This is a genomic window from Burkholderia sp. AU28863 (assembly GCF_002223195.1).
Taxonomy (GTDB): Bacteria; Pseudomonadota; Gammaproteobacteria; order Burkholderiales; family Burkholderiaceae; genus Burkholderia; species Burkholderia sola.
The window spans coordinates 56,688-114,358 of record NZ_NKFE01000005.1 but is presented as its reverse complement, the minus strand read 5'-3'; the positions used below and the strand labels follow the sequence as shown (position 1 = coordinate 114,358).

Here is a 57,671-nt window from a genome sequence, read left to right as displayed (position 1 = left end):
CTTCGGCCGTCTGCCGGTCGAGGCTGATTTCGATCAGCGCGGTGACGCCCGTACCGATCGCGACCGGATCGAGTACCGCGACCTGCCGACGGATCACGCCGGCCTCCGTCAGCCGGCGCACGCGCCGCATGCAGGTGGGCGGCGACGACAGCGCGCGCTCGGCGAGTTGCAGGTTGGACACCGACGCGTCGTCCTGCAGGATCGCGAGGATGCGCAGGTCGAGATCGTCGAGGGTGATGCCGGCCATCGGCCACTCCTTCCGGTCAGACAGTGAAATTTAATTTCAATATGATAGACGATCATCCGTCTATTTCATGTTTTCTCATTTTTTGAAATTTAATTCCATTTCACTGGCTCTACCATCGCTCTCACTGATCCAGACAGGACATTTACGGAGCGCGATATGTGTGGAATCGTCGGGGCGGTTGCCCAGCGGGACATCCTGCCGAACCTGGTCGACGGCCTGAAACGGCTCGAATACCGCGGCTACGACTCGTGCGGCGTCGTGGTCTACCGCGACCGCGCGCTGGCGCGCGCCCGCAGCGTCGATCGTGTCGCGAACCTGCAGCGCGAGATCGCCGCGCAGGCGTTGTCCGGTTACACGGGCATCGCGCATACGCGCTGGGCCACGCATGGCGCACCCGTCACGCTCAACGCGCATCCGCACTTCTCGCCGAGCGACGCGAATGCGCGCATCGCACTGTCGCACAACGGGATCATCGAGAACTGCGATCAACTGCGCGCGGAACTGCAGGCGCACGGCTATGTGTTCGCGAGCCAGACCGACAGCGAGGCGATCGCGCATTTGATCGACCATCTCTACGACGGCGACCTGTTCGAGGCCGTCCGGCATGCGGTGGCGCGACTGCGCGGCAGCTATGCGATCGCGGTGATGTGCCGCGACGAGCCGCACCGGATCGTCGGCGCGCGCGACGGGATGCCGCTCGTGGTCGGGGTCGGCGAAGGCGAGAATTTTCTGGCGTCCGATGCGATCGCGCTGTCGGGTATCACCGATCGCATTGCCTACCTGGAGAACGGCGACGTCGCCGATATCCAGCTGCATCGCTACTGGATCGTCGATGCGAACGGCCAGCGCGTCGAGCGCACGGTGCAACGCGTCGCCGCGCATAGCGGCGCGGCCGATCTCGGATCGTATCGGTACTACATGCAGAAGGAAATCTTCGAGCAGCCGCAGGCGGTGGCCGATACGCTGCTCGACGTTTCGTCGATCATGCCGGAGCTGTTCGGCGACGGTGCGTGGCGCGTGTTCAACGACGTCGATTCGGTGCTGCTGCTCGCGTGCGGCGGCAGCTATCACGCGGCACTGACCGCGAAGTACTGGATCGAAAGCATTGCGAAGCTGCCGGCGAGTGTGGAAATCGCCAGCGAGTTCCGTTATCGCGACAGTGTGCCGAATCCGCGCACGCTGGTGGTTGCGGTGTCGCAGAGCGGCGAAACCGCTGATGTGCTCGGCGCGGTGCATGTCGCGAAGCGCAGCGGGATGACGCACACGCTCGCGATCTGCAACGTCGCGACGAGTGCGTTGATGCGCGAATGCGCGCTGCAATTCGTGACGCGTGCGGGAGTCGAGATCGGCGTGGCTTCGACGAAGGCGTTTACGACGCAGCTCGTTGCGCTGTTCCTGCTGACGTTGTCGCTGGCGCAGGTGCGCGGGCGGTTGAGCGACGACGAGGAGAAGGAACATCTGCGGGCGCTGCGGCATCTGCCCGATGCGATGTCGAAAGTGCTCGCGCTGGAACCGCAGATCATGGCGTGGTCGGAGTTGCTCGCGCGACGCGACAACATGCTGTTTCTCGGGCGCGGGATGCATTATCCGATCGCGCTCGAAGGCGCGCTGAAGATGAAGGAGATTTCCTATATTCATGCGGAGGCCTATCCGGCGGGGGAACTGAAGCATGGGCCGCTGGCCCTCGTCAGCAATGAAATGCCTGTGATCGCGGTTGCGCCGAACGACATGCTGCTCGAGAAGCTCAGGTCGAACATGCATGAGGTTAGTGCGCGGAATGGGCGGCTGTTCGTGTTTGCGGACGTGGACTGTGGGTTGGTGCCGAGCGAGGGAATCGAGGTGATTCGGCTGAACGAGTACTACGGGCCGTTGTCGCCGATCCTGCATACGGTGCCGATGCAATTGCTCGCGTATCACGCTGCGTTGGCAAGAGGGACGGATATCGATAAGCCTAGGAATTTGGCTAAGTCGGTGACGGTGGAGTGAGGGGCGGTTTCGCGCTCTTATTTGCTGACGTCAATTAGTTTCGTATACGCTGGTCGCAAAAAGTTTTGTTTACGGGGGAACCAGGGCTGACGAGCCTTGTAAAGCTGGGCGTAAACGAAATTAATTGACGAGGCCCTCCAGAAGTGGGACGAGCCCCCTGAAGTTTGCTGCAGCATCTCATTTCTTTGCGAAGTGCCACTAGTTCACGGTTTGAATACCCGAAACCGCCAGTGGACGGCAACCGGCATCCGAGGCATTCGGCGGTCAGTAGCATGAAGACCGATTCGAAGGGCTGCTGGTCAACCGTCGCACAGCCCATCGCCGCACGCGCGACCGCAGCGATTGCGCTCGAAGGCCAGAATCGGTGGGGACGTAGACGTCCCGCCTGTACATCACGGCAACTTCAAGCATGAACTCTAGCTGTTGATACTAGAAGCCTTCAACGGCAGACCAACCTGCACCGAAATTTGGCGAAAGACTCCGACACCAGTACCGCACTCCGTCACGTCGACAACCCGATAAGCCTAGCTTGCGGGAATCCGGCGGCCGAACCGCCGGCCTTAAGACTCGTTGGCCCGTTAGTCGACCACTTGCCGCAGCCCCCCAGACAGCAGCGGAAATCCCCGGTTGCTCGGCCAACGCAATGAACGCACGATGGATAGCGGCATCATTTCACATTGTTCAGCAATTGAAGAAAGCCTTGGATGTGACCTTTATGGTCGCCATCCTCGCGCGTCGCCGGTCCGCCCCGCAGGACAGAGCGACTGAGCAGCTGGTTCATGGCGATGCACGACGTCTCCGGGACCAATACGCAGTCTGGACACGCACCGGGGTTCTTCGGATTGGCGTCGCAGAGCGAACCTGAGTTGCACGTCAGTGTCTTCTGGTCCAGCAGATGTGCTAAAAATCGCTCATTTGAATTGCGCCAGAGTGCCGACAGGTTACCAAGGTCCATGGTGGTGCCGTTCCGGTAGACAACGAACGCTAGGTCAGTCGGGAACAGGTATTCGCTCAAAGAGCCCAAATCCAACCCTGAATATTCCGCGACTGCCTTCATCATTACGTGCGAAAAAGTATGCAGCAGCGTGTACGTGTATAGATAGACTGACGATGCACTCCTTGACTGCACATTTTCAAGGAAGCGACCGAAGGGTCGAGCTCTTTCGAGCAACTGCGCTCCGAGCGGTTTCTCGTCTTTCGGGTCCCATTCGAAAATGTCTGCTGGGCGCACCTCCTGCAGCCACTTGTACACCGCTAGCTCGTCGAGCTGTACATAAATAGCCTCATTCGCCTGCGTTACGACATACACTGGATTTCGCGGCCCGCCGTGTGCTTGAACCATCGGGAACAGGTTAAGCCGGACTGGCACATTGTCGTCGCGCTTTTTGAAGTAAGGTATCGCCTGCATTCGCGAATAGCCATATGTGAACCGGCACAGGTCGAATTCGCGAATCAGACCCATGGTGCGAAACCCGAGCCTCTTCAGATGCTCCGACGTACGCTTCGTCTGCATCTCCCTAGCCACGCCGTCCTTCGGTGAAAGGTCCTCGTCGGGATATACGAAATTGACGAACGGATGCCTTCCGTAGTCGGTTGCCGGCGCCTCGAGCTTGCTTTGTCTTAACGCCTCGTGTTCCACAGCAAGGCGAAACGGGTCATACCTGCTCGCGAAGCTGCTACGCTCCGAAATCATATTGGCAATGCTAGACGGCAGCCGGAGTTCAGACTGCAGGATGGCATGGTCGCCGGTAAACCAACCGTCTACCATATCCTCTAATTCTTTCTCGCTTCTAACAAGAAAGCTTTCGGCATCGGAGACACTTGCACCGGCAGCTGTCTTCATACTGTTGTAAACAGTTCGCATGGCATTCAAGCCATCGCTCTTTTCCTTGTACTGCTTCCATTTGTCGGCGTGGTTAGCCGTCTCAAGCATCCGGCGCATTTCTTCGAGAGAAGGTCGTTCTCCGGGATACCGATATTTCTTGGCGATGAAGTCGGACAGTTTCCCTGTGCGACTCGGGTCGAGCAGGTTGAACAGCTCCTCTTGCCGCTGCCCAAAGATGACAAATTGCTCCGACTGAGCGTAGTAGGCCTGAGATGCTCGATACGAAATCGGCTCCATGTGAACCTCGGAGATACGCAACCTGGTGTCAGACTGGAAAATCTTGACCGTTTCAGGGTCGTTTTTGACCCAGGCGCTGGGGTCGATATTCTTGCAGCTTGGGTTCGCGCACTGAAAGAACCACTTACCAATATTCGGTGAATCGCTATGCAGAAAAAAATCTTCCGACTGGCACAACGAGCAGCGGTTGATTGGCACTCTCAGCATGCTCTCCTTGTCGTTCCAGTCATAGCGACCTGGCATCACGGGCTCCCACGTGCCCGACCAATGAACAAATATGACATCGAGTTGCCGCCACTGACATACTTTGCCTTCAGACGCCTGGCACTTCCTCGCAGTCAGCTTCGGCAAATTCTTCTTCAGGTCTTTTGCGTCTTTGAAATATCGGAAAAGCCTACAGCGATTGCACGTAAATGTTAGCGGAGCCGGCGCATATCCCATACAGACAGGGTCAACAAAGATGAACTTACTCCGGCTCAGCGCGGGGACCGACGTCCGCTCCTCATTGAGCAGACGCGGTTCGACGCATAGGCGTGCATCAACAGGGAATTTTGCAGTCGCATCCCGGCAGGTATAGGCGCGCTGAAACCAGCCCCGAACGGCCTCGTCCATACGGGTCATAATTTGCGCCTCTACCGCTTCAGGCAGATGTAGCTCGTGCCGGTCCGAATCCGCATCCGGGATTGAGATACACGCGCCTAGACCGCCTTCAAAGGTGAAAAATGCGCCTGGGGCATAGGCTTGAGCCAACTGACCTCGCGAGCGACTCATTGTCGGAGCCTTGGGTTTGCTCTGTTCTTCGTCACGCCCCCCGGTGCGTGTCATCTTTGCTATCGTCATTCTGCGTCGCCCTCTTCCGCGTAGCCGTTACGAATGAGCGCCATGATTTCGCGAACCTCTTCCGATACGAGATATGTTCCCCTGTCATCCTTGCGCGCCAGTCGGATAGTTCCGCCTTGGTCGACGTCCCGCAACGAAGTCATTGGTTTGGTGAGCGTGTCCCGCTTATCATCGAAGAATGCCTTGAGCGTGCTGTCGCGGTTGTTTCGAAGCATCATTTCCTCAAGCAGGTCCTTAATCCGGCTGCGGACCAATGCCCGGTAGAACTGCTCGCCCTCGGGCGCGTAGTGGTCCCTCAAGCCGATAGCTAGTTCGGCAAACGCCGTGATTTGTTGCGCGAACGGCTTGAAGTCCCGTTCCATCGCACCAAGAAAATCGTTGATGGCCTCGTTGGAACGCCAGCGCAGTTTCTCATCGTCGTCCGCCTCAAGAAAGTTACGCGCAGCGATAACGCCACAGAGGCACGCCTGCAGGACGCTAGGTAACGCGCGCTTCACAGCGTTTTCGGCCCACCGGTCTATTGCGGCCGGCTGCACCATTCGCTCGAGAAATCGATGGAAAACATCAAACACTTCTATAACGTATCGGTCTCGGCGTCGCTGCGGCGTGGGAATCAGAACGCAGAAGCCGACGTGCGTGCGGCCGACACGCGAAGACGCCTGAATGTACTCAGCAATGTCAGACGGCATCCCTGCGAAGAACATCGAGTTCAATTCTTCGACGTCCACACCGTGAGAGACCGCAGACGTTGCCACGATGGAGCGTAACGCGTCCTTGATGGGTGGCATCGGCTCACCAGGGCTGACACGACGCTGTGCCTCACTTACGGTTGCTTGAATTTCCCCCTGTTCGACCGACCCCGTAATCAACCGGGTATTGAGGCCGTCCAAGTTATGCCCGCTCACATAGTGAAGCTTCCGCACTTCTTCAGCTTCCGCCGCGATGATTTGGTCACCGCCCTTCTTGTTCGTAACATATGTCAGCGAGATTCGATGCAAGTCCACCAGCGTCGCCAATTCGTCTATCGAGGCATCGCGCATTTTGTCAGCAACCACTTCGCGAATGGGCGATGTCGAAAGGTGCTGAATGAGCTGCTCACGCACCTTTTCCTGGTCCTCCCATTTATCCGATGTGAGGCCCTCGAACAGTTCCGTGATGGTCAGATGAAAGCTGGCCAGTACCGCAACCGTCGTTGAAGTGTGCGGTCTGCCGTTTGTCATCACCGCACTGTAGATTCGCGAAATTGGCGAGCGAACTTCGATATTCTCTGGGCCGTGCAGGGCAGTACGACTTGGCTCGTCATTCCGCGGTTCATCGGGTGCAGCGTAGAACGAGTGGTAAATGTCTGGCCCCGGGTAAGGAAACTGAAGCTCTGGCACGCGGCGCTGATATAAATGTTCCAGCTGACGCTCGGGTTCTGAGACGGTCGCAGAGGCGGCTACCACCTTCGCCCGACGGCGTTTTCCGTCCGGTGTGGATGCTGCGACATTGCGCAACGCCGGATAGATTCCTTCGAACATAGCGTCGAGAGTCGACTCGAAAAGGCCAGCGAACGTACCAAGGCCCTCATCCAGCAGGTGCGCCTCGTCCTGAATCAGAAGTGAGGGATACGGGTCGTGAAACAAACGAAACCCGCCTTCATACGCCGGGAATAGCGTTCGGCAACCATACCGCGCAGGCCCCTCTTTGAGTTCTTGGGGCTTCGGCATATACAGTCGGCCGGTCTCTTCCTTCTGCCATGGCGCGGTGCCAAGCATACCCAAGATACGACGGATGGTCCGCGCAGAATGGCCAATCAGCGCCAGCTTATCGACGGTACCAAGCAAGACCGACGGCGCAAAATCGTAGATGTCGTCATCGACGATATAGAAGGGCAAAGGCTTCACGCCGCCCCGGTTCCACGGGCATTTCTTGCTCGTGCAGATGTGCCCTAGCGTACCGCCCAGCGTTGGAAACCGACGAAGGCCCGTCTCCTCATGGCAGAAGGGGCAAGTTGGTAACTTACGCCAAGCCTTCCGCGCAGCAGCATATTTATCTGACTCTTCGACCAAGTCATTCTCTGTACCGGTCACGGCTTCAATTTCAGGAACATCGCTGACACCACGGTCGGTGAGATGGTTCGGAGAGCCACCACTACCGACCCAAAAGCCGATGGAGAACGGTTCCCCCGTATATCCGTGCTTTTGCCGGACCAATTCCGCCTTTCCCAAAACCTTCGAGGCTCGCTGTGCCTGCTGAATTGTAAGAAGGCGAAGCGGATATCGAATCATCGCCGTTACGCCGAAATTCTTTCCGCGAAGCCGGTCGAGGAACAAAGAGTAAAGCAATAGCCCAAAAAACGCTTCGGACTTCCCCCCACCCGTCGCAAAGTAGAGGAGTGTCACCGAATCGTCCCGGTCTTCATCAAAGTGACTGCGGAACTCGAGCATCCTCGAGACGAGAGCCGGTAAATTGGCCAAGATGAACGCGAGCTGAAACAGTCGCCATTGGGCCGTGTCCTGCTCAAGTCGCAGGCGTTCGTTCATATAGTCAGCCATCGCCTCGTTCATCGCCAACCACGCTTCGAACGGGGCGGCGCGCTTATCGCTTTGAACGCCACGCGCCTTCCAGTGCTTTTTCGCCTCCATCAGGATGTCAATACCGGCCTCGAATGCGCGCTTTTCGCGTTCCCACTTCCCAACATGCTCGGCGAACTCCTTGCGCTCGAGGGCAGCGGCTTCCGGGTCATCCTCCAGCCCCTTCGAACAATCAACTCTAGCGGGCAGTTCCTTGAGCCACTGTTCAAAGGCGCGTGGAATCGCAAGCAGCGAATCCGCGCTTTCCGGTGCTGACAGCCTGCGCACGTTTCGCTCAACGGCATCATGCGTCAACGGGACGATGCGAGGTTGGTTGTAGCGCGGCGTCCAGGTCGTCCGCAGTAGCACACGGCCATCGCCGCTGCACTCGCGTATGCCGCCGTTGTAGCCAATGGCAGGGTAGCTGAGGTACTGGTTATAACGGTAAGACGGCTTAACTCGCGCCAATCGCAGACGCTTATGCATACCGCCCGGCATGCTGGCGGCTATGCCGACAGCAAATATCGTTGGGTCTGCCTCCGTCTTGCTCACCGGAATAACGCTACGGTTTTCGAGCGCCACATGGACGTTAAGCCGCGTCGAATCAAGCCAGTCCGGGGAGATTTGAATGTCCCACTGGACCGAAACCGCAGGGACCGCGGGCGAAAACCTCCGTGCGCGCTGCTCCGCAAGAAACTTCGCCCAATTCTGGTACTGGCTGGGCGGAACGCGTGTACGCTCCGCATAGCCCCAAAGTTTCCCGCCTTTGATAGGGTCCTCGTCGTTCTGCCATGCAATGAGACGGTCCTGAATTACCTTCTTCATCGCGTTCTCGTGTGCAGCGATGGTGGCCGCGCGAGCTTCGGGCGCTTCGTAGGGGTCAAGCTCAAATTCGGGAAGTGCGAGGTCGAGCCTCAGCCACTTCTGGGGTACGTCCAGCGTCTCGTACAGGTCATCACGCAGTTCAATTTGAGAATCGGCCGTCAGGACAACGGCGTCAGCGGGCGCGTTATCGCTCGCATCGCTCTCGGCTTGTTCGAACGCGTCATCCGGGGCCAGCACCACCATCGGTTGCGCAAGTCCAATGCTCCGATAAACCTGGGTCTGAACTTCTTCCTTGATTTTTGGCCAGTCAGGACACTTGTTGTAGTACGGGTAGATGGCCTTGAGCGGTTCCCACCGTTCGGCCAAGATGCTGCGAATTTGCGTTCGGACGCGCGCCGCAACGTCCTTACGAACGCGAAACTGCGGCCGACAATCCGGTCGTGTCTTCACGTCTTCTTCAGTCGGCAAAACCCGCAGATAAAGACTGAACGACGGCTTCAGACGGATGGTTCCCTGTGCAGCTCTGTCGACCTGAAAGTCCAATCCGTGGCTAGAGACCCAGATAGGGCTGGTGACTTCGTCGCCATCATCGATGTTCCGACGCGGTAGGAGAAATCCTGACACGAACTTCTTGCTCGGCAGCGTGCCGTACACCAGTTCGCCGAAAGGACCTTCCCCCGAGATACGGCTGTACATGATGTTGAGTATCGCGTCCGCAACGCCTTCCTTTTTCGTAGCGTCAATGTTTTGGGGATTTACGCGCACAGCAGTCATCTCGGTTCCGCCTCAGTTGGGAAGAAGCACATCAATAACGGTGAACACGTCGTCGAACACTTTGTGCCGCAGCGCCCGAATCGCTTCGGTTGGAACTTTGTTGTATGCGATAACTTCCGCCTCGTCGAATAGCAATCGTGTGTATACGTCCGACACCCAGCGGCCATCCGCGCGCCGCGCTTTTCGCATGTCGAGAATGAGGTTCCAGTACATGATTGTTTCAAAATCGTCGATGCGAAGCGCATGGCAGAACACTTTAAACGCCTTGAACGTGCGCGGTGCGCGTGTTGTGATTTCATCAAATGACTTTCCAATGAGCCCTTCAAGATTCACCCAGTAGGAAAGATTCGACACTTCAGACTCAAGTTCAGGAGACGCGTCGACAATTTTGTCATGGAGCATGCGCAGCTGGCCAGTACGATGACCTTTATGGCTTTTAAAGCATATGTCCAATTGCGAGGAAATGCGCGCGTGATAGCTTCGGAGACCTTCCTCAAACGTGCTGGCGAAGTTCGATTTCGCACCGGCAGCTGACAGAGTTTGCTGCACTGCCTCTCGAAGGTCAGCTGAGATGACAACAATCTCATCTCCCTTTTTAATCTTACCCGCTTCCTTTGCACGAAATCCGGAATGCCCGTCGGCCGCCTCCAGAGCGTTATAGACATATACGGTCGAATGAAATCCTCGCCGAATCAATGGCCCGGTTGTTTCAATTAGTACGGCTTCTCTATCCTCAACGCCCGGTTCGTCGTCGGTCCTATCGAGGAAAGTCAGCTTAAAAGTAGAATTCCACATCCGGTCTTGGCTCCAGAGCGTTTCGACTTTACTGTCAACTCTTTCGCTAAGCGGCGCATAAATCTGGTTGAGACGAGGCCACAACGGTCCAAAAGCTGATAACTCGAAGAGCGGACCCAGCGTGTAATACAGCTGTTTTGCCGCAGGCGCAGCTAAGACCAACGTGACCTGCTGTGGCAGATTCTGATTGGTGACGATTGTCCTCAAAATCAGGGAGCTCATGTCGGCAAAAAGCAACCGGTCGAAGGAGGAGCCCAGGATGGACTGTTCAAGCTCTTCCGCTAGCACGACCCGCCCATTCCAACCTTCGGCATTTTCCGCCGGGAGGAAGCGAGATACCACTTCCTTATGGAAGTTTCGGCGAACTACCACCGCGAGACGCTCGCCTGCCGCGTCCGAGGCAGCTATTTCGATGAGTAGTGCAGCTCCCAGCGGCGTTTGCTCGTCATACGCCTCGACGACCTTGTCGCATTGAAAAAGCAAGGCCTCAAGACGTGCCCGCGCTTCCTTTGCTTTCCCAGATTCGAGAAATCGCCAAACGTTTACCCGGCGACATTTCCAGTCAAAGCTGTCACGTGTTTGTGCGTCTATCTCTCGTTGGCCAAAATACTGCCACATCGCCCGTGTGCTACCTGGCAACTGCGACAGCCGTGTGAGGAAGGTGATGACATCGGTAATGACAGAAGCTTCCGTCGTGTCTGGAGCAAGCTCCGCATACACCTTATAGAGACTATCCAGTAGCGCACCGACCTCATGGTCAGTAACCACAACCTTAAGCGCGCCTTGAGCCGCTCCACCTGCCGGCCGCTCGTCGATTTTTTGAAGACCGAGGCCTTGCTCTGTCTCTAAGAATCCTCGAACGTCGAGAATTTCGCGCTTGACAACCCCTTTTTCCTCGTCGGTTAACATCGCCCGAAATAGTGCCATTTGTCTCGGTTCGTCGGTCACAAACAGAAATCCGGGCGATTGCTCTGGAAAGATGCGCCGGACGCTCACAATAAAATTGAAGAAACGCTGCCGCCAGTCGTGGATTGCGCGAACGGCCTTCCACGTTGCGTCAAGCACGATGACCTGTGGCGCCCCAAATTTTTTAATGTCCTTGAGGGCCTTGTCCAAAGACTCGATAGTAAGGCCGTGACCGAGCGCGAACAGCGCATCGGGAGCATTGCCAGGACCGCTAACATCAGGAAACGTGCAGCTTTTCAGCGCCTTTTTATGAGCGGCATCCGCGAGCTTTGACCGTACCCGAAAATAAAAATGCTCTGTGTAGTCCTTAAACTTCTCTCCATCGCACTCCAGGAAGAAATGCGGCATAAGTTCGTTTATGCACGGCCGGATGTCCGCTTCCTGCAACTCTGTGCGCATACTGTTGACCGCGAGCAAGATGACCGCTTTGCTTCTCAGCAAAGGCAAATCGGGCGCCGGCACTTGGCTACGCGGTCCTTGCGGAAAAAGCATGCGCGACCCCATATCCGTAAGTGAACTTTTGCTCACAAAAAGTCTGTTTAGCGGGTAGAAGGTATTTCGTTTCGCAGGGTAGTATGCGCCTCGAAGACTGCAATTCTCGCCCCCGGCCCACAACTTGAAACAAGCGAGGCTATGCACTAGCGGCAGCGAGTCAAGACTCCCGGGCCAAATCAGCGCAAAGGAAAACTTCCGCTGGAGAGCCGTCTCGATGTACAAATCAACCAATGCGGCTAATGCGTCGCCCGCTACCAGGGCAGTCTCCGCACTTGGCTCAAAGAACCGCACTGCGTGGTCGACCGAGCAGCTATCCTGCCGCCTGCCACCGAGGCTCTCAGGCTGCCGCTCGTGCTCCAACGGCGCGCTCATGGTCTCCCTCCCCCACAGTATCTGTAGATTCTCTTGCCTCGCCGACTTGGGTGGTCGCGAGACCGTAAGCACACCGTACTGCATCCTCCGGCTGCAAACCACGTCGTAATGCGTCCTTCAATCGACGCGTATCCGGCAACGGCAGACTTTCAATCTCATAAGCGGAAACGTTGGTCGCACCTGAAATGCAGCGGAACAGCCGGTCCACGGTTTCCGTACGCAGAACCTTTGATAGCAACAAAGGGCTAATCTCAGCTCGGCTCGACGTGCGTTCGAGAATGCCCACATGATTTTCACCAATGATGCCTCCAAAATCGTCAAACAAACGTTTCGGGACTGGAGCACAGACGAGACGGCTGGGCTGGTCGGACGAGGTGACGCGCTGGTAGACAACGCAGGAATTTGTGACGACTCCTGGACTGTCCAGGCTGCGCACGTCTACGTACCTGTCTGCGAGCTTTGCGCTTTCCCGAAATTCTAGGCGGCCATTCTTCTCAATATCCCGCGACCACAGCAGGGGGATGGCACAGGAGGCTCGCTTGCAGTCGGCTAGTTTGGCAAAGGTTGGTCGTGTGCTCCGATGGATAACGACGGCGCCGGTCTTCGCGACATACCCATAGTCGCGCAGAGTCGACGCGGGGGAACCGAACAACGTTAAGAGTTCAACATCCTGCCGTCGGCGGGGAATAGGCCACGGGCCGTGGCGACCGACCATTTGGTATCGGCCGATAAACTCTTTTTTGCCGTTGACGGACAGCGCAAACACGCGGGTGGTGCGCTCACGCGCATCCTTTATCCACACCGTCACGACCGCATCCTGTTCCGCACCGAGAAATATTCCATCCTTGTCGTGGATAAGGTCAAACTGTGCCACGGCGCCTTCATGGGACAGCGCCTCGCGGACCTTGCTGAACGACTGGCCGGAAAGGAAACTCATCGGCGTCAACAAAACCGCGCGCCCCCCTTTTCGCAGCAAACGGGTCGCTCGCCGAATGAACATGGTGTAGAGGTTCGGCTGACCGAGCATGACGTCGGAGTACTCGGCCCGATACGGTTCACAATCGTCTGCCGTCATCTTTCGGTAAGGCGGATTGCTCAACACGAGGTCGAATGTCCCAGCTTCCCTTCCGAACGCGTTCAGTCCGTCTGCAACGAGGATGCGAAGCTTCGGCTCTCTTCCCGATGCAATTATGTGCGCGGCCAACGCCATTCGAATGAACGCGGCAGCCAAAACGCACAGGAACGAATCGGTATCGCTTCCATATAGGTGGCCTTCTATGTGCTCGATAATCTCTTCAGACGAGCATCCGTCGAACTCCATTTCCTGAGCTATTCGGTGCGCTGCCGGCACCAAAAATGCCGCGCCGCCGCAGGCTGGGTCGATAATCTTGCCAGTACGCAACAGTCTTCCGGCGTTGTCGAGAACTCGACCAGACAGGTATGGCGGCGTGAAGTACATCGCTTGCTTCTTGCGAATGTCCTTGTCCAGTAGAGCCGCGTAGGCCGAGGAAAGCCAGAAAGCCGCATCCATGACATCGCGCTCTGCGAGCCACTCGGAAAACTCATGGACTGTGGCATGTTGCTTCAGCTCCTTACGGACCGAAAGCGTCGGTGCACGCAAGGTGCGAAAAGCTAGTTTGTGCCATCGCAAAAGCACAGCCTGAATAAGGTCTCGAGGTGTTATAGCATCGGCGAGGAGCGGCTTCATCATGCGAAGCAGCCGCGTGAATCCCTGTTGGTCCTGTGGCAGCATCCCCGTCTCGCAGTGGTTGTTCGTTTTCCAGACCCGCCGTTGGCTTTACTTCATTGCCAAGAGAGAATCCCATACAGGCGTATTAATGCTTCTTTTCGATGACGTGCGAGCCGATTCGAATATCTCGAAATCGACGCGCACACGAGCCTGACCCCATTTCTAGCACTCGAGGCGCCTGGTCTCAACGCCGTAACACGTATTCTCTTTTCCCGGTACAACGGGATGTCGCTACCGCTTTCTCGGCGCTTATATTACCGTGCTTTGACGCCACAAACGAATCGATTAGGGCAATGTTCCCCACTCAAATCAATGAAACTGGCTGGTTCCAAGCGGGGTTACATCGGGTAATAACGACACGTGGCAATGGGAACTGCGACTGCCGACCAAGCTTCACATTCAAAAAATGCAATTTCGGGGGTACCGGCGGATGAACCGTGGTCCGACAACAATAGCCCTGCTGGCTGGCTACCTTAGCCTTAGCACCAATAGGAACGGCAAACGCGGCTGGCTGGCTAAAATGGGCGGCCGTGGGAGGGAGCGTGGGGCATCCGGTATTTTGCAGGGTATCGAACAGGTCACCGAGCTGTTGAAGACATATTTTCCAGCCAGTCGCCCGTCTCTCGGCGAGTTTCTGAACGCGCCGGTGATGATGTGATGCGAGGGCCTAGCGTGGGATTTTCACGGTTTCCCGATTGAACGAGGAGCAGGAATTCGCAAATCGCAGTGTCGGTCGCCTTGCCGAACGTGAGGCCGCCGAATTGCCGGCATCATCCTTCCATCTGCATACGGTCAATGTCGAGGCGCACCCCAAATTCCCGGCAATGCCGCAGCAGACAACTCGAGGTCGATGTCGAGCGGGTAGTGCCGAAGCAGCCGTGCCGCGACCGACTGAACACCGGCGTCGTTCGATGCGCCGTCGACAGACGCAAGCATCTGTAAAAACTTGCGTGTTTCGACTACCGATTGCGTGCGTTCATACGCAGTGGTCACCTGCCCCTCCGAGGAACTGCTTAGTGACATCCGTGTACGATGGAACGCCGTGCACATCGCACCAGCATTTCCAAACGTATTCTGCATTGCTCGACCAGCCGGGTTGTCCGATGAGCTGGTAAATGCGCCCGGACCGCGTCTCGCCGCGTAACGCAAGACAGTCAAACGTAATGACCTGAGAGCTGACACGCCCCGTGGAGTCGCGCTTGTCGATACCGACGAAATGCCGAGTTCCGTCATCCGTCTCAAGGATGCTCCATCGGATTAACGAGACTCCTGGCTCGTCGCTCACCGGGGCGATTTTCCAAATAGGCATAAACGCCTCCTGTTCGGCGCCGAAGCACTCGTGCAGAGCGTGGGGCCGCGCTCTGGCCGTCATGCCCCGCGATATGGCCGCGACCCAACCATGCCACCCTGTGTTGGTGCCCGGCCAACGGCGTCCGCAGACGAAACCGACCTCAGAAATCGATACAAATGTCGCGCAAATGAAGTCTAGCTGATGATGGACGAAAGGCAAGTCTGCGGGCTGCGAACTCAGTTCGTCGTGTGCGCTCCTCGCGTTACGAGGGCCGCAGATGCGAGGTCAGGAAAGTCGATGAACCGGTCGAGACTCGAACTCCCCAGTACGGCAATGCACTGCAGAAAGAGAGAAAGACTCATCGTGCCAGTGGATAGCTGCAATGCAAGCGCCCGCTCGTTGATATCAGTGCCGATGTCAGCCAGGAGCGCTGAGAGCTTTGACGGCGTGACCCATGGTCTCTGTGCTAGTTCGACCGCCGCAACCGCTTGTGCGCGGTCTTCCCAGGCTCCTGGGCGCCTAACAGCATCCACCCATAGGCACGGAGGAACGGCACCGGTAACCTCGATTATTTGCAGCAGGAGCGTCAACTTGACGGTCCCTCGCGAGACGCGCGAGATGAGCGAACGCTCTGTCTCCTTCACCTCGATAGAACTCAACGCATCGGCAAGTTGCGCATAACCGACACCCTTACGCTCAAGAGCGACGCGGATAACCCGAGAAGCCAGGCCTGCCCACAGCGCATCTTCCTCGTTCACAAAAAGTCCCTTGTGTTTTGATTGGAATGAGCTAAATTCGACGTGACAAATGTCGCGGCGCCATTCTCGCCGCCGGCGCGGGCCCACACCACTCCTGGCGGGGCTCGGATGCCCTGTCCCCGCCGTTAACTACAGTCGATTTTCGTTGGACCGCCCCGCCATATCAATTAAAAAAGACGAGGGGGTCAGTGATTTCGTCCGGAGATATAGTGCGCGCCTTTCTTGGCCTTGAGTTTATTGCCGCGCCACACAGACGCAAACGCCGTCGAGCAACGAGCACTTGCAATAGAGGGACCGCATCGGATACCATCGCAACCCAATAGGCAAAACGCTATTGAAAACTTAACTCGATAGTATATCGCGAAATGGTGTCAGGCGCTAGTTAACCTTGCTGCCCGCTCTGAGTAGCACCGATTACGGGAGAACGACTCTGAAGTAAGTCCCGACAATACCAACCGCTCCGAAATAAAAAACGGCGGCCCGGGGTCCAGCCCGGGCCGCCGTTCCGCGGTGCAGCCCGAAGGCACACACACACGCATTGCGCGCGTAGAGTGCCAGACGGGATGCGCCTTGTCAACCCACGCCTGTACATAGGCGGATAAGGCATCCTTGCCCATGAGTCAGCTGTCTCAACGCACCTCTACGCGCTCAAATTCCGAATCTCGCAGCGCCCGAAACACGCACTCACCGCACACTCTCAACGCGCCTATCAAGGCTGTCCGCGAGCAGCGCGCCGACGCGGTGACCAAGCGCGCGGTTATCGAGAGCTACGACACGAAGGAAGCGAACCCTTGTCTTTCGAACATCCGTCAGCTGCAATCGCTGGAAGACGCGATGACAGCCATGACGCGCCTGCCTGGGCTCGGAGATTGCCCTCCAGAATCGGAGGGCGGCGACCTCCTTATTCCAACCCCTGAACATGGGAGGCTATGCCTCGACATTGTTAGGGCTGTAATTGACGGCTACCGGCACCGCAATTTGTCTTCACCAGAGTTTCGGAGAATTGCTACCGCGTCGGCCGTACTCGTCAATCATCCCGACGACCGGCACGGCCATTCGCTTCCGACGCCAGTTTTAGCGGTTCCAGGTGCAAGGCCGCGCGGATTTTTTGCCGTGATACCGGCCGGCACCGGTCGCCGCGTAACGGCGCTCGCAATCGCCGCCTATCTGAAGACGGAACCGATAGTTATCGAGGTCGCGCTCCAAGACGGCCAGATGAGTCGCTATCTGCAATTGCCTGCCATGCGAATCGCTTGGCCTGCTAGAGGTTCGTTGCGCAGCTTCGCGAAAGCATTTATTGCGAACGTCGATGCGACGGTCGGGACAACGTATCTAGCCCGCAATCGGGGTGCACTGCATCGCGGTGAGCAGGAGGTTATCGCCGCCCTGTGCGCCTTTGCGGTCGCACTCAATCTTGGTGTGCTCATCGTCGAGCGCATTAACACGCGGGTCGCCCGCGGGCGGGATGCTGAAATGCTTTGGGACGCTTTAGGCCAGTTCACGTCTGCCACGGGAATTCCAGTGCTGTGCCTCGGCACTCCGGGCGCCGCCGCAGCCCTTTCCGAACAGAGCAGCGCGATAGGCGAACTCGTCACGCATAGCGTCTATAGCCTTCCGGCCGACATCCCGACGTCAGAGGTATGGTGCCTCTTCGCCAAATTTCTTTTCGCCAAATACCTGAAAGATGTAGTTGGTTCGAACGAGCCCGACTGGTTCACCGAGCGCTTGTGGCAGGAATCGTACGGGCACTATCGCTTGGCGAAAAAGGCCTGCATCCACGTATCAAGCAAGCTACGTGCGACCGAATCAAATCGACTCTCACCGGAAGATTTCGTCCGATACGCGAGGGAGGCACTGACGCTCGAGCAACCCCATCTCCGGGCTATCAGATTATGGCGAAGCGGCGGCGGCAGATTTACCGCGACAAGCATTCGTCGCCATGGTGACTGGCTTCCACTCGACGCGCTCATGACCACCGTTCCAGGACTGGTCGACGAACATGGGCAGCTTGGTCTCATTGCAAGCGACAACAGAGCTGAGGCACAAAGTGTTTAGGACTTACCTACCCGCAGCTCCGTGGGAAACGGCGACAAGCATTCTCGCGTGCGCCGCCTATACAACTGATTCTCGTATCGCGAAACAGCTCTTTGCTGGTTGCATGCGCCGGAACGCGCCCCTCGTCGGCACCTTACCGTGTCGGGCATGGAGATTTTGCGAGGCCACCGAGCAGGCTTACGGCGACGAGCACAATGTTCTGCGTACCCACACTCTTTTGCCGCTGTACCTGCACGGTATGGACCCGGAACTGCGGTCACGCGCGGAGAGCCAGCTTATCGGCGGCACGCGTAGCCGCATTTGCGCCCCGCGACTGAGGCCGGTCCTTGAATGCGGAAACAGATATGGCCTGCAATGTCCTGAATGCGCTGCAGAGGCGCACCACAACTACGGCCGCCGCGTTTCCTTTTGCTTCCACTGCGCGCCGTTTGTTACCCGCTGCCCACTCCACGAGTGTCGGTTATTTAGCGACGACGAATGCAGTACCTTGGAGAGCATGCTCGCGACTGCTCGCGGCACACTTCCGGCAATAAATGCGCTCCGTTTCGCGCGTCTTGCAAAACGCATCGCGTGCGATAGCGTCGAAGACGTCATCGTTGACATCTGGAGTCGACTACGCGACCGCGGCTATATTTGCCCCGGCGGTAGCATTCGCTTGGCCGCGCTCCGGAGCAATTTTTCCAAGATGTTTTCAGCAGGGTTCGAAGATGTCCGGCTGAACGAACTTCTCGCGAGCGCGGACCCATGCGAGACTTTCGTCCGTTGCGTACTGAAGAATCGCGCCACCCATCCAGTTTATCTCGTCCTAATGGACTGGCTCTCGACAGACGTCGATTTCGCGAAATCTGTGCCTTCTCATTCTGTTGGTCGTGCATCGACCGCGGCAATTCGGAAAGTCCCAGCGTCGTCGTTGACTACGATAAAACGACACGAATGGACAGAGCATCTACGCCGTTATCCCAGTATGACCAGGACACAGACACGCCTTCTCCTGCCGGCTACATGGGTCTGGCTGTACCGTCACGACCGCGAGTGGCTGAACAATAATCAGCCACCCCGCACCCGACCCAACGGTACACGCAGGAGAATGCCATTTCCACAGCAGGTCGCTCAATCCATCTCGTCGAGCAAGGGTGAACTACGCTCTCGTCAGAAGTGGTTTCCCCCTTTGCCATCCGCCTATCAGATGCGACTTTCATACGGGATGAGTGACTACGGGTTCAACTGGGCCGCACGCGAGTTGGGCGGTGTTGGACGACACGCTGCGTTGCCGGCGCTTAAAGAAGTCTTCGTGGCCAAGAGGGTTGCGGCGGCGATTACGGCCTTGAATGAAACGGGCATGACACATAGTGAAGTGAACGTTGCCCGGCAGGCGCGATTGCGCCTCAGCACAGTGGTGCGATATCGGCGGCTTTTTGTGCCTTCAACGGCTCACCTTCACGGAACCTAATTTCATGGCCGCATCGTTCTTTCCCACGCTGTTGATGACAACCATTTCGCCCGGCGAGCACTTCGCGTTTTATCTAGCCAGGCAGCAAGGATTCGGCAGCCAAGACTTCGCGCCGAAGTCCTGGTTGTGGCCGAGCGGGCTGGCGACCCTCATCGACCAGTTCCGTGACTATGTTGGCACCCACGACCAGGTGCTTTCTGGAAATACGCTCTATCCACTGTTCGCTCGCTTCCTGCCGGACGAAAGCAGAACGGCGTTGCGCACGCACCTGCTCCACAAGTCGAGAAGCGGTATCGCGACGACAACGGGGCTAGGCGGTCCGTTATCGGGATGGGTGCAGGCAAGAATCGCGTGTTGCCCGCGCTGCATTGAACAGGACATTGCTCCCTGCGGGAAGTCATTTTGGCGTCGCGACAATTTGATTCCTGGACTGCTCTTTTGCCAACAGCATGAAATTCCGCTGCATGTCGCGTGTTCGCGTTGCGCGGACTTTAGAAGGCGCTCTTGGATGACTGACCCGAGGGCGCACTGCGGTTGTGGCCTGCGGGCGATTCCTGCGGCAGCCGGGCTCAACGACGTTGAGGCATCAGCAGAAATTGAATTGGCGAAGGTGACATCCATGTTGCTCGACCCTACCTATCTTCCCGGTCTCAACCACTCAAATTTGGCTGCCGTGGTGGCACGCACCGCTTGGGAACAGCAGCTGACTCGTGGAGGCCAAGTAGATTGGTCTCGCGTGGAAGCACTATTGCAACGATGGCGCCACCGGCGCCTGCTGATGCGGACTGGTTTCCCTCCTGCACGTCACTCGGCGCTCAGGGAAGCCATCACCGGAAGGCGTGTGTTGCGTCATCCGGTGCACAGCATAATCTTGCTGAAGGTTTTGCACGGCACGTGGCGCGACGTTGAACGTTCGTTTTTGCACATTGCCGAGGACAGCCATGCGACATTCCTGAGAACGGAACAACCTCTCGACCGGCGGAAGCCTCGGCCTATCGGTCGGGTACAGTGGCTCGCGCAAAACAGGGAGCGATATATACATCGCTACACGCAAGAATACCGGCAACTTCGTGAGCTTCATCCGAGCGAGACGCATGCAGCATTAATGCGACGCCTTCCATCCGGAGCGGCGATTTTCCTATCGCGAAAGCGACTGTCAGAGGCAGGAGTACGCATCTCCCCGGCCGCTCATAGCAACGAGGGATACAGAGACGACTACGACGAAGCACTCGACGCTTCTCTATCTCGACACGTGCGCGATTCGGCGCGGGCTCTACTTGCTTCCGGGCATCGGCAGCGACTGTCACGGACAGTCTTGTTCAATGGTCACCGGATGACGCGTGCGTGGGCCAGAATCAAGACACGGTTGCCGCTGACAATACAGGCACTTGCAGAGTGTGAGGAGACCCGGGCCGCCTTCGCTCGTCGTTTGCAAACGCTGCGGCACGTGGAAGAGGAGTCGAAATGAACCTTCTAAAGCTGCCTCGCCCGTTCACGACTCCAAGGGACATCAGCCTGCCTGCGATAGACCATTTCTGCTTTCTGCACGGCGAGCCATACGAGCCGTTCTTGAAGGCGAGAGCCAGCCGCCTGAGCACGCGAACGACCGCATTCGGCATGAAGTTCAGACGCCGCTATGAGCTACTGTCCATGAACGAACTACGTATCTTACTTTCGTTGTGCTTCAACCCATACGTTGTTGATATTCGAGAGCAGTATGCAATTTTCAATGATGAGGACTACTGGCGAGTATATGCGGCAGGCAAACGGATGCTCCGTACTGACGTCAGAACCATCGATTTCTACGTAACGCACTTACTGCCTGGCAGTGTACAGCTACACAACCACGGCATATCGATAAAAGAGCCATCATATGTACCCAATGAAAAGGAACGTCGACGTGAAGAGTGGGAAAAGCAGACCATGGCGGAGATGAACGGGACGTGGGAACTCGTTCGAGGCGACGCAGTAAGCAGCCGCGAGTTCGCGAACAATTGGGCGATGTACCGCACCATACGAGAGCAAAACTTGCGAGCACTATATGACCAGGCGCTGTGGTTTTCTAAAAGACTGCTATCCGGGTCGACTCGAGGGACGATGGATTCGGTTCTTGCGCGCGTTTCACGAGCGCTCGGCATCGCTGAAGACAACGGCCATCGCCTATTCGCAGTAGGCGCCTCCTTCGGATTCTTGACTGTCGACCACGAGAAGGAACTGCTGCCCAGCGCACGCCTTCACCTCATTCGATAGTAAATATTCGATTAGCCAGACGGACGACCGCTCTTAGGTCGCGACGTCTCAACGAAGCATGCTTTCCGTCGCAGATTCGCGGTTTTGACATGAAAAATCCAGACGATAGTTTTCCGCAGACACCCGTAGTGGACGCGAATTTTCGCTCGAGACTTATCGCACTGCAGTCGGCTACTTGGCCCTGCAATCTGAAGCGATTTCGCCCATTTAAACGCTTGCGAGATAGTGACTCAATTATCTACCGCCCAGTGTGCTGGGACCCCAATGCCGATACACTTCACGTACTCAAAATCGCAGGTCGCCATACCCCACGAGGAGCCGGATGCTGGGAGCAGTGGAAGCGCGGTGCCACAGACCGCCCGCTCGACGACATTTACTTGGTGGATGAATCCCTTATCCCTTTGCCACTGACGGAACAACTGGAGAAGCTGCCACGCAGTTGCGTGGTCGGTTTCGAACGGCGCATGTCGCTCCTGCGGGCGTTCGCGTTCGTCGACCCTGCTGGGAATGGAAATCCTCAAGACTTCTTATTCAATGACTTCATTTTTATCAGTGCGTCAACGCGAGTTGAATCAGCGAAGCGGGTGTGCAGCGCATTAGGTCAGCCACGAGGCTACCAAACATACCTCCGTGAATTGCTGCATAAGTACGCATACAACGGCGGCCATTGGAACGCGCTAATGAGACTGTCGTTTCAACAGGGCGGGAAAGGGAAATCGCGGGTGGGCAAGTACAAGACCAAACCAGGACCTCTCTCAGTCGAGGAAGCTTATCAACACGCGCGCGGCAAAGCATTGGGCGAAGCCCCTCTCGCGGAACGACGGTACCCGGTACGACCGTGTGATGAGGTAAAGTTTGTTAGGGCGCTAACCAAGCATTGGGCTCTGGGCCGCCTGTCGCTTGCAGACACGTATCGTGCCATGGTCAGCGAGGAGTACCCAAAATGGCCGATTAGGCTTATCCCGACCGTCGGTATGTTCATGTACCACAAGACTCGACTGATAGCTGAATATGACTTGAAGCGCCTTCGCTATGGGCGAACGCTTTCTGCACAGTACTTGGATGCTCGCGTTGGACAGGCAAGCCATTTGACGCAAGGCGTCATCGAGATTGTGGACGTGGACGGCTTTGTCGCAAAGGTCGGAGTCGCTGTCCGAGTAGGTCAGAAAATCAAGTCAATCCATTTGACCGTGGTATTTGCAGTCTCAAGACTGTCGGGTGCAATCCTTGGATACGAGATAGCAATGAAGGACGAGAATGCCGAGGCATTTCGTCGATGTATCGCGTCCATCTTTCTGTCCAAGACGGAACGCGCTCGAGAGCTAGGTTTCAAATCCACGAAGGGGCTAGTGTCGGGGAACATCGATGCAATCTTCGTCGATAACGGAGCTGGGGCTTCCGAGGAGGTCGTGGTAGCCGCATGCGAGAACATGAGGCTCATGAGGATGCTTCCGCCACCGGGACGCGGCGACCTCAAGGGCGTCGGAGAAGGCGTAAATGGCATCATGGTCAAAATGATGGCTCGTGCGCGCAGCGGATACACGAGAGCCACGGACCCTCTATCTCGAGAGATTCGTCGCTGGAAACGACTGGCAACGCCCATTTCACTGGACGATTTCGAGCGGTTGCTCCTGAAAGCCATCATGCAGTACAACACAACCACAAACAAGCGGCGCCTACGAACCCGGGATATGCGTGAGGCAGGCATAGGAATATGTCCGGCTGACATTTTCGAGTATACACAGCGGGTGCAACGTCGAGGCGACGCTGCGGTTCGTCTAACTCCTCGCGAGGTCTACGACAGATTCATTCCATGGAAGCCCTACACATGCCGGGGAGGATTGATTCATTTCCAGCATTTGCGCTACAAATCAGATGAGTTGACTGCACTGTTCAACGACCATGTTAAGGGGGACGACCGGGGACCGCTGCGGGTCAACGTCAAGAGGCTCGACGGTTCGCCGCATACTCTTATGTGGTTGCGTCACGACGGCTCAGTCGCGCCACTACGGTTGGTCGATGAGGACGAGCGAACTTTGGGACCGTGTCAAACCTGGAAGCAATGGGACCTCATGTGGATGGACGATTTACTACAGCAAAAGAAGCTCACACGAACGTCCGTTCAATCCGGGATACGACTCACAGTTGAGGAACAGCGGAATATCGGAGAAGTTGCTCGCCGCCGGGCGGAGGTCAACCCTGGGTTGCTTTTTGGAGGCAGCATACGAGGTGCTCGGTTGAATGCGGAGGCAAAGCGCAACGCTTCACGCGCCGCTGAGCAAGCGAAAGCTTATGGACTCGTCGAAACAGAAATGACCGCCGAAGGCAGAGCGCAAGACGATGACTCGGCGGCTACATATTATCCATCACAGCAGTCGTTCTATCGGACGCTGACAACTCGATTGAAAGACGTACTTTGAGCTTCCCCAAGCACACCCGCGAACACGTGTGGTAGCAGACAATCATGGCCCGGCGAGCGCTTGGCTTGGACAGCGGGATAGAATCTCCTTCCCGTGCTGAGCGCTCAGCCACATTTTGCACAAATTGACGCGCGCGGCTACGCCGAGCTTACCAACAGGCCCGAATCAGAGTTGGTTGATGGACGTCGTTTCTGACGGGCTGGCCTATGGTCGGCGGTTTCGATGCCTGAACTTGGTCGACGACTACACGCGCGAGTGCCTGGCCATCGAGGTTGATACTTCGCTGCCGGGCTTGCGAGTCGAGCAATGCTCGAGCGGCTCAAGGAGATGCGAGGCTTACCCACATCCATCACGGTGGACAACGGACCGGGGTTCGCTGGTGGTGCTGGATGCATGGGTCTACGAAGCCGGTGTCACGCTGTCGTTCAGTCGGCCTGGCAAGCCGGTCGAAAATAGCCTAAATTGTTGCGAGAAGCATTAAGTGACATTTTGAGAACCATAAGATGAGATATCGGCGCTGAAAGTGCGGTTGACACGCACCAAAGGCAGAGAAAATCTCACTGGATGCTTCCACTCGTCCGCTACGCCCTTGGCCGGCGATGCGGAAACGCTCGGGTTATGGGTTCCGCTGCACAACTGTAGTCCAATTCAGTCCACAAGCATTTTCAAATTCGTACTGGTTCGTTTTCGCCTCAAAAGGAGCTGCATTTACCCAGCGTTGCTTGCGGCTCAGATAATTTCGATGTTAGCAACCGTCTTCTTCACGTCACATCAGCCATAGACTCAAAATTCTGGTGAACCGTTCGGCTGGTATACGTACTCGAGGTCGACTCGGTCCCTGCTTACACCATTGACGCGAAGTGCAACGTAGTGCCGACCATCCCGCGTGCGCAAACAATAGGTTTGCCCGGGAACCGCAGGCTGGTACGCGTGCTGATAACCATCGGTCGGGCACTTCTTTACTTGCTTCAGCGTCGTTGAAGCTATTGGGCGAATGCCGCCATAGGCTCGCTCGTCTGCGGCAGAATTTGTGTATGGCGGCATATCATGCTGAACAAAGAACTGAGCCTGGCTTTCCCCGGGCGGGGTCGCCACAAGCAAATCCGCTTTGTTTGCGTACCAGTCAACCACTTGCTCGTCGCCAAAAACGTATCCAGATTCGGATGTTGATTGAAAACCGTCCTTTAAAATAACGGAACCACTTTGGGCGGCGGGAAGCACAGAATGCGGTGCCAATACAAAAACCAGCGCGAAGACGCCGAGCGCGCCACCACCCCGGATACCGCCGGGCAAATTGATGCGAAGGGCGCCCGGCAGAAAGGCGGCGATGGTGGCAGAAGCCAGCGCTAGGGTGACGCGAAGTGCGTAATAGCCAAGGTCGTAGTTAACCAACTGCAGGGCCGACGCCGCGACGACAACACCAACTATAGCGAGAATGGCTACTGCGACTGCCGTCATTGAAACCAATACGTTTGGTTGTCGAGTGGCGCGACGCGTCTCTACTTGTGAAACCCTATTCATATCTGACATCCTAATTATGACATCGATAAGCTAACAGAATAAATGTTTTCGGACGAGCGATAACCGGGCGTTTCTTCTACGTTTCTCACTAGAATCAATCATCGCGTCATGGCCGTATCAACACAAATCTATCGCTCGTGGCTGTGGGCTCGCGAGTGTCCGGTAGACTGCGGTCCACGCCGATGATTGTCTGGAACAGGTCGATGGCGAATACCCGATTACCGAAGTACCAGGAGTGCGACGCACAACCCACTCGTCCTTCCGGCTGGTCGGCCTTTGATACGACGTCGTTCGTATCGAGCGAATGGTAGTAGGCAGTGCAGTCCACGTTCACCGCCTTGGCCGGGGCGTCGTCCGGCAAACCAATGCGGCCAACGCGCGGCGCAGTCCCGACCCGCTTCACATTGGAAAGGTCAAGCGCTTCATCGTAATGATTTGAGTAGTTTGTCAGCCGGATACAGTGCCGATATACGGCTTCAGCCCCACAATCGGAGTCAGACATCGATATCGAGGATACGTCGCCAGCGGCGAAAATGATTTGACTTACGTTCCAACAAGAATTGGGCAATTGTGTATCATCTGCGTCATCAAAAGCTTCTCGAAGAACCAAAGCACCAGTCGAATGGCAGAGGATGTGGATGTTGATGGAACAGGTGGGCGTCTGCAGTGCGGACAGTTGGGCAATCCCTTCGTCGACAAGCCGAAACGCGGTTTCCTTCGCAGCATGCCTGTCGCGCATGTACGCAATCGCTGCTTGCTCGGTTGGCCAATCAAACGAGACAATTACACCTTTGAAGGACAGCGTCTCGAGGTCTCTTCGGATTCTCCGATGCCGGTCCAGCACTTCAGCGGTTGACATGTTGTACCCGTGCACGATGAACAAAATATCGCCTCGGGCAGCACCACTTGCTGCATTTGTCCATTTGGCGGCACCGATGACCTGGCTGTACCAAGCGTCTTTGTCGACAACCATGGTCTGACCATAGTCGGAATGCCCTTGCGGAACCTCAACAAACGTCGCATCGCTATTGACATCCGAGCCGAAACTACCATTGCTTTCAAGGCTACGGACGGTCATCACGTAGTCTGGTGCGTTATTGGCCATAGTGCCCCCCGTTTGTCCGAACATGCGAGAGTGAGCTCGCGAGAGGCATGCCAGTGCTTTTGTGCGTTAGCTGTCGAGCTTAGTAACTACCGACTGTCGATAAGAATGCGGGGAAACCGTTTCACCTCTGAAACGCATGAGTCATTTCACATGGACGCCCAATCCAGTTTAACTTCCCAAAATTGCAGGGGTTGCTTTCAAGCGTTCGCCAAGTCTTGGTAAGTTCGGCGCTTGCTATTGACGCGTTGGAAGCCTCCATAGACCCTCCCGGAGGGCAGTCGGCGCTCGGGTCGCGCTGACAGGCCCTCTATCCTGCCGCCCCGAAACGCTCGACTGTTTTCGGGTGCAGGCGCCTTGAAGGTTTCATGGACGATACGTTTTCGTGCGCCGGTTCACATCGCTGGCCGACGCCAGGGCGCAGATTGAACGGACAAGTGGCGACCTCACTCCCCCCCGACGAGGCAGTCAGCCTGTTTGGGTCGGTCAACCTGGCATGGGGAGCCGTGATAACCGGGGCTCGAGAACGTGCTTCGTCATCAGCAGTTGAAGTCCTATTTCGCCTGCTCTCTTTGGCTCTCTTCATAGTGGTCCAGCACCTTCACGACCCTATCTAGGATGGCCCGGAACTTAGTGAAGTCAATAGTACCCGCCTGCTTTGCCACGACATCCCGTGCAAATGCGCCTTTTCCGTAGAACTTTTCTGAGTCGTCGGACTTGTTGCTACGATTGAATGTCTTTCCATTGAGCTGCGTCGCCAGAGTGTGTTCGTCGAAAAAATCCTCAATCGCAGTCTGCTTTTTCTTTGGCCCGAACGGTGTCGGAACGACGTAAAGATTACTGGTTACGTGAATAAAGTCAGCTCGCCCCTCTGGCTTAGGCTTCTTCGTGATACCGGCAATCGCCTCGTAAATGCTGTGCGCACCGTTGTCGTTGTCTATCAAGACGATGACCGGAAACTTGGAAACAGGAGCCTTGAACCACTCAGTTACATCCTCATGGTAATTTTTCAAAAGCTTGCAGATACCCCCTACACCGCCGGTTAAGTCGGCAATGTGACCTGTTCGCGTCTCGGCATGCTTAAAAAATCGAACCTCGAACTTCGGCGGAGTACCTTTATCAATCAATCTTGGATATTCCGTAGCGAGGCTTTTTATAGCACACCGCAGGTACACGTTATCGGTTTTTCCTTCACAAACAATAATAGGTTCGCGAGCAGCGTAAAAAGTATCAAAATACAGAAAACGCCTGAACAACGCTATGCGCCCCTCTGTACTTGCTGGTTCGCGACCATTGTCCGTACACAGTTTGTGATTGAAACGGTCCACTTGGTCGATATATGAAAGCATCCCGAGAAGCTGCTTGTTTTCACCAACGAAGCGATTCTCGAAAACGACGTTTCCTTGCGCGTCCCTCTTCTTATGCACGAACTCGAATTGTCCAGTCTTGAAGAGCTTATCGACCATGGCACGTACTGTATAACGATACGTTGCGGGAACATTGACCTTACGATTTACCGTTAAGCCGGTTACTTCTTGCCTTGAGTCTCGGTACTGCAATCGTGTTTTTGAGGGATTAAAACTAAACCCGTTTCTGGTAACGATGCGCTCAAGGTCGACACCAGGTATCCAGCTATGGGTATCCTTGAGCGTCGCTATTTCCGGCGGAAACTCCGGCCGGTTTGTGCTAAACGTAAGGTCGTCGGCATAGCGGGTGTACGTCGCACCATGCTTTACCGCCAGACGCACAAGGTGAATGTCGAGCGAGTGAGCGATTAAATTTGAAATAACCGGGGAACAGGGGCTACCCTGTGGGAGCTTATTCTCAAAACAAGCAATCTGAGCAATTACCGTCGCAACCTCAGGGTGAAGCGCGAAATTTCTATCCTTCAGAAAGAACCCTCGCACACGCCCAAAATTTATCGTGCCGAAGAAATCATGCAAATCCACGTTGAACACGTAGCGACGGGCGACATGCGCCCGCCCATTCGTCATGATAGTGTGGTTCCTCTTGAATCCGTGCGCGATTCCGAAGCGCCTCTCATCTTCAACATGCCCATGCAAAGAATTGATTTCAGCAATGCAGTCTTGCAAAAGCGTCGACAATCTCCGTTGAAGCAATTTCAATCCATTCTCAGGCGCAAGGATTTCGCGTTCGCCACCATGACGTTTTTTTATTTCGAACTTACGGTATCGATTAGCCTCTGGCGACTTATAAATTGCATAAGTGAGCATCCCCGGCTTGACATGCAGCAGTGCCGCGAGGTCCCGTCGGGCAGTTGCTGCTTTTAGGTCTTTGAGACTCGACATTTTTATCGGGAGGAGAAAAGACTCGCGGATACTCCTACGCATCGGCGCGCATCTGCAGTATCAGAGGGATACCGAGGGCATATCTCGGAACATTTGCTTCACATGCCATGAAACATGGCAAAAAATCTATCCGCGAGTCGAACTAAATATAACACGACAAACCCGAGACGACAATCACTCGTCTGCTATCGCAGAGCCATCCAATCTCATCGCCTCAATCCATGCAAGGGGAACCAGCTTTTTGCCGTTCCTCCACTCCTCGACGGGGTTAATGCCCTCCAGGCCGCCCCAAATGTCGCGGCTCGCGTGGTCAACCACGATAATTTGGAAATCCCCCTTGAAGGTAGCAGTTGCCATTCCAAATACTTTGAAGAACCGTCTCACCGCCTCTGCATCTTCGTCGTCGTCAATCTTCGGGTCCAAGTCCCCGCGCTTGCTGGCGAGTTTTCGCGGGAAGTAAACCTGACTCGGCTGGTCGAAAGCGAGCAGCCCTGGGACCGGCGAGTTGGTCAGCCTAAGGAATAACGCATGCAAGGCAAGAGTGGCGGCCACATGGTAGGTAAGCCAATTCGCACCACTCCCCAACTGCCAGAGGAAGTCGCTGCGCCCACTGGCATCACCTACCCTGACGGTCAACTCTTTGATGTCGAGATTGACCGAAGCGTCCGGGTCCTCCGCATCGAGCTTAGACGCGAGCTTCTCCATCGATTTCTTCAGTCGCTTCAATACGCTTGCAAGTTTCGCCTCATAGTTCTCTTTCGAGAGTTCAGATTGAAGGCTCTGGATGCGACCAGCGATTTCCTCAAGCGCCTTCGCGGCGCCTGGATTTTCCCTTCCGTAGTAGACCACGAGCGCTTGCTCCAGCGCTCCTAGGTAGCGCGCTACCTGATTGGTTGCGAGTCTCTGTTGCTTGGCTTTTGCGCTGCGTTGCTCAATACCTTTGCGACGTACGCTTACCGCATTCAGCTTGTCGGTGAGTTCACGCATTTTGTCATTGAGCACCACCCAGTCGCGGTCGAACACGGATGGCGCTCTCGAAACACGTCGCGCATCTGATTCGACGACCGCAAGCGCATCGCACATGGCGTCGACCGTCGCCGAATGCGACTTCAACGACTGCGCGCATATAGGGCAGGTTGACTCGCTGACATCTTGGGCCTGATTGCGCAGCCATCGAGAAAGTGACAGACGGTCCTTTCTCGTCCCGAGCGAAATCTCATACTGACTGACCGAGCCCTTCAGCTCTGACAGACGGGTTAGCCTATGTCGCACTTCCGCGAGTTCGCCGTTCAGTGACGACTCCTCTTTCTGCAACTCAGCATACTCGATAGCCGAGTCCTCGAGCGCATCAGCCGAGATAGGCTTCTCCGGGACCTCGGATTCCACTAGCTTTGAGAGTATCGAGAGAACATGTGCTTCGTCCTTGCTTTTCAGGGCCTCCTTGTCAATCAGGCCAAGCTCATACGCTTCACGCACCCAATTTTCAAGATTGGCACGCCATGTCGCCGATGCTTTTGCGTAGGCGTCGACCTCCCTCTGCTTGACGCGCAACTCGCGTTTGAGGCAGTCGAGCTCCCATCGCTTCTCAAGACTTTCCGGCGTTGTTGCTCCGAGCACATACGGGAAAATGGCCCGAAGCTTCTCGCGATATTCTGTCGTATCGGCCCGATAGAAGAGCACATCCGGGTTCGCCACGACGTTCTGCGGTTGGAAGCAAAACGCCATCAAGTCTCGGAAGCTTGGGCGGCCAGAGTATCCGCTACCCTGATTGTCCGCATCGGTACCGAGATTGGTAAGCTGCGCGACGCGGTCAAGCATGGTCTTCACCTGCTTTACCGTTGTGTTGCCTTCCGAGATGACAGGCGGAACGCTTATCTTCTCTGCCTCAGCGAGGTACATCTCCCCGGAGCTCGGTTGCTTGCCGGGCTCCGGTCGCGCAAGCAGCTTCTGCCCTTCATCGGTCTGCACCACAATGCCAAACCACGAAACGGTCTGGCGGATGAGTCCGACAGGAATCGAACAGCGGTCAGATGCAAGGCAGTAGTCGATGATGGGAATAATCGATGACTTGCCCGTCTTAGACGCCCCAGTGATAACGTTGGCTGAGTTAAGGGCGAACGGCACTCGCCGCGGCTCAAAACCGCCCTTGCGAGGCCACAATACGATTTCAACGACCTGCAGCTTCAATTCAAAGCTCCAAATGGAAAACGAAGCAAAACTCGCGAAGCGATACCTGACTAGCCCAGTGGCCCAATCGCTCCGCAGCTTGGAGAATTCGAGTTGCCCCCTCACCTTGTGGGGCAGGACTGCTGGTGCTTCGCGGTTGGAACGTTGCACGGTCGGGGTCGACCGAAATAAGGCCAGTGCTCAGAGCCAAGGCGATGGCCTCTTGGGAGAGTCCCCTCATCGCCAGTGCACTGTCCTGTGACGTCGCTAGTATCGACTGCTCCGCGCGCAGCTTCTCCTCGACCTTTCGCAATCCCTTTTTTGTCTTTACGACAGTTTCCAGAATTTTCTTGTTGAAGAGCAGCGGAATGACCAAGAAGGCGTACGCAATCGGTGCAGCATCCTGCCTCACCTCAGCCGCGTATCCGCAGGCAAATCGCCAAATAAGCGCCGCGCCGAGGCCGGGGTTCTGAATCTCCTCGACTTCATCAATCAGCATCATCATCCCCTCGCGTGACCTCTACGTTGAGAAGTTTCTTCCATTCAGGATGCCAACCTATACGAGGTTCGTCCGCCATCGCGTGATAGCTACCACGAGAAAAATACTGCGGCACCTTGAGAGATTGAATTTCCGCCGGGTCCTTCGCCATACATTGAAACAAGAGCTGTACACCGCGATTGATAGGGGATGTCGCGGTATCGGAAAACTTGACAGCCATTCGACAGAGCCGCCAGTGGTACTCGAGCTCTTTTTTATATTTGCGAAGACCTTCTCTATCGAGATACCCCGAGGCACTCCACTCGGTGCGTGCAGTCGACGCGCGGAGGTAGTCGCTGATGTGTTGCTCTAGGTCATCTTCGTCAAGATTGAGAAGATTCAATTGGTGAACATAGCGTCGACCGACGAGCTGAGCCTCGATTTCTGCCCTGGTCGGCTCGGCTTCACACTCTGGAAAGCTGGTCAGATTCCTATCGACGCGTCGCAAGACGGCGAGCCGCTGCCGTCTGAAATCGTCATACGATACCCGCGCAGGTGTGTGAGCTTCAATATGCTTCATCAGTTGACGCTTAACCCATCCCAGTAGCTGTTCGGTAACCAAGTCCACGCTATCGTCGCTTGTACTCCGCGCGATTTCAGCTCGGACCTCATCGAATGGAGACGCAGTAGCAATCTCAAGGGCGAAGTCGAGGACGATGGCAGCTATGGCGCCATCGCTGTGAGAGAACAAGCGACGCAATTGAGCCTTCAGCGATGCCTTGTCTTCAGCGTCGCCTTCTTGCGCATCCGCTGGCGCCAACCGCTTACGCAACTCTTGAACAAGCTCCGTTGCAGCAGCTGGTGAATTGCAATCGTTCAGCCTCTGCACGATTTGTCCTTCGTGCTGCTGCGCGACATACAGGATGTATTTGGAGGCGGCCGGGAGGTCTCCATTACGTCGCGCATCCGCCCAGTTTGCGAACGTCTTCCACAATGCGCTGGAACCGTCTGCTATCGGATTGTGCGCAAGCCCGCTCTTGTCTTCCTCCGAAACGACGGTACTACCGCTCTCGACGGAGACGTCCCCCAACGTTTCGAATGCGACGATGTCACCGGGGCCGGCACGAAGAAGGTGCCACATTACCCTCACTATCTGAACAACGTATCCGTAAGCCTGTCCCGGTGCCGTGGTCTTCCTCTTTCTTGGTTTTGCCATACCCGTTCGTTGATATTCTGCTACGACTGCATTTTCTGAATTGCCCGTGCCAAGTCAGTCGCGGGGGCCTCGGCGGCAAGCCATGAGATGTCATAGGTGTCTTTGTCCGGCTTGGCTACGGACGCCATTTGCTCATAAGGATGAACCAAATTCCGGAAGCTGCGAAGCTCATGACCAAATCGATTGACATCTGGGTCGAGCCACTCAGTGCTGTGGGCAACGTCAGTCATCTCCGCCAATGACTACTCGAGGAAGCGCTTGACCTTGACAGATTGAGGCCATGTTGGCGTTGCAACATACGCGTTCGCTGATTTCGGATTCCGCTGGCAGACCACTAGCAGCCGCCCCTCATGCAAGCCTCCCATCATAGCAATTGCAGCCAAGTACGTCCTCGAATCAAGGCATCGCCGCGCTTCTGTCCTGCGTGCCTGAAGAACCGCACCGACTCCTGGTTCGAGGTCTGGCAGGCTAGCTAACACCTTGACGGCGCGCATACAGGCGTAAACGCTTCTAATCCGCGTTGCCACATGGCCCCGCGGGCGCTGGGCCAGAACAACGGAATAGAATCTCCTTCCCGTGCTGGGCGCTAAGCTCCATCTCGCGTAAGGAGAACTGTTGAACACTGCGCCTCCGTCGCATCCCCATATGCTCTGCAAACAGTAGGCCAGCGGTGGCGCGGCAGAGCACTACTGTAAATCATTGTTTCTTATAAAAAAATGCTCACGTAAATGCAATTTCCCTGCTCGTAAGCAGAATCAATCGACATCAGCATATTGTGCTGACGTGCATTTCAGAAGTCCCGGACGCGCCTCCGTCCGGTATTCCCCGGCATTCCGCCGCCCGCCGGGGCACTGCCTATCGTAAGTAGCCACGCAGTCGCAGCGTGGATGCACGTCACCGCCGTGTCGTCGAGCGTGCCCGGAGCGATACCCGATACCGCCCGCACGTCCCCGCCACGGCGTGCCAGGTATGAAGAATTCGGTGCGTGATTCGTTGAGCCACGTCAAGCCATTGACGGGGCGTCAGCATAGAGTGGTTTCAGGGTTCGACCGGCTATCGAAAACCATGCTCAAGGAGGACAAGATGGCATTCCCGAAAAAATTCGCCATCGCCATTGCGACGCTTGGCATGATGAGTGCCGTTGCAATCGCTGGTACGCCGACGGCCACCGGCAATGCGGCTCACGATGCCCATCACCCAGATAAAGCAACCGCAAAAGCGCCGACTAAGTCAAACCGCGAGGCGGACGACCAAATGCAAACCATGCGCGTCATGCACGAAAAGATGATGAACGCGAAGACGCCCGAGGAACGCGCTGCGCTGATGGACGAGCAAATGAAAATCATGCAAAACGGCATGAGCATGATGGAGATGATGAGTGCTCACTCGTCCGGCATGCCGATGTCGTCGCGGCAGGGGAGTATGGAAACGCGCATGGACATGATGCAGATGATGATGCAGGCAATGATGGACCGGCAGGCTGCTCGCGAGCATCCCGCCGAGAAGTGAGACGCCACGAAATGGGAGATAGCCGTGGATGACAACTCGCATGATGGTCGGCCGTTCTGGAAATCACGGTCGGCCATTGCACTCGTAGCGTTCGCTGCAATAGCGCTATTCCTCCTGCTCTCCGAACACCGCGCCCACTTCCTTGGGGTGTTGCCCTATCTGCTGTTGCTCTCGTGCCCGCTGATGCATCTGTTCATGCACCATGGGCACGGGCACCATGGGGCGAAATCGGCCCGCGGGCGTCCTGATCCGGGAGACGGCCATGACCAGCATCGGTGACGGCTACGGACTATGGAGCCTCGTCGCTATCAATTCTCTCGTCTTCATCATCTTCGCGTTCAGCTTCTTCAAGCCGGCAACCAAGCGGGACTGGCGCACGTTCGGCGGATTCTCCGCCTTCATCGTCGCGCTGTTCGCGGAAATGTACGGGTTTCCGCTCACTATCTATTTGCTATCGGGTTGGTTGCAGACGCGCTTTCCGCAAGCAAATTTGCTGTCGCACGACGCGGGGCACCTCTGGTGGACCTTGACCGGCAGACACGGCGACCCGCATGGCGGACTTCCACACCTTCTCAGTTTCTTCTTGATACTCGGCGGTTTCTACTTGTTGTCCACGGCGTGGCACGTACTGTATGAAGCTCAGCGCGGCAAGGAGTTGGCCACCACCGGACCCTACGCGAAAATCCGGCATCCTCAGTACGTCGGATTCGTCGTCATCATGCTGGGCTTCCTGCTCCAATGGCCCACGCTCGTGACCTTGGCGATGTTTCCCATTCTGGTTTTCATGTACGTTCGACTAGCGATACAAGAGGAGCGTGATTCCGAGGCACGGTTCGGCGCTGCGTGGCGTGAATACGCGGCGCACACGCCGCGCTTTGTGCCGAACCTGTTTGGAAAACGCCCGGCTCGAGTACATTGATTTCAGGCGACTGCCCCGTAGCGGGCGCTGCTGCCGAACTCGATCGCGCTCTTCCGGGATAAGGGGACTGCCATGAAGCCCTTCAAGACTGGCGTGACGCTCTCAGCCACGGTTGTGCTCTTCTATGTCCTGTGCACCCTCGTATGGATGGCGCTTCCCGAACCGTTCATGAACTTCATGAACGCGCTTTTTCACGGACTCGATTTCCGGCGCCTCCAGACGGGCGAGCCATCGTCCTGGTGGTTTGTCGTCTACCCGGCCTTTGTGTTCGCGGTATGGTTCTTTGCAGCCGGCGCCTTCTTCGCTTGGTTACACAACCGCATGAGTGGACCAAACTGACGCAATTCCGTACGCCTACCCTTGTCCCTGGAGCGGAAAAAACGTGGAATGAACGTTGCTCCCGCGCTGTCGTTCAACACGTCGAAGCGTACGCGACCGACGTATCGGCCAGTCTCAGTAAACGAAACGGGTGAGCAAAGGAGCGTCCAATGAGTGGCCAACCCGACGAAGAGAAGCTTTATCACCCCCGGATTTCCGAACACGTGTCATCGGACGGACATCACGCCCGTGACACGGACCAGCACGCCGCTTCCACCGGGCATGGGCCTGACGCGCATGCTCATCACCATGAGGGCCAGGGCGAACATGTGCGCCGCACGGATTCGCTTCGCGACCCCGTCTGCGGCATGACGGTGACCGATCCGTCACGCTTCCGCTGCGAATACGATGCCAGGTGGTACACGTTCTGCAGCGCGGCTTGCCTGGCGAAATTCCAAGCTGCGCCGTCCAAGTACGTCGGGCCCTCGACCATTGAGCAACCGCAAGCAGTTCCCGGGGGCACCATCTACACGTGCCCGATGCATCCGGAAATTCGCCAGGACCATCCTGGGCAATGTCCGAAGTGCGGCATGACACTGGAACCGATTCTGCCCAGCGTCGACGAAGGCGAAAACCCGGAACTAGTCGATTTCCGACGTCGATTCTGGCGGACGTTGCCACTGACCGTCGTCGTCTTCGTCCTGGCGATGTTCGGCCATCGTCTCGAATTGATGGATGTCCGCAGCGAGAGCTGGGCTGAGTTCATTCTGTCGACGCCGGTCGTCTTGTGGGCAGGCCTGCCGTTTTTCACGCGATGCGCGCGCTCATTCATGAACCGCAGCCCCAACATGTGGACGCTTATCGGGCTTGGGACAGGCGCGGCCTATATCTACAGTGTCATCGCTACCCTCTTTCCCGGCGTGTTTCCTGAAACGTACAGTACGCACGGCCGGGTCAGCGTGTATTTCGAGGCGGCGTCAGTCATCATTTCGCTGACGCTTCTCGGACAGTTGCTCGAACTGAAGGCCCGATCGCAAACGTCCGCCGCGATCAAGGCACTCCTCGGGCTCGCGCCCAAGACTGCGCGACGCATCAACCCGGATGGTTCCGAAGAAGACATTCCGTTGTCCCATGTACATGCGGGAGACCTGCTTCGCGTGCGGCCCGGCGAGAAAGTCCCAGCGGACGGTGTGGTGACTGACGGCTCGAGTTCGCTCGACGAGTCCATGATTACCGGCGAGCCCATTCCCGTCACCAAACGCGTTGGTGACCGCGTCATTGGCGCAACGATGAATGCGACTGGCAGCCTCGTCATTCGCTCGGAAAAGGTCGGCTCCCAAACTGTCCTGTCGCAAATCGTGCAGATGGTCGCGCAGGCGCAGCGGTCCCGAGCCCCCATGCAGCGCATGGCCGACAAAGTCGCCGGCGTGTTTGTCGTCGGGGTCGTCAGTGCCGCTCTTCTGACGTTCTTCGTGTGGGGCATCTTTGGGCCGGAGCCCAGCTGGGTGTTCGGTCTCATCAATGCGGTGGCGGTGCTCATCATTGCGTGTCCATGCGCGCTGGGCCTTGCGACGCCAATGTCCATCATGGTCGCGAGCGGGAAAGGCGCCGCTACCGGGATTCTCTTTCGCGACGCGGCTGCGATTGAAAATCTACGCAAGGTCGACGTACTCATTGTCGACAAGACGGGGACGCTGACCGAGGGGCGTCCAGCGTTCGATCGAGCTGTGGGCGCCAACGGATATACGACCGACGAAGTCCTTCGTCTGGCGGCGAGTCTCGACCAAGGTAGCGAGCATCCGCTTGCCGCAGCCATCGTTGTGGCAGCCCGTGAAAAGAAGCTGACGTTGGACCGCACGGAAAACTTCGAATCCGCGACAGGTATCGGCGTGAGAGGAATCGTCGCTGGCAGGAGACTTGCACTTGGCAATACCGCGCTGATGCAGACCGACGCCATATCCGTCGAATCGCTGGCCAAGGAAGCGGACGGCCTCCGAGCGCAGGGTGCGAGCGTCATGTATTTGGCGGTCGATGGCAGTTTGGCCGGACTGCTGTCCGTCGCCGACCCGATAAAGGTGACCACGCCGGAAGCGCTTTCGACATTGAGGGAGAACGGTATTCGAGTCGTGATGGCGACCGGTGATGGTGTGGTCACCGCCAAGGCCGTAGCCGAGAAACTCGGCATCGACGAATTCCATGGCGAGGTGAAGCCTGCCGACAAGCTCGATCTCGTGACGAAGCTTCAGCAAGCCCGGCATGTCGTCGCGATGGCCGGCGACGGCATAAACGACGCTCCCGCACTCGCCAGGGCCGATGTCGGCGTGGCCATGGGAACAGGCACGGATGTGGCAATGAGCAGCGCTCAGGTGACGCTCGTCAAGGGCGACTTGCGCGGTATCGCGCGTGCCCGACAGCTGTCCGAGGCAACCGTCGCGAACATGAAGCAGAATCTTGGCTTCGCATTCGTTTACAACGCGCTCGGGGTTCCGCTGGCGGCTGGCGTACTTTACCCGTTCACTGGGCTGCTGCTGTCGCCGATGATTGCCGCGCTTGCAATGAGCTTGAGTTCCGCATCGGTGATCTCGAACGCGCTGAGGTTGCGTAACGCCAAAATTTGAGCAGCGCCGAATGCTGAAGCCACTTGAGCAAGCCGCTTCGATTCGCGAATGACGTGTGCGTCAGCACGGGACGGGAGAATCCATCGCCTGGCGGCCGCTCTCCGACACATGTCAGGCCGCCCTCGCCCGAACGAAATGATGCTCCACTCTCGTCCGGAGCACGCCATCGAGCGCCGCAAGCCGCTCACGCAGCCGGACCGCCTGCCCTTCCGTCATTTCACCGAGCACGATTTTTTGTTCGAGCACGTCACCACAGCGGGTGATGGCCCACCGATCGACCGTCGCCGTTTCCCCTTCAAGTACGGCCGCTGCGGTCGAGACGATGCCCGGATTCCGTCTCGAAACGAGATGAACCGTGTGCGTCAACGTGAAACCGGGAAGAAAATGCGACCAGTCTTCACAGACCGTCGGATGGGAAGCGGAGGAAACTTGGCTCATGGTTGCTCCGGATGAATGGTTATCGAACCGGTGCCAGCCATGCTGCTCCCGTTTCGTTGCCGTCGATCGGCCGCATCGCCTCAGGGGCGTCCACCTTGCCCGGGAGGGCAGGTTGGCGTCGGGAAACCCGACTCTGGATGCTTGATTTCTCACGTTCGACATTTCGAACGTTGATTCATTATACCGAAAATTCGACGCCGAACAAGTCACCCCGGAAAAGCCGCAATTCGACCGGATGGCGCGTTCGATCCAGCCCTTTTACCGCGGGAGCCGGCCACCGCACGACCACCGCCCCGACTAAAACCACACACTAAACCGCGTCCCCGTCATCAGCACATCGACCGTCAGCTTCCATTGATGGGCCTCGGCAATCTCCCTGCAGATTGCCAGCCCGAGGCCCGCACCGTCATACCGCGAATCCGGCGCCCGCCAGTATCGGTCGAAAAGCAGCGGCAGATGTTCCCGCCGAATACCGGGCCCTTCATCTTCAACATGAATCGCCGTCTCGAGCACGGTCAGCACGACAACACCACCCGACGGCGACGCATTGATCGCATTCTCGAGAATGTTCTTGAGCAGGATGAAAAGCGCCCCGCCGTCCGCGTGTATCGGCGACGCGGCGTCGCGCGCTTCGGTATGAAGCGTTACTTGCTTCGCATCGGCCTTGCCGGCCAGCAGGCTCACGACGTCCCGCGCGACGTCGACGCCGTTCACGTCGCCGAAACTGAAGTTCTGCGCTTCGCTGACTTCAGCCAGATGCAGCAGTTGCTTCACCTGCCGGGCCATCAAGTCGATCTCGCGAAGCAAGGGCGCCTTATGGCTGATGTCGGGCTGCAGCTCGATCTGCCCTCTGACCAGCGTGAGCGGCGTCTGCAACTCGTGCGCGGCGTCGGCCAGAAACTGCTGCTGAACCGCGAAGCCATTCTCGAGCCGGGTCAGCGCATCGTTGAACGCATCGATCAGCGGCTTGATCTCGCTGGGAATCCCGGCAGACGACAGCCGCGTCTTCAGGTTGCGCGGCTCGATTTCCCGCGCGGCACGCGATACCTCCCGCAACGGCTTCAGCACGTGACCGATCGTCAACGGCAGCGTCAGTCCGAAAATGATGGTTGCAATGACCAGCACATAAGCGATGGTCTTCGGTATCGGATCGATCCGCGTCCTGACGAGCGCATCGACGAGTTGCCTGCTGTGCGCCACCTGCACGTAATAGACGACACTCCCGTTCAGCGCGCGCTGCGTCGCGACCGCGTACGCCTTGCCGTCGATCGTGGCGGGCAGCACCTTGCCGGCCACCGTCGCGAGGTCCTCCGTCAGCCACGGTCGATCGTCGCTCGAAGGCGCCGACGCCAGCAACACCTTCCCCGTCGCATCGAGCACGCGATACTTCACGTCGGCCGGCAAGAGCCGGAATATCACCGCCGGATGCTCGCCCAATCGCACGGATGCCGGGCGCCCGGCCGCATCGAAACGCATCCCGTCCACGATATGACGGATGCTCTCCATCTGCTGGCGCCTTCCCAGGAAGTCGGGATATCGATCCAGAAAATAGACGGAAAGCGCGGACAGCAGCGCGAGGCTGACGGCGAACGCGGCGACGTTGGTCACCCACAGACGCGTCGACAGGCGCAGGATCCAATGACGAAACATGGCGTCCTTTTACCAGAGCGCGGCAACGGGCGAAACGCGGCGAAGCATCGTCACGCGTCCCGCAGCGCGAAGCCGGCGCCGCGGATATTGGTGAGCCGCATCGTAGCGCCGATCGCCGTCAGCTTCTTGCGCAAGCGGTGCACGGTCACCTCGAGCGCGTTCGGCGTGACCGCCTCCGCGAACCCCCATGCGGCATGCTCGAGTACCGCATGCCGGACGGTCCGGCCCGCGGCTTCGATCAGGCACAGCATGACCTGCAACTCGGCCGGCGCCAGCAGCACCGTCCGGTCGCCACAGCGCATCGCGCGTTGCGGCGGGTCCACGGTCACATCCGCGAACGATGCGACGAGCGTCGTGAGCAGCGCCGGACGACGCATCAGCGTGCGTACGCGGGCGACGAGTTCGCTCATTTCGAACGGCTTGGTCACATAGTCGTCGGCGCCGCTTTCGAGTCCGTCGATGCGGTCATGCAACGCGTCGCGTGCCGTCAGCATCAGGCAAGGCATCATGCGGCCCGCCGCGCGCAGCGTGCGCAGGAACGTCAGGCCGTCTCCGTCGGGCAATCCGCGGTCGACGATCAGCAGTGCGTAATCGGCCCGGTCGATACCGTAAGCGGCTTCCCGGGTATTGCCAAACCGATCGGATTCGATTCCCGCCGCGGCCAGGGCCTGAGACAACAGGCCGGCCAGGCGCTCGTGATCCTCGACAATCGCCACTCTTGGCATGCTCGCACTCACTTGAACCGATACATGTAGCCGATCCGGGCGTCGGGAACGAACCGCCTGCCGACGAGCGGACTGTCGGTGATCCCGTCGCCGAGACGCGACACGCCCACGTCCAGAAAAATCGTCTGCTGCTTCGTCGGCCGGTAGTCGAAACGGGTGCCGGCCGACACGTTCACGGCCGAACCCGCGCTGTAGGCGGCACGCCACGCACGTGCTTCCGATGGTCGCACGCCGTAATAGTAGTCGACGTATTTGTTGCTCAGCCATTCAGCGCCGACATGCGGCGTGATCGAGAATGCGCCCGACGAGAACGCCTTCTCGAAGCCGATTTTCGCGCGTGCGCCCTTGTTTCCGCCGAGCAGGAAGCTACCCGACAACGTGCCGAGGCCGGTGCTCCATGACAGTGCAGGCCCGTACCATAACGCGCCCTTGCGCTTTTCCATGCCGTTCAGGATCGGGGCGTCCGAGCCACTGTATCCGTCGAACAGCGAGAACTGGCCACGCAGCGCGACACTGACACCGCTCCAGTTGCCTATTTTCAGATCGACCGTGGTGCCGATGGCCTGCACCCATTTGTTGTCGAAGTAGACCAGAGGAAAAGGCAATACGCGGGTGCCGTCGCCCTTGTAGGCCGACGGTTCGATGCCGACGCCCGCGCCCAATCCCCAATGCGTGACGTTCGTCGCGTTGTTGAGTATGGTCAGCCCTGAGTTATCGGGATCGGGCGGGCTCATGCCGTCGTCCGCCCACGCGGAAACAGATGAAAGTGCGAATGAAGCGGCAATCAGCCATAGCGGGCGGGCGCGGCGAGAGGCAATTTTCACAATCGTTTTCCTGGAGTCGACGGTCGAAACGGGGGCTACTGTAGGACCAGTCGACTTACCGCTCACTTACCAGGAAAAATATCGTCCAAGGCCTCTCCGCGCGCCTGCATGACGCGCCCGCCGAACCCCGTTACTTCGACAACCGCAGCTTCTTCGACACCACGACGCCGCTCGACGGACTCACCAGCCAGATGTCACGGAGATCCATGTGCAACGTGGAGATCCGCGTCGAAATGTCCGTCGGCTCCTCGATACTCGGATCGGCATGTTCGGTTTGTTCGCTCAAGTAAGGCCGAACCAGCCGCCCGGAAAAAACCAGTGCGAAGTCGCCATGCGTTTGCGCGTACTCGGCGGGCGAAAGCCGCATGCGGCTCCGAACCGTGGTCTTTTTGCCTTGCCCGGTCTCGAGCTCGATGATGTCGACGTGCTGGACGTACCCTTTCGCCTTCGCTTCCGGTGCGATCACGAGCCCGCGCCCGCGCGGCCCCTTCGTCACCTTGCTGAGCAGGATGCCTGCCCGGCCGTCGCGCTCCGCATCGAACAGGTCGACATCCAGCGTCAGCAGCTGCCGCCGCGACCGGTATCTCAGCCCGTACCGCACCGGCACCACGAACGTCACGTCACGATCCAGACCGACGGCCGCCAGGTCGGGATTCGTCGGGCCGTGCCGGCCGGCGGCACCGGCGACCGCGCCGCGAACCCGGTCGCGCAACGAAGGTGCAAGCGTGCTGGCGTGCACCTTCTGCAGCGCATCCCGGATGGCAACCGGATCGTCGCCGACAATCGGTCGTGCCGGGGCCGTGTCGTGATCGACAGCCGACGCGACGTGCGTCGAGCCGTCGCCGCCCTTCCCCTCTGCATGCGCCGCGACGGGCGCCAGCATCGTCGTCAAGGCGACGATGCACGCGAAGCGCGAACACCCCAATTTGAATTTCCGGTGAAACACGACGAACTCCCGATTGCGTCCAGATCGATCAACGACGAGCACTATAGGCTGGAATGATCGGCAACGCATCCGCCGTTCGAAATTCGACGATGCCGGCACGCGTCGTCTTAGGTTCCTTGTCGGCCCGGCGGCACGTCAATGGCCAACACAACACTACCGTGTTGCCGTGGCGACAACAACTGACGGAAAGCAGGCAACGGCACTCATCGAGCATTCGCAAACGCATCGCGCGGCATCACCTGGCTCGCGGAATTCGTCCGAATCCAGTCCGCCATTCACCTGCGCAGCCGAGCGATCCGGCGGCGAATTTGTATGTTGAAAGATGCTTTCTCCGGCATCCGATCGGCGGGCGTACACATCACGCGCCAGTGCACAAGCGTGCTCGCACGGGTTTCAATCGATGTGACGTAACGCTGCTCATTTTGAGTCGGGACAATTCCTAATTTCCAACTTCCAATTCAATCATGTCCTGACAAAAAAGCCCCTATTTCGACCATATGGAAAACGAGGCACGACAAATACAAACCCACAATAATCGCCTCGGCATATTCATATCTAAACAAAGACACCGCCCAACCCACGCAAACATTAACCATTGTTTCAAAAGCAATAATTTCCCATCTCAAAATAAAAATATTTCTTAAAGATAGAAATAGCTTGTTATTCTTCGCACCGAAATTCCAAGCGCCGTCGCATTGCCACCTGAGAGGCGGATTCGAATCCATCCGAATCCGGAACAAAAAATAACGAGATTGTCGTTATGTCGATAGCAGCAACTTTGAGAAACTTTGCGTCGGGTCTGGTCGACCTGAACAAGCGTCCAGTCTCCCTTCATTTCGGGCAGGCGCAACGCGCGGTCGGACATCTGCTGGCGCTCCATCACGCCGATATCCGCGAGGGGCTGATGTCGGGCATCGAAGGGCAACTGACCTGCGTGTCGACCTACGATCATCTGCCGCCTGCGCTGTTTCTCGGTTTGCCCGTATCGGTCCGGCTGACGACCGATCGGGGCAACATCCAGGCGATCAACGCGATCGTGCGTGAAGTGCGAGCCGGTCAATCCGACGGCGAGCTGACCGTCTATCAGCTGCACGTATGCGACGCCCTGTCGCTGATGGACCGTCGCACGAACGCCCGCCTGTTCCGCTCGCGCGGCGTGCCGGACATTCTGGCGACGCTGATGAACGAGTGGAAACAGCGTAGCGCCGCACTCGCGCGAGCATTCGATTTCGACCTGTCGGCATTGCGGGCCGATCGGTATCCGGCACGCGAGCTGACGCGGCAAGTCAATGAATCCGACGCACGCTTCATCCGGCGTCTGCTGCGCCGCGAAGGCATCACGGTCTTCGCGAAGGCCGCCCCGGTCGACGGCAGGCGCGGCGTGACCGATGAGCGGCCGATTCACACGCTCGTGTTCTGCGACGATCCGCATCGTCTGCCGGACGCACCCGCCGGCACCGTCCGCCTTCATCCGCGCGACGCCGGCGTCGAGCAACGTGACACCGTCACCCTCTTTGCGTACGACCAGAGCCTGTCGCCCGGCAAGGTCCGCCGCCCGTCGTGGGATTACAAGACCGCTCGTATGGACGACTTCGAGGCCATCACCGGCCTCGACCAGGGCGAGTCGGGGAACGATCTTGCGCGCCTGCTGACCGACGTCGCCGTCGACATCCCGCACGTCGGCGACTCGTGGAACGATCACGCGCGCATCGCGCACGACCGGATGCTGGCCCATCAGTTCGCGGCCGCGCGCTTCGAAGGCATCGGCACCGTGCGCGACATGCTGGTGGGGCACGGATTCACGCTGACGGGCGACCCCGAACTGGATATGAAGTCGATCGATCGTCGTCGGTTCGTCGTCACGTCGATTCGACACGCCATCTGGAACAACCTGCCGAAAGACCTGTCGGGCCGCGCAAGCGGGCTATTCGCGGCAAGCCGCAACCTGACGCCGATCGTCCCGCCGCCCGATGCATCGGGTTCAACTGATACGCGCTACGAGAACAGTTTCACGTGCGTGCAACGCGGTGTGCCGCTCAAGCCGGCCTACGATCCGGCAATCGACGTGCCGCCGGTTCACCTGCTGACCGGCACGATCGTCGGCACGCAGGGCGAAGAGGTGTTCTGCGACAAGGCCGGCCGCGTGCGTGTGCAGATTCACGGGCTGGATCCGGCGGACCATGCTCACGCGCAAGGCGCCGGCACGAACGGCCTGGCCGGCGACAGCGCGCCGATTCGCGTCGCGGCGAGTCTCGCGGGCGAATGCTTCGGTGCGCTGTTCCTGCCGCGTGTCGGGATGGAGGTCCTGCTGGGGAGCCTGTCGGGCGATCCGGACCGTCTGGTGATCATCGGCGTGTTGAGCAACGGCGCGAACCCGCCCGCGACTTTCAGCAATACCGGCGCGCTGCCGGGCAATCGCTACGTGTCCGGGGTCAAGACGCGGGAGATCAAGGGCCGCCGGTACAACCAGCTTCGTCTGGACGATACGCCGTCGCAAATCTCCGCGCAGTTGGCAAGCGAACATGCGCATACCCAGTTGAATCTCGGCTACCTGACGCAGCCGCGCGTAGACGGACACGGGGACGATCGGGGCGAAGGCGCGGAGCTGCGCACCGACGCCGCTGCGGCGTTGCGCGCCGCCCAAGGCATGCTGTTGACGACCTATGCGCGTTCGCACGCAACCGGTGGTCAGCTCGATCGCGATGAGCTGATCCATTTGCTCGATCAATGCACAGCGCTGTTCAAGTCGCTCGGCGATCACGCTGGCCAGCATGGCGGGCAATCCGCCGACACGGCCGGCCAGGACAACATCGCCAACGCATTCCGTCACTGGAAACCTGACGGGTCGGAATCTGGCGCCACCGACGACGCCTCCGCGTTCATGGCGTTCGGTGCCCAAGCGGGGTCGCTCAACGTCACGCCGAAAACGCACGTCATGTATGCGGGCGAGAACATCGATCAGATCGCGCAGCAACACATGCAAATCACGAGCGGCGAGCGAATCAATCTGCATGCCGGGCATGGCGTCGCGATGTTCGCGCACGGCGACGGCATATCGTCGATTGCTAACCACGGGAAAGTGGCCCTTCAATCGCAGCACGACGACACGCAAATCGAGTCCGGCAAAAACATCCAGTTGACCGCGGCCGGCGGCAAGCTGGCCGGCACGGCGAGCGACGAAGTCGTATTCGTCACATCCGGCGGCGCGTATCTCAAGCTGCGTGGCAGCGATATCGAACTGGGTTGCCCCGGCAAGTTCACCGTGAAATCCAATGGTCATGCGTGGGACGGCCCCGCCAGCATGAGCGTCGACCTGCCGACATTCGATCAAAGTCCGCTCGGCCGCGTCCCGAAGCTGATTCGCCCAACGGACGGTAACGCGGCGCCGGGGTTCGAAGGACAGATTCGAAAGGCATCGGGAACGCTGTCGAACATGACGACCGACACGGCCGGGGAACTGCCGGCGGTCGATACCGACCGGTTCGAGAGGCTGACGGTGCAGTTCACCAAGAAGAATGTTTAACGCAAGCGCAGGAGTCCGGATGACTGATTCATCTCTCGATCCTCGGCCGGAAGAGGACGCACGCACCGACGAGCACGCCGCGACGGGCGACGTGTCCGACGCGGCTACGCCGCGCCCGGAGCCACCTCAGATCGTCGTCGGTCGGAGCGACGGCGTCTCGATGTGGACGAAAGACACCCGGCTGATCTGCATCAAGCAAATGCCGTTGCCTGGTGTCGTCATCTTCGTCCATGGCGTGAACTCCGAAGGCGAATGGTTCGAAGCCGCCGAGCAGGGGCTGTGCGATGGCCTGAATCGCCGGCTCGGGCGGCTGGATGATCAATTGATGTATCACGGCATCGACGCCGGGCAATTGGTGCCGGCGAAGTACACGGAAAGCGTGACGCCGGACGGGTTTTTGAATCCGAAGCTTTGGTCCGGCAACTACATCAAGTCTGATCCGTCCTTCTCGCCCGTCATTCACTTCCGATGGGGCTATCGGGCAACCGCCGCTGAGTTGAAAGAGTATGGCGACAAGATCTTCCTGAACGAGAAGGACTATTGGGGCGGCGGCCCGTTCACGAACGGCTGCGCGAGCCTGCCCGATCTCTGGCACGGCGGCCTCGACGACCGCGCGGCCGGGTGGTTGACCGTCCAGGGGATCAACCCGACCAACCGGCCGCTGTATCGCGCGCCGCCCCGCGCATATGGCGTGCTCGCGGCGTTGCGCCTGGCGAGGCTGATCGAATCGATTCGTCGCATGCAGGCCGACGTGCCGATCACCGTCGTATGCCATAGCCAGGGCAACATCGTGGGCCTGACGGCGGCGTTTTTCGGCGATGCGCTGCCCGATGTCGAAGATCCGTGGGGACGTAGCGGGCAGTGCGTGGCGGATGCCTACGTACTGGCGAATGCGCCGTACAGCCTTGCGCGCGCGGACGGCCCGAATCCATCCGATACGTTCATGGATACCTGGTCGCAACGCGCGACCAGGGACGGCAGCGGTCGTCGCGGACGGCAGACCTACGCCGCCCGCACGAAAACGTTCGGTAAGTTTCTGTCGATCATCGGCACGCGCAAAGCCTACGAACTGCCCGCCGGCAAGATCGATGAAGACATGGCCAACGAACGGGTATCACCGACCAGCAAGCGGTCCTATGCGGCACAAGAGGATCGGGCTCGCCACGGCCTGAACGGATCGACATATGGTCGCGTCACCGCGTATTGCTGTCCACACGACCAGGTGATTTCGGCGGTCACGGTTCAAGGCATCGGCTGGCGCGGCATCGACGAGAACGAGCTGAACGATATCAACGTCCCCGGCGTGCTGACGCAGCGCGTCTTTGCCTCCGGCTTCCAGGTTGGCGTGCAGGAGCGCTATCAGTATTGGGAAGATGACTGGCGGCATGGCAAAAAGGGAACGACGTCGGGATTCTGGTATCCGCCTTCGCCACCTGCCAAGTTCAATCTCATCGGTGCGCTCAAAGGGAATGAAACCATCTGGGGAGTGGCGGCGACACTGGCGACTGCGCCGCTCATGTTCGTCGTGACCGGGTTCAGCTCGGCGTTGAACATGTTCCGCGTGAATGCCAATCCGCCACAGGGATGGACCGTCGTGGCGGACGCCCCGCCACTTGACGAGCCATTTCCGCCGAAAGCGAAGCGATTCGGCAAACCGGTCAAAACGACGGACGGCGCGGCGGTGAGCGACTTCAACGAAGGCAACGATCCGCTGGCCGCATGGCGCGACGCAAGCAAGAGCGAGGCAGACAAGCGCGCGGACGATCCTTACGATCAGTACGAGGCGAAGAACGCGGACAGTGTCGCGCAAGGGACGGCAGAGAGCGAAGCCGGACAGCGTTACGAGGACCGTGCGCTGATGCGGATGGAGGCGCGGCGCACGCTGAATATGGAATGGCTCGATGGCGACGGCCACGTGATCGGCGAGGACGGCAAGAGCGAAATGCCGGAGGGTTACAAGGAATGGCGCGATAGACAGATTGTGGATTGGCTCGATCGTGGCTCGACCAACAGCCCGACGAACCATTCCACGACGATGACCAATCCGGAGCACGCCGAAAAGGCACTTGCGTACGACGTGGCGATCGGGGTTTGCTATCTGACGCCCGAGCAAATGAAAGCGCTACGGATTGAAGCCGATTGGCGGATGGGAGACGGTATTCCCGACGACAACCCGAACAAGAAATACACAGAGTACTTTGTGCGCGGAAAATTTGACGAACTTCCGATGCATGAATGGGTACATGCGGAGAGCAGCGAAGGCAAGATGCCGGACGCCATCACGAATGAACGAGAAGGTCAGTTCTATCTGAAGGTCGGGGGCACGATATGAAGGCACTAATCGCTACATGGCCGCGACGTGCCGCTGTTGCGCTCGCAGCATGGATGATCACGGCCGTACTCATGGCGTCGTTAATGGCGCACGTAGAACAACCAGACCCGACACAACTGGAAATAGGAGATTGGATGAAACGATTTTTAGTCGTGCCCAGCCTGGCTGCGCTCATGGTGCTTCTGTTCACCACGGCCACGGTACGGCCGGCGCACGCGGCACCTTCGACGGAACCTGTAACGCATGCGGGACCCTCTGCGGAAGAAGCAGCGAAGCCATTCGTCGCGCAGGTTGTAGGTTTGATCTGGTTGAATCCGTTGCAACGCATGGACTACCCGACCGAATGGCAACTGCTGTGGACGCAAGGACTCGCGTCTCCGAACAAGAACGACGACATGGTGCGGACCGATCCGAAGTCCTTTACGACGCTCCAGTCGGTAGCGGGTATCGCATACGGCAACGAAGGCACAGAAACATTCAGAGGGTTCTATCGCAAGTACATGACCAAGTTCCCGCTGCTGCTTCACTCACGCTACGCGAGCAATGCGAAATACTTCTACACGGTCAAACCTGACGATAAAAAGAACTGGCGTGAGTTGGCTGGCATCCGTGTCGAGCTTGCGATTCCGGAACGACTCGACGCGGCCGAATCGCAAAACTATTTGCAGGACTCGATTCGAAGGACGTTTTCGATCGGGAATCGGTATTTTCCAACGATGTGGAGCCGCAACACGCTTCCCGACGTACAAGCCACACAAGGCGGCCCCAACACCGGATTCACATCCCTGAACAACGCACTGGACTACTTGCGGGCGAACCCTGACAAGAGCGTCTGGGTAGTGAACTGGGACGCACCCAACTTCCCTCCCACGGATGCACAGATCAACGAGAACCTTGTCGTGCTGTTCCTCGCTGGCCCAACCTTCAACACCGAGCGTGAACCGCTCTCCTGGATCGGCAAAGCCGCAACCGGCAACACGCATGATTTTCCGCAGAAGGTCGGCACGACCCGAGCCGTGCAGGCGTGGAAGGCGACCATCGACCAAGCGGCACGCAATGCCGGCATCGTGGTCCCTGACCTCAACTACGTCGTTCACGACGCAGGTAAAGGCAGCGACGCATCATCGACACGTCTTGCGATGCTCGGACAAACCTTGACCGAAACCCTCCCCGAATACGACCACCGTAAGCAGACGTTCAACACGGCCGCCCTACTCGGCGACATGGGAACCGGCAGCGCATTGACCGACGTCGCGCTCGCAATCGGCCGGATCAATCACTTCGGCGGCAATGCACTCGTCGCCGGCACGACCGATCCGGATCATCCGGTCGCGGTCGTCGTCCTGCCACCGTCGAAACTCACGCCGATCGATCCCGACAAGGATTGGTTCCGCGCACGCGGCGGAAACAACGCCTACCTGCCGTGGTGGGGACGCCGACACGACACAAATTACGGCATGCAAGGCTATTCGTGGTGATGCACATCGGCTTGGCGGCGCGCTGCATGTGAACGTAACCGCCGCGTCTAGTAACAGGAGTTGAGTGCAGCCATTTGCTATCGCGCCCGGTTTGGTGGCGCTCATGGTGTTTCCTTTCGTCACCACCATGATTCCAGATTAACAATGACGATATGAAAATAGCGGAATGGTATGAATAGCATGCTCCAGACATTAAAATCCAAATATTTGAAAAAGATAAAATTGATCGTGGCGCTGCTGACAAGTGTGTTGCTAGCCGGTTGCCCGCCGATGATTGTGCCGCATTTTTCAACGAAATCTTACGAGAAAATCTATAGCTTTCCGGCTGAACCACGTCCGTGGTTGACGCTGGAAAACGAGGGCATCAGTCTTTATTTGTATAATAGTTGCTATGATCGGAGCAGCGACTGTAAATGGCAAAATCTGGTCGCCTTGAAGAGCGGAACAAAACCCGATTGGAAAAGCCTTCTGGATGCACGTCCGATTAGTTGGAAAGTCCAAGGTACGAATTTACCCATGCGCCGCCCGATCTCCGCCTATGTACCCGGCACCAAATATCGTTTCATGGGTGCATTCAATAACTACCCAGAAATCGTGTTTGCAATTCCCGATGAACTTGTTGCCGATAAAGGGAATCGCGATCCGAGCTACATGCAGATTGAAGATTACAACTCTCTCGCCAGCCCTGTGGCTATAGATATTCAGTTGGTCGTTTACGATGACGAGCATCAATGGATTTTTGCTAGACAACCGAAACCGAATTATGAAAGAAAGAATTATCCGACCGATCTATTTGTTCCCAGCGACCTATTTCGATTTTCGGGGGGCGATGATGTGCGGCTACATCAATCGATGGCCTTGTATTATGTTTCACCAAAAACAGCGCCGACCGGCTATCGTGTCGTATCAGGCAAGGCGGCGGAATATTGGGTTGGAAAGTTCAACATCAAGTATAGAGCCGATCAAATCGCGTTAGCTGATGTTACATTTCCTTCTGTGCCTCTCACACTTGACGCCTTAACCGTCGATGACAAAAGCGTCGCTGGAAAGCCCACGCTGTTATGTCACTACAGCTCTACCCAATTTAATCTGGGTTGGATGGATGCGGCCCAACACCGCGAACCATCGGAGGAAGATCGAAAGAATTGCGAGCCAATTCAATAGTCGGGATGCTGCCCAATAATTATTGGGTCGGATCGTCTGCGTTTCGCCATCGGCCGGATCAATCACTTCGGGGGCAACCTGCCGTGGTCGGGCCGCCGACACGATACAAATTACGGCATGCAAGGCTATTCATGGTGATGCACACCAGCGCGGCAAATCGCTTCATCCGAACGTGATCGCCGCGTCAGACCTCAAACCATTTGGAGGACGGAATCCCATGCGGGGAATTATCCGGGTAGAAGATACGCACACCCACGGCGGCCGGGTCGAATCCGGCGCCCGAAAAAGCACGGTGATGGGGCGCGCGGTCGCTCGTATCGGCGACGCGTGCTCGTGTCCGATTCATGGCGCCTGCACGATTGCCGAAGGCGATCCGGCCTTCGACATCGAAGGCCGCCCCGCCGCATTCGACGGCCACAAGACTTCGTGCGGCGCGGAATTGATCTCGTCGCTTCAACATTCGGGGCGAATCTGAATGCCGACGACCCGACGCATGACCGACGAACAGTTCCGGCTGTTGCGGATGCACGATACGAGGATCAAGCCGCTGAACCAGTGGGCCTTGCACGAGATTTTCGTGAAGGGCCGATCACAACGGGCGCTGGCCGCCGAACTCGGCATGACGCACTCCGCGATGTCGCAACTTGTGCGAAAAGCCTGGCGACGCTATCTCGATCTGCCATGTAACGCCGGCCGCCTCACGACGCTCACGGTCACGATTCCGTCGAGGTACGAGCAGGCGCTGCTGGCATGGGTGCGGGATGCGCACCGGCTATCGACCCAACCCGGCCCCGATGCGGCGACGTAATCGCGACGATTCCGGCCAGCGAAGCCACGGAGAAACGAATTCCCCTATTTCCGACACATATAAAACATAATTCCACTTCGAGCCGCATCTTCAGCCAACTTTGGATCCTTTTTCCCTTCTGTCCCCCGTATCATCTCCGTCACTACGCAATCAGCCAGAGACGGACATGAGCGAACCCACCCCGCTGCACTACCTCGACTACGCAGCCACGACCCCTGCCGATCCCCGCGTGATCGAAGCGATGACGGCCTGTCTCGGCTTCGACGGCATCTTCGGCAACCCCGCATCCAGCTCGCACGCCGCCGGCCGACTCGCAAAAGACAAGGTCGAGCACGCCCGCGCGCAAGTCGCCGCCCTCATCGGCGCGGACGCCGACGAGATCGTGTGGACGTCGGGCGCCACCGAATCGAACAACCTCGCGCTGAAGGGCTATGCGGAAAACGCGACCGGCAAGCGCCACCTGATCACGAGCCGCCTCGAGCACAAGGCCATTCTCGACACGATGGCGAACCTGTCGAAGCATGGCATGCAGGTCACCTTCCTGACGCCTGACGCCCGCGGCGAAATCACCGCCGACGCCGTGGCGGCCGCGATCGGCCCCGACACCGGCCTCGTGTCGCTGATGCTCGTGAACAACGAGATCGGCACGCTGACCGACATCGGCGCGATCGCCCGCATCGTGCACGCCGCCGGCGCGCTGCTCCACGTCGACGCCGCGCAGGCGCTCGGCAAGACACCGATCGACGTGCGCGCGCTCGGCATCGACATGATGTCGATGTCCGCCCACAAGGTGTACGGCCCGAAGGGCATCGGCGCGCTGTTCGTGCGCCGCGAGATCGCGCGCCGGATCGCGCCGCAGATCCACGGCGGCGGCCACGAGCGCGGGCTGCGTTCTGGCACGCTTGCCACGCATCAGATCGTCGGCATGGGCGTCGCGTGCGAACTCGCCGCCGAAAAACTCGACGGCGAAGCCGAACGGATCGCGGCGCTCGGCGCGCGGCTCACCAGCGCGCTGTCCACGCTCGGCGACGTCACGCAGAACGCGGCCGCTGCCCGCCGCATCCCGCACACGCTGAGCCTGACGGTGCATGCGCCGGGCTTCTTCCCGTTCATGCTCGGCGAAGCGCTCGCCGTGTCGTCCACCTCCGCATGCAATTCGACCAGCGGCGCGCCGTCCCACGTGCTGACCGCGATCGGCCTCGATGCGGAAGCGGCCGGCCGCACCGTGCGCATCAGTTTCGGGCGGTTCACGACGGAACAGGACGTCGACTTCGCGATCGCCCGTTTCGCGCGGGCGATCGAGCAATGTCGGGCGGCGGCGGCGACCGGCTTCGCCGCGTCGCGGCAGATCACGCCGGCCGACCTGAAGGCGATCCGCAATGCCGGTTTCCGTGCGGTGATCTGCAACCGGCCCGATGGCGAAGGCGCGGATCAACCGGCGTTCGAGGAGATCGCCGCCGCCGCGCGCGAACTGGGCATGGACGCGCGCTACCTGCCGGTCGAACGCGACCGCATCGGCGACGCGGAAGTCGACGCGTTCGGCGCACTGGTCGACACGCTGCCGAAGCCGGTGCTCGCGTATTGCCGCAGCGGCAGCCGCTCCGGCACGCTGTGGAACCGGCTGTCCGAACGACGCACGGCGTAAGCCGCCCCGCCGTTACGCCTGACCGACCACCTGCGTTCACGCATGAAGCCGATGCTTCGCTGCGTGGCCGCCGGTGGCGCGAGTCACAGCCGCATCACGTCTGTTCATCGCCGTTCACCGGCGTATAGATCGCCAGCTTCAGCGCGGGATCGTCGTTCGCCTGGAACGTCGCGTACTCGTAGCGCTGCGTGCCGCGTTGCGCATGCACGAGCACCTTCTCGCCCGACACGCCGCTGCGCACGTCATGCGTATCCCACCATCGACAGAATTCGCTGCTACTGGCGCGCAAGCGCGCGACCAGTGCGACGAACGCCGGGTCGCTCGCGTAGAGATCGTGGTTCGTGCGAAATAGCGCGATCATCCGCCGCGCCTCGTCGGCCCAGCGCGCGGCGAACAGCGCACGCGCGTACGGCGCCTCGAACATGTAGACGAGGATGTTGCGATCGGCTGGCGCCAGCCGGTCGAAGCCGAGCAGATCGGCCGCGGCCGCATTCCACGCGAGGATGTCCCAGCGTCGGCCGGTCACGTAGGCAGGCTGTTGAAGATGCGCGACGAGCCGCGCGATGGCCGGCGGCACGCGTTCCGGCACGAACGCAGGTGACCCGTCGCGCCGCGCGAGCGTGCGCAAGTGGGCCGCTTCGGCCTTGTCGAGCCGCAACGCGCGCACCAGTGCGTCGAGCGTCGTATCCGACGGGTTGACGTCGCGCCCCTGCTCGAGCCGCACGTACCAGTCGACGCCGATGCCGGCCAGTTCCGCGACTTCCTCGCGCCGCAGGCCGGGCGTGCGCCGGCGCGGCCCGTCGTGAAGGCCGACGGCATCCGGGCGCAGCTTCTTGCGCCGCGAGCGCAGGAAATCACCGAACGGGGTTCGCGTGGTAGCGGTCATCGGGTTCGCTCCGTGCAGGGTGGTATCGGCCCATCCTGGGCTCGCGCCGGGCCTTGTTGCCGATTCTAAGCCTGCCAGAATCGACGCGTCCTCACCCTCGGGAAGTGTCATGAAAGCTGCGATTCTGAAGTCGCTGGGCACGCCGCTCGCGATCGAAACGATGCCGGACCCGGTGCTCGGCACCGGCGAAGTCGTCGTGGACGTCGTCGCGACGCCGGTTCTGTCCTATGCGCGTGAAGTGTTCAGCGGCGAGCGCCGCTATCCGATCGAGTTGCCGATGGTGCCCGGTTGCGGCGCGATCGGCCGGGTCCGGCAAACCGGCCCCGACGCGACGCAGTTGCAGCCGGGCGACTGGGTGTTCTGCGACCCGACCGTGCGTTCGCGCGACGACGCACGGATACCCGACATCGTGCTGCAAGGCTGGAGCGCGCGCGGCGAAGGTGGCAAGCAGTTGCAACGCTACTTTCACGACGGCCCGTTCGCGGAGCGGCTGCGCGTGCCGACCGAGAATGCGGTGCGCATCGGCGCGATCGCGGCCGCCGACGCCACGCGCTGGTGCGCGCTCAATACGCTGCTCGTGCCTTACGGCGGGCTGCTTGCGTCCGATCTGCGCGCCGGCGAAATCCTGCTCGTCAGCGGCGCGACCGGCAATTTCGGCAGCGCATGCATCGCGGTGGCGCTGGCGATGGGCGCGCGGTGCGTGGTCGCGCCCGGCCGCAATGCGCGCGTGCTGGCGGATCTCGAACGCCGCTTCGGCGACCGCGTGCGCACGGTCGAACTGACCGGCGACGAAACCGCGGACCGCATCCGCATGCAGCACGCCGCGCCGGGGCCGATCGACTGCGTGATCGACCTGATGCCGCCGTCGGTGCCGGCGACGACGGTGCGGGCGGCCGTGATGGCCGTGCGTCCGTACGGGCGCGTGGTGCTGATGGGCGGCGTCGGCATGCTCGGCGGGGCCGGGCTCGAGCTGCCGTATCCGTGGCTCATGCGCAACGACATCACGCTGCGCGGTAAATGGATGTACCCGACGGAAGCGGTGACGCTGATGACCGGGCTCGTTCGCGGCGGGCTGCTCGACCTGGGGCACTTCGACGTGACGGTCTTCGCGCTCGACGACGCGAACGACGCGGTCGCGCATGCGGCCGAACACGGCGGGCCGTTCAGGATGACGGTGATCGCGCCCTAGGCAACACATCGCGCACGCCCAGACGTCGAAATTCGGCGGCCGGCGCGATGGAAAGCCGCGCCGGCCGCCGCCCTGCCCGCTACGTCACTCGTCCTGCTGTTCCTGCTGCGCCTGCACCTGCCGCTGCCGGATGAACTGCCGCACATCGCTCATCGTCACGCGGCCGGTGTGCTTCGCATCGATCTCGTCGAAGTGCTTCGACACGAAGCCGAGCCCGCTGCTTTGCGCCTGCGCCTTCGTCACGGCCGCGCCGTTGCTCAGCACGGTATTGCCGCCGAGCCTCGCGTCGACGCGCTGCTGCGCCTGCTGCTGCAAGGCCGCGCCGGTCGACGGCAACACCGGCGCCGCGCGCGTGGCCGGAAAGAACGGACCGTCGACACCGCGCCCGCCGTGCGGCAGCTTCACCGGCGCCACCGCCTGCGGCGGCAACGCGTAGGCACTGCTCATCACGGCGCCGAGCACGATCAACGGAGACATACGCCGCATCAATTGGATTAGGGACATGATCGCTCGCATTCAATGGATGAATAGAGGGTTCCTTTGACAAGGACTCCGTCGCTCAAGGGGCTGCCGCCAGCGTCGTCGCGGCCGTCGCGCCCGGCTCGCTGCCGGTCGGCACGCTGGGCGGGTTTTCATCCGGCCACGGCGGCGGCAGCGTGTGCAGCGTCAGCGCCGTCGGAATCCGCGCGCCCTTGTAGAACGTCTGCAAATCCCGCTTCATCAGCGGACGGGCGACGTCGTCCAGATAGATCATGTGACCGCCCTGGAAGAAATTCACCTGCAGCTTCGGATGCAGGCCCTTCACCGTCTGCAGCCGCGCGAGCTGCTTCTCGGTGTTGAAGAACGGCGTCGCGAGATCGTGGTAGCCGTTCTCCGCGAGCACGCGAAGCTTCGGGTTGAGCTGCAGCGCACCGAGCAGATCGGGAATCGTGTCCGGCATCGGCTGGCCGTCGTGCGAGAAGTCCCAGACGCCGATGATGTTGTCGTTCAGCGGCAGGTACGTCGCGTTCGGGGCCGTATAGCCGAGGTAGTCCGGCATCTGCGTCGCGAGCGCGTTCGTGAACGGTTGCGAGATCAGGATGTCGGACGGATCGCCGTCGTTCTGCAGTCGCGGGTCCGAGTTCGGCAACGACACGCGCCCGTCATACCGGCCGATCGTCGTGCCGGGCACCAGGCTCGTGCCGAACGGATTCGCGTTGAAATAGTCGCGCAGCGCCTGCTGCGTGAGGCTCGACGGAATCGACCACAGCCTGAGCGTCGCATCGCTCGGGAACACCGGCGTGCCGAGCGCGTCCGGAATGCCGAGCTGGCTCAACACCCACGACTGCGAATACTTCTGCAGCTGGGTGTAGATCAGCGTCGTGAACAGTTCCGTCTGGAGTGCATACAGATCCTGGTTCACCGGCGCCGGCGACACCTGGTTGAAGTACGCCGCGACCGCCGCGTAGCCGGGCAGATAGCCGGCCACCGTATCGGTATCGAGCAGCAGCCCTGCGGTCGACTGCGTGATCGCCACCGCTTCCACCGCATCCGCGAAGTAGTTCAGGATCGCCGATTGCAGCACGATCCCCGTCAGGTGCACGCCGGCCGATTCGAGCGCGAGCGCGAGCATGTCGGTACGCGGCGTGCCGTACGATTCGCCGTACAGGTAGATCGGCGACGTGCCGCGACTGTTGACGTTCAGGTAGCGCTGGATGAAGTCGCGCATGATGTTCACGTCCGCGTCGGAACCCCAGTACTTCTGGTTGGTGTTCGGCAACACGGCTTCCGACAGCCCGGTGCCGGGCGGGTCGATGAACACGAGGTCGGTGGTGTCGATCAGGCTCTCCGCATTGTCGACGAGCGGATAGTTCGGCCAGTTGTTGCCGAACAGCGGATCGGGCGTGGCCACGCGGGTCGGCGCGAACGAGCCGAGCCGCAGCCAGATCGACGACGAGCCGGGCCCGCCGTTATAGA

At 58.8% G+C, this 57,671-nt stretch carries 41 protein-coding genes and 1 riboswitch (2 of these 42 cut by a window edge); of the genes, 20 read left to right on the top strand and 21 right to left on the bottom strand.

The features are described from left to right. Positions 1–247 carry the 5' portion of an Lrp/AsnC family transcriptional regulator gene (locus CFB81_RS17000; protein ID WP_089435930.1) on the bottom strand. 245 nt of this gene lie to the left of the window's left edge, so only the first 247 of its 492 coding nucleotides appear in the window; its start codon is at positions 245–247; the stop codon falls past the left edge of the window. A gap of 156 nt (positions 248–403) precedes the next feature. Here CFB81_RS17000 and glmS point away from each other — a divergent pair, with 156 nt between their 5' ends. After that, entirely contained in the window at positions 404–2,233 is a 1,830-nt protein-coding gene (gene glmS / locus CFB81_RS16995) for a glutamine--fructose-6-phosphate transaminase (isomerizing) (protein ID WP_089435929.1), read from the top strand. Positions 2,234–2,900: 667 nt separating this feature from the next. Here the strand turns inward: glmS and CFB81_RS16990 are convergent. The 6 genes from CFB81_RS16990 to CFB81_RS36890 all read right to left on the bottom strand — a co-directional run bounded on the left by CFB81_RS16990 (position 2,901) and on the right by CFB81_RS36890 (position 15,776). After that, positions 2,901–5,180 carry a hypothetical protein gene (locus CFB81_RS16990; protein WP_089437040.1) on the bottom strand — a complete coding sequence of 760 codons (2,280 nt, stop codon included), beginning with the start codon at positions 5,178–5,180 and terminating at the stop codon, positions 2,901–2,903. Between the two features lie 11 nt (positions 5,181–5,191). Continuing rightward, positions 5,192–9,349, bottom strand: coding sequence for a DEAD/DEAH box helicase family protein (locus CFB81_RS16985; RefSeq protein WP_089435928.1), 4,158 nt, complete (start codon positions 9,347–9,349; stop codon positions 5,192–5,194). Positions 9,350–9,361: 12 nt separating this feature from the next. Continuing rightward, complete coding sequence (locus CFB81_RS16980; RefSeq protein WP_089435927.1) at positions 9,362–11,977, bottom strand: hypothetical protein; 2,616 nt, start codon at positions 11,975–11,977, stop codon at positions 9,362–9,364. Beyond that, the gene (locus tag CFB81_RS16975) at positions 11,943–13,730 is read right to left on the bottom strand and encodes a class I SAM-dependent DNA methyltransferase (RefSeq protein ID WP_089435926.1); all 1,788 of its coding nucleotides are present in this window, start codon (positions 13,728–13,730) and stop codon (positions 11,943–11,945) included. The genes CFB81_RS16980 and CFB81_RS16975 overlap by 35 nt, the downstream gene beginning before the upstream one ends. A 789-nt stretch (positions 13,731–14,519) precedes the next feature. Next, on the bottom strand, positions 14,520–14,720 hold the full coding sequence (locus tag CFB81_RS16965) for a BPSL0761 family protein (RefSeq protein WP_089435924.1): 201 nt from the start codon (positions 14,718–14,720) through the stop codon (positions 14,520–14,522). A gap of 534 nt (positions 14,721–15,254) precedes the next feature. After that, entirely contained in the window at positions 15,255–15,776 is a 522-nt protein-coding gene (locus tag CFB81_RS36890) for a DUF6471 domain-containing protein (RefSeq protein ID WP_089435923.1), read from the bottom strand. A gap of 615 nt (positions 15,777–16,391) precedes the next feature. Between CFB81_RS36890 and CFB81_RS35530 the strand changes: the two genes are divergently transcribed. The 6 genes from CFB81_RS35530 (at position 16,392) to CFB81_RS16945 (ending at position 24,432) form a co-directional block, all read left to right on the top strand. After that, on the top strand, positions 16,392–17,831 hold the full coding sequence (locus CFB81_RS35530; protein ID WP_143328609.1) for a hypothetical protein: 1,440 nt from the start codon (positions 16,392–16,394) through the stop codon (positions 17,829–17,831). Positions 17,832–18,327: 496 nt separating this feature from the next. Next, positions 18,328–19,281 (top strand): TnsD family Tn7-like transposition protein, encoded by a 954-nt coding sequence (locus CFB81_RS36140; protein WP_179235992.1) that lies wholly within the window; start codon positions 18,328–18,330, stop codon positions 19,279–19,281. Positions 19,282–19,285: 4 nt separating this feature from the next. Further along, entirely contained in the window at positions 19,286–20,749 is a 1,464-nt protein-coding gene (locus CFB81_RS35525; RefSeq protein WP_143328608.1) for a TniQ family protein, read from the top strand. Then, the gene (locus CFB81_RS35520) at positions 20,746–21,531 is read left to right on the top strand and encodes a hypothetical protein (RefSeq protein ID WP_143328607.1); all 786 of its coding nucleotides are present in this window, start codon (positions 20,746–20,748) and stop codon (positions 21,529–21,531) included. The genes CFB81_RS35525 and CFB81_RS35520 overlap by 4 nt, the downstream gene beginning before the upstream one ends. 380 nt (positions 21,532–21,911) lie before the next feature. Further along, entirely contained in the window at positions 21,912–23,951 is a 2,040-nt protein-coding gene (locus CFB81_RS35515; protein WP_143328606.1) for a hypothetical protein, read from the top strand. A gap of 115 nt (positions 23,952–24,066) precedes the next feature. Beyond that, positions 24,067–24,432, top strand: a complete 366-nt coding sequence (locus CFB81_RS16945) for a DDE-type integrase/transposase/recombinase (protein WP_373452651.1) — start codon at positions 24,067–24,069, stop codon at positions 24,430–24,432. Positions 24,433–24,734: 302 nt separating this feature from the next. On the opposite strand, the gene CFB81_RS35510 is transcribed toward CFB81_RS16945, so the two are convergent. The 6 genes from CFB81_RS35510 to CFB81_RS16920 form a co-directional block, all read right to left on the bottom strand. Next, complete coding sequence (locus CFB81_RS35510) at positions 24,735–25,472, bottom strand: hypothetical protein (protein WP_143328605.1); 738 nt, start codon at positions 25,470–25,472, stop codon at positions 24,735–24,737. Between the two features lie 106 nt (positions 25,473–25,578). Continuing rightward, positions 25,579–26,577 carry an alpha/beta hydrolase gene (locus CFB81_RS16940; RefSeq protein ID WP_179235990.1) on the bottom strand — a complete coding sequence of 333 codons (999 nt, stop codon included), beginning with the start codon at positions 26,575–26,577 and terminating at the stop codon, positions 25,579–25,581. 551 nt (positions 26,578–27,128) lie between these two features. Beyond that, complete coding sequence (locus CFB81_RS16935; protein WP_179235988.1) at positions 27,129–28,883, bottom strand: retron Ec67 family RNA-directed DNA polymerase/endonuclease; 1,755 nt, start codon at positions 28,881–28,883, stop codon at positions 27,129–27,131. A 174-nt stretch (positions 28,884–29,057) separates the two neighbouring features. Next, complete coding sequence (locus tag CFB81_RS16930) at positions 29,058–31,070, bottom strand: DUF3732 domain-containing protein (RefSeq protein WP_089435918.1); 2,013 nt, start codon at positions 31,068–31,070, stop codon at positions 29,058–29,060. Position 31,071: 1 nt separating this feature from the next. Continuing rightward, positions 31,072–31,554 (bottom strand): three component ABC system middle component, encoded by a 483-nt coding sequence (locus tag CFB81_RS16925; RefSeq protein WP_069263386.1) that lies wholly within the window; start codon positions 31,552–31,554, stop codon positions 31,072–31,074. Continuing rightward, entirely contained in the window at positions 31,538–32,668 is a 1,131-nt protein-coding gene (locus CFB81_RS16920; protein WP_089435917.1) for an ABC-three component system protein, read from the bottom strand. The genes CFB81_RS16925 and CFB81_RS16920 overlap by 17 nt, the downstream gene beginning before the upstream one ends. A gap of 1,044 nt (positions 32,669–33,712) precedes the next feature. On the opposite strand from CFB81_RS16920, the gene CFB81_RS16915 reads away from it, so the two are divergent. The 5 genes from CFB81_RS16915 to CFB81_RS16895 all read left to right on the top strand — a co-directional run bounded on the left by CFB81_RS16915 (position 33,713) and on the right by CFB81_RS16895 (position 38,107). Beyond that, entirely contained in the window at positions 33,713–34,252 is a 540-nt protein-coding gene (locus tag CFB81_RS16915; protein WP_256976210.1) for a hypothetical protein, read from the top strand. 24 nt (positions 34,253–34,276) lie between these two features. After that, positions 34,277–34,531, top strand: coding sequence for a DUF2933 domain-containing protein (locus CFB81_RS16910; protein ID WP_084044288.1), 255 nt, complete (start codon positions 34,277–34,279; stop codon positions 34,529–34,531). Then, positions 34,515–35,171, top strand: a complete 657-nt coding sequence (locus tag CFB81_RS16905) for an isoprenylcysteine carboxylmethyltransferase family protein (protein WP_089435916.1) — start codon at positions 34,515–34,517, stop codon at positions 35,169–35,171. Before CFB81_RS16910 ends, CFB81_RS16905 begins: the two co-directional genes overlap by 17 nt. 72 nt (positions 35,172–35,243) lie before the next feature. Then, a complete protein-coding gene (locus tag CFB81_RS16900) occupies positions 35,244–35,510 on the top strand; it encodes a DUF5676 family membrane protein (protein ID WP_069618990.1) in 267 nt (88 codons plus the stop codon). A 149-nt stretch (positions 35,511–35,659) separates the two neighbouring features. Then, positions 35,660–38,107, top strand: a complete 2,448-nt coding sequence (locus CFB81_RS16895; RefSeq protein ID WP_089435915.1) for a heavy metal translocating P-type ATPase — start codon at positions 35,660–35,662, stop codon at positions 38,105–38,107. Between the two features lie 111 nt (positions 38,108–38,218). On the opposite strand, the gene CFB81_RS36135 is transcribed toward CFB81_RS16895, so the two are convergent. The 5 genes from CFB81_RS36135 to CFB81_RS16870 all read right to left on the bottom strand — a co-directional run bounded on the left by CFB81_RS36135 (position 38,219) and on the right by CFB81_RS16870 (position 42,690). Next, complete coding sequence (locus CFB81_RS36135; protein ID WP_179235986.1) at positions 38,219–38,545, bottom strand: hypothetical protein; 327 nt, start codon at positions 38,543–38,545, stop codon at positions 38,219–38,221. 42 nt (positions 38,546–38,587) lie between these two features. Continuing rightward, a riboswitch (SAM-I-IV-variant riboswitch) is annotated at positions 38,588–38,691 on the bottom strand. Between the two features lie 151 nt (positions 38,692–38,842). Next, positions 38,843–40,195: an ATP-binding protein gene (locus CFB81_RS16885; RefSeq protein ID WP_089435913.1), complete on the bottom strand. Its 1,353-nt coding sequence runs from the start codon at positions 40,193–40,195 to the stop codon at positions 38,843–38,845. A 50-nt stretch (positions 40,196–40,245) separates the two neighbouring features. Further along, positions 40,246–40,920: a response regulator transcription factor gene (locus CFB81_RS16880; RefSeq protein WP_069618994.1), complete on the bottom strand. Its 675-nt coding sequence runs from the start codon at positions 40,918–40,920 to the stop codon at positions 40,246–40,248. 8 nt (positions 40,921–40,928) lie between these two features. Beyond that, entirely contained in the window at positions 40,929–41,744 is an 816-nt protein-coding gene (locus CFB81_RS16875) for a MipA/OmpV family protein (protein ID WP_089435912.1), read from the bottom strand. Positions 41,745–41,874: 130 nt separating this feature from the next. After that, the gene (locus CFB81_RS16870; RefSeq protein WP_069618996.1) at positions 41,875–42,690 is read right to left on the bottom strand and encodes a hypothetical protein; all 816 of its coding nucleotides are present in this window, start codon (positions 42,688–42,690) and stop codon (positions 41,875–41,877) included. Positions 42,691–43,450: 760 nt separating this feature from the next. On the opposite strand from CFB81_RS16870, the gene CFB81_RS16865 reads away from it, so the two are divergent. The 7 genes from CFB81_RS16865 (at position 43,451) to CFB81_RS16835 (ending at position 53,640) form a co-directional block, all read left to right on the top strand. After that, the gene (locus CFB81_RS16865) at positions 43,451–46,213 is read left to right on the top strand and encodes a type VI secretion system Vgr family protein (RefSeq protein WP_089435911.1); all 2,763 of its coding nucleotides are present in this window, start codon (positions 43,451–43,453) and stop codon (positions 46,211–46,213) included. Between the two features lie 19 nt (positions 46,214–46,232). Next, the gene (locus CFB81_RS16860) at positions 46,233–48,545 is read left to right on the top strand and encodes a hypothetical protein (protein ID WP_373452650.1); all 2,313 of its coding nucleotides are present in this window, start codon (positions 46,233–46,235) and stop codon (positions 48,543–48,545) included. A 134-nt stretch (positions 48,546–48,679) separates the two neighbouring features. Continuing rightward, entirely contained in the window at positions 48,680–50,023 is a 1,344-nt protein-coding gene (locus CFB81_RS16855; RefSeq protein ID WP_084044290.1) for a virulence factor, read from the top strand. 171 nt (positions 50,024–50,194) lie between these two features. Beyond that, the gene (locus CFB81_RS35505; RefSeq protein ID WP_124503527.1) at positions 50,195–51,187 is read left to right on the top strand and encodes a hypothetical protein; all 993 of its coding nucleotides are present in this window, start codon (positions 50,195–50,197) and stop codon (positions 51,185–51,187) included. Positions 51,188–51,404: 217 nt separating this feature from the next. Then, on the top strand, positions 51,405–51,662 hold the full coding sequence (locus CFB81_RS16845) for a PAAR domain-containing protein (RefSeq protein ID WP_069618998.1): 258 nt from the start codon (positions 51,405–51,407) through the stop codon (positions 51,660–51,662). 18 nt (positions 51,663–51,680) lie between these two features. Continuing rightward, a complete protein-coding gene (locus CFB81_RS16840) occupies positions 51,681–51,995 on the top strand; it encodes a TrfB-related DNA-binding protein (RefSeq protein WP_069619074.1) in 315 nt (104 codons plus the stop codon). A gap of 166 nt (positions 51,996–52,161) precedes the next feature. After that, positions 52,162–53,640 carry an aminotransferase class V-fold PLP-dependent enzyme gene (locus tag CFB81_RS16835; protein ID WP_089435908.1) on the top strand — a complete coding sequence of 493 codons (1,479 nt, stop codon included), beginning with the start codon at positions 52,162–52,164 and terminating at the stop codon, positions 53,638–53,640. A 94-nt stretch (positions 53,641–53,734) separates the two neighbouring features. Here the strand turns inward: CFB81_RS16835 and CFB81_RS16830 are convergent, their stop codons facing one another. Continuing rightward, positions 53,735–54,526 (bottom strand): helix-turn-helix transcriptional regulator, encoded by a 792-nt coding sequence (locus CFB81_RS16830; RefSeq protein WP_069619000.1) that lies wholly within the window; start codon positions 54,524–54,526, stop codon positions 53,735–53,737. A 109-nt stretch (positions 54,527–54,635) separates the two neighbouring features. On the opposite strand from CFB81_RS16830, the gene CFB81_RS16825 reads away from it, so the two are divergent. Then, positions 54,636–55,715, top strand: a complete 1,080-nt coding sequence (locus tag CFB81_RS16825) for a zinc-binding alcohol dehydrogenase family protein (RefSeq protein ID WP_089435907.1) — start codon at positions 54,636–54,638, stop codon at positions 55,713–55,715. An 84-nt stretch (positions 55,716–55,799) separates the two neighbouring features. Here CFB81_RS16825 and CFB81_RS16820 read toward each other — a convergent pair whose 3' ends face one another. Together CFB81_RS16820 and CFB81_RS16815 are read right to left on the bottom strand one after the other, a co-directional pair. Continuing rightward, positions 55,800–56,192 carry a 2-oxoglutarate dehydrogenase gene (locus tag CFB81_RS16820; RefSeq protein WP_227789689.1) on the bottom strand — a complete coding sequence of 131 codons (393 nt, stop codon included), beginning with the start codon at positions 56,190–56,192 and terminating at the stop codon, positions 55,800–55,802. An 82-nt stretch (positions 56,193–56,274) separates the two neighbouring features. Then, positions 56,275–57,671 carry the 3' portion of a peptidase S10 gene (locus CFB81_RS16815; RefSeq protein WP_089435906.1) on the bottom strand. 451 nt of this gene lie beyond the right edge of the window, so the window shows 1,397 of its 1,848 coding nt (coding positions 452–1,848); the start codon falls outside the window, past its right edge; it ends in the stop codon at positions 56,275–56,277.

Bases quoted from the DNA above. Each gene is read 5' to 3' on its own strand.
- glmS (WP_089435929.1), top strand. From the start codon at position 404: ATGTGTGGAATCGTCGGGGCGGTTGCCCAGCGGGACATCCTGCCGAAC.
- CFB81_RS16990 (WP_089437040.1), bottom strand. From the start codon at position 5,180: ATGACACGCACCGGGGGGCGTGACGAAGAACAGAGCAAACCCAAGGCT.
- CFB81_RS16985 (WP_089435928.1), bottom strand. From the start codon at position 9,349: ATGACTGCTGTGCGCGTAAATCCCCAAAACATTGACGCTACGAAAAAG.
- CFB81_RS16980 (WP_089435927.1), bottom strand. From the start codon at position 11,977: ATGAGCGCGCCGTTGGAGCACGAGCGGCAGCCTGAGAGCCTCGGTGGC.
- CFB81_RS16975 (WP_089435926.1), bottom strand. From the start codon at position 13,730: ATGCTGCCACAGGACCAACAGGGATTCACGCGGCTGCTTCGCATGATG.
- CFB81_RS35530 (WP_143328609.1), top strand. From the start codon at position 16,392: ATGAGTCAGCTGTCTCAACGCACCTCTACGCGCTCAAATTCCGAATCT.
- CFB81_RS36140 (WP_179235992.1), top strand. From the start codon at position 18,328: ATGCTCGCGACTGCTCGCGGCACACTTCCGGCAATAAATGCGCTCCGT.
- CFB81_RS35525 (WP_143328608.1), top strand. From the start codon at position 19,286: ATGGCCGCATCGTTCTTTCCCACGCTGTTGATGACAACCATTTCGCCC.
- CFB81_RS35520 (WP_143328607.1), top strand. From the start codon at position 20,746: ATGAACCTTCTAAAGCTGCCTCGCCCGTTCACGACTCCAAGGGACATC.
- CFB81_RS35510 (WP_143328605.1), bottom strand. From the start codon at position 25,472: ATGAATAGGGTTTCACAAGTAGAGACGCGTCGCGCCACTCGACAACCA.
- CFB81_RS16940 (WP_179235990.1), bottom strand. From the start codon at position 26,577: ATGGCCAATAACGCACCAGACTACGTGATGACCGTCCGTAGCCTTGAA.
- CFB81_RS16935 (WP_179235988.1), bottom strand. From the start codon at position 28,883: ATGTCGAGTCTCAAAGACCTAAAAGCAGCAACTGCCCGACGGGACCTC.
- CFB81_RS16925 (WP_069263386.1), bottom strand. From the start codon at position 31,554: ATGATGATGCTGATTGATGAAGTCGAGGAGATTCAGAACCCCGGCCTC.
- CFB81_RS16920 (WP_089435917.1), bottom strand. From the start codon at position 32,668: ATGTGGCACCTTCTTCGTGCCGGCCCCGGTGACATCGTCGCATTCGAA.
- CFB81_RS16915 (WP_256976210.1), top strand. From the start codon at position 33,713: ATGAAGAATTCGGTGCGTGATTCGTTGAGCCACGTCAAGCCATTGACG.
- CFB81_RS16905 (WP_089435916.1), top strand. From the start codon at position 34,515: ATGACCAGCATCGGTGACGGCTACGGACTATGGAGCCTCGTCGCTATC.
- CFB81_RS16900 (WP_069618990.1), top strand. From the start codon at position 35,244: ATGAAGCCCTTCAAGACTGGCGTGACGCTCTCAGCCACGGTTGTGCTC.
- CFB81_RS16895 (WP_089435915.1), top strand. From the start codon at position 35,660: ATGAGTGGCCAACCCGACGAAGAGAAGCTTTATCACCCCCGGATTTCC.
- CFB81_RS36135 (WP_179235986.1), bottom strand. From the start codon at position 38,545: ATGAGCCAAGTTTCCTCCGCTTCCCATCCGACGGTCTGTGAAGACTGG.
- CFB81_RS16885 (WP_089435913.1), bottom strand. From the start codon at position 40,195: ATGTTTCGTCATTGGATCCTGCGCCTGTCGACGCGTCTGTGGGTGACC.
- CFB81_RS16880 (WP_069618994.1), bottom strand. From the start codon at position 40,920: ATGCCAAGAGTGGCGATTGTCGAGGATCACGAGCGCCTGGCCGGCCTG.
- CFB81_RS16865 (WP_089435911.1), top strand. From the start codon at position 43,451: ATGTCGATAGCAGCAACTTTGAGAAACTTTGCGTCGGGTCTGGTCGAC.
- CFB81_RS16860 (WP_373452650.1), top strand. From the start codon at position 46,233: ATGACTGATTCATCTCTCGATCCTCGGCCGGAAGAGGACGCACGCACC.
- CFB81_RS16855 (WP_084044290.1), top strand. From the start codon at position 48,680: ATGAAACGATTTTTAGTCGTGCCCAGCCTGGCTGCGCTCATGGTGCTT.
- CFB81_RS35505 (WP_124503527.1), top strand. From the start codon at position 50,195: ATGAATAGCATGCTCCAGACATTAAAATCCAAATATTTGAAAAAGATA.
- CFB81_RS16845 (WP_069618998.1), top strand. From the start codon at position 51,405: ATGCGGGGAATTATCCGGGTAGAAGATACGCACACCCACGGCGGCCGG.
- CFB81_RS16840 (WP_069619074.1), top strand. From the start codon at position 51,681: ATGACCGACGAACAGTTCCGGCTGTTGCGGATGCACGATACGAGGATC.
- CFB81_RS16835 (WP_089435908.1), top strand. From the start codon at position 52,162: ATGAGCGAACCCACCCCGCTGCACTACCTCGACTACGCAGCCACGACC.
- CFB81_RS16830 (WP_069619000.1), bottom strand. From the start codon at position 54,526: ATGACCGCTACCACGCGAACCCCGTTCGGTGATTTCCTGCGCTCGCGG.
- CFB81_RS16825 (WP_089435907.1), top strand. From the start codon at position 54,636: ATGAAAGCTGCGATTCTGAAGTCGCTGGGCACGCCGCTCGCGATCGAA.
- CFB81_RS16820 (WP_227789689.1), bottom strand. From the start codon at position 56,192: ATGTCTCCGTTGATCGTGCTCGGCGCCGTGATGAGCAGTGCCTACGCG.